This is a genomic window from Methylobacterium dankookense, from assembly GCF_902141855.1.
GTDB classification, from domain to species: domain Bacteria; phylum Pseudomonadota; class Alphaproteobacteria; order Rhizobiales; family Beijerinckiaceae; genus Methylobacterium; species Methylobacterium dankookense.
The window spans coordinates 1-41,877 of the sequence record NZ_CABFVH010000047.1 but is presented as its reverse complement, the minus strand read 5'-3'; the positions used below and the strand labels follow the sequence as shown (position 1 = coordinate 41,877).

Sequence of the window (41,877 nt, the reverse complement as noted above, 5' to 3'; positions counted from 1 at the left end):
GCGCCACCACGCGCAGGCTGCCTAACCTCTCAACCAAGGTGGACCAGAGCCTCCGTTCCTGAGCACCGCAAACCGTCTCAAATCATCTGACGACGGACACTTGTCGATCGCCGTCCGGCGGGCGGCCACCGTGCCGACCGGCAGGGCGCTTCCCGGCTCGGTCTGCGCATCCGCGCCGGCCGGCAGGGCGCTCGCGAGAAGCAGGCCGAGAAGCAGCAGTCCAGGGGCGCGGATCATGATCGTCTCCGCCCATCCGACGGGACAGGATGATGTCCCATCCTTGCAGGTCACGCTTTGACGGCTTGATCGAAGGGGACATCCCACAGCTGCGCAGGGGCCGGCCCAGCGCCGCGCGAGGATCGCCCGGCGGCCGGCCTCAGCGGCGCTCCGCGCCGGGCTCGGACGGCGGCGACGGCTCGGACAGGATCAGCGCCCGCAGCCGCTCGCGGCCGAGCACGCGGCCGAGCTCCCGGAAGGTGAAGTACGGGACCATGGCGACCGCCATGATCAGGCTGATCGCGAGATAGCCACGAACGCCGCCGCCGCCGACCGTCGGCAGGCTGTCGGCGAGGGAGTGTCCCCTGACGAGCCCGATCACCGTTTCCTCGAGCGCGTAGGCCGAGACGAGGATCAGCGCGAGACCGACGGAGCGTGTGACGATCCGATAGATCGGCGGTCGGCCGACCCAGCGCGGCAGCACGTCGAAATGCTCCGTGACGAGCACGACCTTCGCCAGGATCCACGAATTCACGAATGCGAGGCCGTAGAACCGGTAATCGATCCCGTGACGGGACAGCACGATCCACTCGTGCAGGACGAGGATGCCGAAGACCGTCCAGAGATAGGCGAAGATCGCCGCCATCCGCTTGAGTTCGGCGAGCAGGCGCCCTCCGAGGCGCGAGGCCCCGGGGCGGTTCACGCGCGCGGATGCCGCCGGGTCCATGGCATGCCTCCCCGATGAGGCCTATCGCCGGCCGCGGAAGCCGCCGCGATAGCCGCCATAGGCGCGCCCGACGCGGACCCGGCCGCCCGCGACGCGCCCGCCATAGGCGCGTACGCCATAAGCGCGTCCACCATAGACGCGGCCGCCATAGACCCGCCGGCCATAGGCACCGCGATAGGCGTAGCCGCCGCTATAGCCGTAGGCGCCGTAGGGCCGGTAATAGCCCGGCGCCGCGTAGGCATTCGGCCGGCAGTACCCGTAGACGTTGCGGTGGAAGCCGGGGCCGCAGCCCTGTGCGGCCAGCGCCGTCGCTGAGCCGATCTCCCCTCTCTCGATCGGCCCGAGGCCCAGGACGGCACCCAGGATGATGCCCGCCATCACGATCGGTCTGAAGCGCGTCATGGTCTGCCAATCCTCGTATTGCCTGCCCCCTGGACCCCCCGTTCGGGGGACGATCTTGCCCCCGGGTCGAAGGCGCGCCCGCCGCATCCCGGCGGATGCGTGATGCGAATCTCCGCCCTCAGAAGATCCACCGGAAAGCGCGGCGGATCTGCCCGCGGCCCAGGCGCTTGCCCCGCAGGTGGCGGTGCAGCACCCGGTCCATCGTATCCGCGGCCTGGGCGTATTCCGCGGCGCACTCGACCGCGCGCTCGCTCGGCAGGCTGGCGCGGTCCACGAGATAGGCGAAGGCGCGGCGGTCGGAGCCGTAGGCGAGGCACAGGAGGTTGTAGAGGCGCTGGGCGAACAGCCCGTGGGAATCGGCCAGGACGGCCTCCTCCACCGTCTCCAAGGCCGCGAAGCTCCTGAACAGATGCGCGCCCCCGTCGATCACGCGGCGCGCCTCGGCCGGCGGAAGGCGGAGGACGACCAGGGCCGCGAACTGGTCGGCCGCATCCTCCTCGCGGCCGAGCACCGGGATGTCGAGGAGGTCGAACAGCGCGTGGCCGACCTCGTGAAGGAAGACCTGTGCCAACCCGCCGAAAATGACGGCCTGGCGGGTCACGCCGTCGGCCGTGACGGTGGAGGGCGCCCGCTCGCGGAGGTCCCGGATGTAATCGTAGCAGACGGTCACCGTCCGATCGCGCGGCGCGTACCAGGCATTGGGCTCCCCGCCGCACTCGGCCATCCGCAGCGTCAGCGTCTGGGACAGGCGGAGATCCGAGATGAGGTTTCGAAGCCCTTCGAGCACCCGGCGCTCCCTCACGTCGCGGTAGATCTCCGCGGCCTCTCCCCGGGCCGGATTCTGGTAGACGATCCGAACCTTCGGCGTCGCTCCCGCCTCCGCCCGGACTTGCAACACGCAGACGACCCAGATGAGAAGCAACGTGGGACCGACATGGCGGCGCCTCGGCATCGTCCGGCCCTCGAACATGGCCAAGCCGAAGCCGTGACAGCTACATCAGCCGCGGGCGCACGCTTGTTCTGATGGGACGGTGCTGGCCTTGCACCCGGAGCGAGGCGGGCGACGCCGATTCTCTGCCCGCGCGTCGTCCGGATGAATTGAATACCCGATCCAGATCAATTCGAATGCGTTGATCCAGGTCTTACCCCGGTGGCGAACGAGATGATGCAGCTCACCGGATCCGGTGCGGCGCGCGCGCAATCATCGGCCGGGATGTCGACCATTGCAGCACGGTTCCGTGCAGTCCTGTGTCGAAGAGCATAAAGCCCGCTGCCAGGCAGCTCGCATGGTCTGGCCGGACCCCGGATGGCTTTCGATCTGGGTCTGCCATTTTCGCGGACCTGTACGACCTGTGACGATCAGCCAGGACGCGCCTTCGCAGCCGACCTTCGACACCCGTTCGAGGTTCGGAGTCCGCCGCAGCGATCAGCGCTCGTACGCCCTTGCGTGGGCTGAACCGGCCTTTCAGGCCATCAAGGGGCAATTTGAATCGTTTTTGGTCTCTGATGTGAGTTTCATGCAGTGCGCATTGAATGCTGAAATTCATGATTCGACTTGCTGGTTCTCAGTCGCTCTCGGCGCGCACCTTTCTATCAAAGCGCTTGGAGCTTTGTGTGACGGCAAGGCCGAGTTCGAGGAACAGCCCGCTCCATTCCCTGCTTGCAAGGCCGTTCCATTCAAGGTTTTTCAGCTGAATCTGTCTGGATATGGCGTGACGATCTTCATATGTGCCGTTGCCATTGATGATGAGCATTCGCCAATCTGCTTTGTTGAACAATTTATCGATAGCGCCAAGCAGATCGATTGCACCATCGGCATCGCCGGGCATTTCGCAAGTGCGAACAAAGAGGATGTTGTTCCCGGCAACATTAAGAGACAAAAATCGAGACATCAGTGACAGATGCCTGATCTTCACATTCTCGATCCCATCGCGCCAATCCTGCCTTACGGGATGATTGGGAAGCTCCCAATGTCTCCCGAATTCGTGATGAAATCTAAAATCGTAGAGCTTGCTTGCGATTTGTGAAATTTCATTGTTCTGGATGAGTTCCAGATTGCCTTCGGCGTAAAGTCCCTCAGGGTCGAGATTTTCCAGATAGCAAGCCAGCGATTTTGCCTTGCATATCCACCAGTCAAATGGATACGCTTGGCCAAAATCGAAATATGCACGTGCCTCATAGGCGACCTTGCATGAGCCGCCCAACGAGACAATATTGTCGAAATGCAACACTGAATTCATATCTGATTTCTTGACTCTTGTGCTAAATAGCAAGAAACATAAGTTCAATATTTTTGGTTAGACATCTATAGCGCTGCGGAGGCCAGCCCGTCTACAGTTCCGGCCCGCATAGCACGCAGTGTTGATGCGACGTGGTCTGTCGTGTCCCGCTACGCGATCACCAGCGTGAGGCCGCGTGGGGCGGGGCCGAGTTCCACCCGCCTGCCATAGCCGAAGGGCAGGAAGTCCTGCTCGATGCCGTCCGCGAACACCACGCCACCCTCGTTCATCCGGGAGGTGACCGTGAGCGAGGCGTCCGTGAGCTTGCCGGCGCAGATCTGCGTCCCCGTGGTCGTGCTGGGGAAGGGTTCGCGCACCCAGTAGCCCACAGCCGGCTCCTCCGGTCCGATCGGCAGGGTCAGGCGCGTCGCCTCGCTGATCGAGCGCGCCCAGCCGGTCGCCCCGGTCCCCGACGCCACGATCAGCCCGCTCGAGGACTGGTCCTCGGCGGTGTGCCCCGTCTCGATCCGGTAGCGCGCCGATTGGTGGCTGCGATGGCCGACGAAGATCTCGTTGAGCGCCAGCAGCCGCTCGCCGCCGTCGAGCACCGCCTGCACCATGGTGCGCCGCTCGATGCGGGCCGCGCCCGCCACGCTCGCCGGCAGCAGCGCCCCCAGCCGATCGACGGCGATCCGCGCCAGCACGCCGTCGTAGAGGTCGGGGGCCGGGTTGACGCCGATCACCGGCTGCGCCGCGAGATATTTCGCGACGTTGGCCACCAAGCCGTCTTGCCCCACGGTGACGACGACGTCCTCGGGGGCGAACAGGAAGCGGTCGAGGTCGGCGCGGTGGGTCAGGGCCTGGCGCCAGTCCGCCGGCACAGCCGCGCGCGCCTGCGCCAGCACCGCCTGGAAGCGCCGGTGGCGCGCCTCGACCTCCGCGAGACTCTGCCCGCGGCTCTCCAGGAAGAAGCGGGCCTGGCCGCTTGTCGCGTGCCGGGCGATCAGCAGCTCGAAATCCGTCTCCCGGACCACGAACACCGCGCGGGGCGTGACGGCCGCCATGGCGGGGCTCAGCGCATCGCGGGCGGGATCGCGGCGCCCGCCCGGCGGAACTCGCCCAACGCGGCCGCCAGCAGGTCCGGCGTCACGGTGACGTGCTCGATCGTCTCCAGCTTGCCCGCGAGCTCCCGCGCGGCGAGCCCGAGCAGGACGGCCGGCGGCAGGTCGCGGTAGACGGCGACGCGCCGCTGCTCCGCCTCGGCCTGCGCGCCCTCGACGAGGCGGATGCGCTCGGCCTCCGCCGCCGCCTCCAGGCCCCGCGCCTCCGCCAGGCCGGCCGCGCGGTCGCGGGCATTCTCGGCCTCCTGGGCGATCAGCAGGGTCTCGCGCCGCGCCAGCTCCGTCCGCGTCGCGAGCTCGTTCTCGGCGATGGCGCGCTCCTTCTCGACCGCCAGGGCGCGGCGGGTGAAGGTGGCTTCGTCGGCCTTCTGCTGAAGCGCCTCGAAGGTCGGCGTCTGCAGCGCACGTTCCAGCTCGCTCGACGGGGCGAGGTTCGTAAGGCGCACCGAGACCGCCGCGACGCCGATCTCGGCGAGCGCCGGGGCGGAGGCGAGGACGGCCTCGAGCCCGACGCGCAGCGGCTCCGGCCCGGCATCCAGCAGGGCGCCGACCGGGCTCGCGCCGAGATGCTGCAGGACCGCCTGGGCCGCGATGCCGCCGAGGCGCGCCTCGATCCGCTCGATCGGCTCGCCCTGCGGCTTGCCGGTGCGCAGGCCGATCGAGAAGTCGACCCGGCTCGCCAGCAATTCCGGATCGACCACGCGCCAGCCGATCGTCCCCTGCACCGCCACGCTCTGGAAGTCCCGGCTGCGCCCGCGCACGAACAGCGTCATCTCGCGGTCGTCCATGGGCACCTCGCTGATGCTCGCGGTCTCCGGGCGGAACCAGAAGACGAGGCCCCGCCCGCTCTGCCGGACATGGCCGTCGCGGTAGCGGATGACGTGGCTGCTCGCCTCGCTCCTCAGCTGGGCGAGCGGACCGATGCTGCGGATCGTGGCCATGGCATCCTCCTCGGGATCAACGCGGTCTCAGGAAACGGTAGAGCTCGGCCGGGCGGAACGACGAGCCGGCCTCGCGGGCGCCGGTCGGTTCGAGCCAGCCGCGGTCGAGCATCCGGCGGCGGAAGGCGGGCTTGTTGAGTGGCAGGCCCAGGATCGCCTCGTGCACGTCCTGAAGCTGGCGCAGGGTGAACAGCTCCGGCAGCAGCGCGAAGCCGACATCGGAATAGTCGAGCTTGCCCCGCAGCCGCAGGATCGCGAGGGCGAGGATGTCGGCGTGGTCGAAGGCGAGGCTCAGGGGCTCGCTCCGTGCGCTGCCCTGGAGCGGGAAGGCCGCGACCGGGCCGCCCGCCTCGCCGCGCCAGGGCACGTCGAGGCGGGCCGGCATCAGCTCGGGCATGCCCTCCGACGCCGCGGCAAAGGCCCGGTCCGGCAGGAGCGCGAGATAGGCGACGGAGACGATGCGCATGCGCGGATCGCGGCCGAGGGTGCCGAAGGTGTAGAGCTGTTCCAGATGGGGGGCGGCGATGCCCGCCTTCTCGCGCAGGACCCGTTCGGCCGCCGCGTCGAGGGTCTCGCCGATGCCGACGAAGCCCCCGGGGAGGGCCCAGAACCCGGCGAAGGGATGCTGCGCCCGCCGGAGCAGGAGGGCGGCGGGGCGGCCCTCGCGCAGGCCCAGCAGGACCACGTCGACGGCGAGCGCCGGCCGCTCGTAGGCGGCGGGATCGTAGGCGGCTAGAAACGCGTCCTCGCTCACGGCAGCACCATATATGCGATCTGCATCTAACTAAGACGCAGATCGCATATATGTCAATCCGGTCGGGCCGCATCGCGTCTGGATCCTGCGCCGGGCCCGACGACGGGTGCGGCGAATTCGGGTCTATACCATTGCTTTGAAATGATTTTTCTGGGCAGCACGGCCCCTGCTCCGGCGGAGGGCCACCCGGATCTGCCGCCGCGCGGCGGCGCACCGGCAAGGGTTGCCCCCGCCTTTCCCGGGCGGCTAGACATTGCCGGGCGGCCGGCGCCCGTGATTCACGGGCCGGGCCGGCGACCGTTCATCCTGCGAGGAGCCACGATGCCCAGGCCCGCCGATCGCAGCGACGCCCGCCCCGGCGGAGGAGCCGGCGGAGGATCCACGCGATCCGCCCGCCTGCCCGCCTCCGGGACGCGTGCATGAAGGTCGTCCGCTCGGCGCGCCTCCACCTGCGGGAGGGATCCTCCGACAAGGTCTACGAGGTCGATCTCGTCGAGAACGACGCCGTCGCCGCGTCCGAGCGCTTCCTCGTCAACGTGCGCTACGGGCGGCGCGGCGCGGCCCTGCGCGAGGGATCGAAGACGCCCCGGCCCGTCGCGGGCGACGCGGCCACGAAGGTCTTCGACAGCGTCGTGGTGTCCAAGCTCAACGGCGGCTACCGGCATGCCGACCGGCCGGAGCCCGGCGGCGCGGCGCGCGCGGCAGAGGGCTTGGCAGAGGGCTTGGCAGGCCCCGAGGGCCGCGAGGCCGTGCTGCTCGCCCGGCTCGCGGAGTGCCGCCGCGGGCGCTGGCCGGATCGGGAGCGCGAGCGCCTGCTCTGGCGCATCGGGCAGCTGCGGCTCGCCTCCGCCGCGCCGGATCTCCTTGCCCTGGCGCAGGCGATCGGCCCGGCGGAGGCGAGCTACGCCCTGGTCTGGGCGCTCGCCCGCGCCGCGGGGGCCGAGGCGGCGGCGGCCCTCGAGGCCGTGGCGGCCGCCACCCGCAGCACCGTGATCCGCGACCTCGCCCGCTTCGCCCTGGTCTCGCCGCTGATGGGCGCGCATCGCCATGTCGCGGTCGAGGAGCCGGACCTGCCCGGCATGGTCGACCGCCCGGCCCGGGCCGGGGATCCCGATGGCCTCGTCGGCGCGCTGACGGCGCTCGCCGAGCACGATCCGGGCCGCCTCGGGCCGGCGCTGGTGGCGCTCGGCCGGCGCGCCCAGGCGGAGGCCGGGCTGCACGCGGCCCTCTGCGCCGCGCTGCCGCGTCTGCCGGCCCGGCCGCCCTACCTGATCGGCCTGCGCCGCCTGTTCAAGCAGGCCGAGATGGCCGACGATGCCGGCCTCTTCGGCGCGACCGCCCGCCGGATCGAGACCGCGACGGCGATGTACCGGGCGGGCCGGAGCCACGCCTACCTGCCGGAGCTCGGGCACTCCGTCGCGCTGCGCGGGGAGCGCGGTCGTCCGGATGCCCGGATCGGGCTGTCCACGGCCACCCTGCGCTATCTGAAGCGCCGGATCTGGCGGGCCCTGCGCAAGCGCGGCGAGGCCGGCGACCCGGCCTTCGCCGAGATGGCGGCCGGCTTCCTGCTCGGCCTGCACCCCAAGGACCTGACGCAGCGCGTCGCCTGGACCGTGTGGGCGCGCCGGCCGGACGGGAGCTGGGGGCCCCAGCCCCGGGCGCGGGGGCCGCTCGCGGCCAATTGGACCGCGAGCCAGCTCCTCTACCGGAACGCCGCACAGGCCCGGCCGCGCCCGGGATCGCTGACCTTCCTTGAAGAGGCCGAGATCGATCCGGAGAGCCGAGGCGAGGCCTTCCCGGAGCTGTGGCGCGCGCGCCCGGATCTCGCGCTCCGGCTGGCGGCGGAGGGGCGGATCGAGCCCGTGGCGATGCTGGGCCTGCGGCTCCTGCGCGCCGACCCGGCCGCCCGCGACGCCCTCACGCCGGCCGGGCTGGAACGCCTGCTCGCCGCCGCCTTCCCCGCCGTGCAGGGCCTCGCCCTGGAGATCGCGCGCGAGCGGCTGGCCCGGGGTGAGGCCGGGCCGGAGCTTCTGGCCGCCCTGGTCGGCGCCCCCCTGCCGGAGGCGCGGGCGCTCGCCCTGCGGCGGATCGAGGCCGAGGCCGCCCTGCCCTGGTCGAGCCCGCCGCTCGCCTTCGCGCTGCTGACGAGCCCCGCGCCGGAGGTCGGCGAGGCGCTCGTGCGGCTCGCCGGCGCGCGCGCCCTCCCGCCTGAGGCCGCGGCGGCGCTCGCCGGGCGGCTGGTGGATTGGCTGCGGGCGATGCCGCCCGTGCTCGACGAGACGGCCCGGGCGCGGATCCGGGCGATGCGCGCCGGCCTCCCCCTGCTCTGGCCGGCGCACGGCCTGCCGGTGGCCGGCGCGGACGTCGCCGCCCTGATGGCGCATGCCGCGGCCGAGGTCGCCGCCGCCGGAATCGCCCTGCTGGCACGATCCGATCTCGATGCCGAGGGCCTGCCCGCGGAGCGCTGGGAGGCGCTGACCGGCTCGGACTCCGAGGAGGTCCGCGAGGCCGCGCTCGGCCTGCTGGCGCGGCTCGGCGATGCGCGGCTCAAGCTCCATGCCGACCGCATCCTCGCCTTCGCGAGCGGCCCGTCGAGCCCCCTGCGGCGGGCGGCGCGGCCCCTGGTCCGGCGCCTCGCGGAGGCGGATCCGGACCTCGCCCCGCGCCTCGCGCGGGAGCTGATCGGCTCGCTGTTCCACGCCGCCCCCGACGAGGCCTATGCGGCGGACGTCATCGACCTCCTGCGCGAGGCGCTGCCGGGCGAACTCGCCGCCCTCGATGCCGGCACCCTGTGGCGCCTCCTCCAGGCGCGGGCCAAGGGCGCCCAGCGCCTCGGCGCGGCCCTGCTGGACGAGCGCCCGGCCGCGACCTTCAGCGTGCGCCAGATCGCGCGGCTCGGCGACCATCCGCATCTCTCGGTGCGGCGATGGGCGATGGCCGCCTACGCGGCGGAGCCCGCCCGCTTCCAGGCGGAGGCGGCCGATGCCGTCCTCCTCGTCGAGAGCGGCTGGCCGGAAACCCTCGCCTTCGCCCGCAGCCAGTTCGAGGCCTGGCCGGAGGCGGCATGGTCGCCCGCCGTGCTCGCCGTCGTCACCGACAGCGTCAGGCCGGAGGTGCTGGCCTTCGCCCGCCACCTCCTGCGCAGCCGGCTCCGGCCGGGCGACGCGGAGGCGCAGCTCCTGCGCCTGCTCGAACACCCCTCCCCCGCGATGCATCTCCTCGTCACCGAGCTGCTGACCGAGGAGGCGGTCGCGAGCGAGGAGGCCTTCGCCAAGCTGATCCCCCTCGCCCGCATCGTGATGCTGCAGGTGCTCAAGGGCCGGATCGCCAAGGACCGGATGGCCGCCTTCCTGCGGGCGGAGGCCCTGCGCAGCCGCGCGCGGGCCGAGAGCCTGCTGCCCCTCTTCGCCGACCTCTCCTTGAGCGGGACGGCCCGCGACCGCACCGCCGCGATCCTGGCGCTCCGCGACATCGCGGAGGCCCATCCCGGCCTCGGCACGCCCCTCGCCCGGCACCGGCCGGAGGCGCGGCCGGGTGCCGGATCCGTATCGGAAGCCGCCCGATGAACTTCGTCCACCGCTATCTCGGCGCGAGCCGGGCCGTCACCGACGCGGACGCGACCCGGCTCGGCTTCGTGCCCGACACCCTGCGCGAGCCGACCTATTTCGTCGGCAAGGTCGCCCGCCACCTGCCGTTCCGCGAGGCGATCTCGGCGCTGCACCACGTCGTGGTGTCGGATCTGCGCTTCAAGCCGAAGGACCGCACCGCCTATCTCGCCTGGCTGGAGGACAACGAGCAGCAGCTCCTGGCCGAGGCGCTCGCCGCGAAGGACGCGATCCGCGCCGAGATCGAGGCCCTGCGTCGCGAGCTGACGGAGGTCAGCCTCCGCTCGGACGCGGTGATGCGGCCCTTCCACGAGGCGCGGCAGCGCTATTTCAGCCGCCTCTACAAGGAGGACCTCGACGCCTGGATCGTGCTCGACCCGGTGATCACCGTGCATCCGGACGAGGTCTTCTTCGAGTGCTTCAGCCTCGACGAATCGAGCTACGGCCGCCTGTCCTGCGACCACGACGTGTTCGAGCGCCTCGGCGAGATGGCCTGCGGCACCACCAACATCGATTACAGCCACGCCCTCTACGACGAGTTCCAGAAGATCCGCAGCTACCGCGACACCGAGCTGTCGATCGACCCGACCGGATTCACCGTGCAGACGACCGACGAGGCCGCCTATCGCGAGGACAAGATCGAGCTGCCCGATTCCTGGATGCGGGGCTTCCTCCAGGTGTCGAGCGCCATGGCGCAGCCCGCCCATGTGGTGGATCTGCACCCGGTCGACATGCACGCGATCCTGACCCGGCTCGCCGCGCGCAGGGAGCGGCACGGGCCGCGCTCCCTGCGCTTCCTGCTGGAGCCGGACCGGCCGGTCTCGGTGCTGATCGAGCCGTGGAACGAGCGGCTCACCTTCCGGCGCTCGATCTACCGAGGCGCGGAGGGCGCCGAGATCCGCCTGTGGGGACGGCGTCGCCTCGCGATCCTGGCCCGGGCGCTCCCGCTCGCCAGGTCCGTGCGCCTGCACCTCCTCGGCACCGGGCTGCCCTCCTTCGCGGTGGTGGATTTCGGGGGCCTGCGCTTCACGCTCGGCCTGTCCGGCTGGACCGCCAACGACTGGTCGCGCGCCGGGCAGTTCGATCTCCTCGCCCCGCGTCGGGACGTCGAGGCGGGAACCGCGTCCCGCGTTTTCGCGGCGCTCCGGCGCCGGCATCTCGCCAGCGTCGAGGAACTCGCGGCCGAGACCGGCCTCGACCGGGCCACGGTCCAGGCGGCGCTCGGCGGCTACGTGCAGGCGGGCCGCGCCATGTTCGATCTCGACAAGCGGGTCTACCGCCTGCGCGAGCTGACCCGCGAGCCGCTGGATGCGGGCGCCCTCCGCTTCGCCTCCGAGCAGGAGGCCAGGGCCGACCGCTTCCTCGCGGCCGGGCTCGCGAGCCTCGGCCCCGTCGAGCAGGGCGGGGGACGGCTCCGCCTCGCCGGGACGGTGCTGGACGACGGCCGGACCCTGCGGCCGGCGGTGGAGATCGACGCGGACGAGCGCATGGTCGGCGGGGCCTGCGAATGCGGCTTCTACATCCGCAACCGGCTGGCGCGCGGCCCCTGCGAGCACATGCTCGCCCTGCGCCGCCTGTTCCACGCCGAGGCCAGGCCGACGGGAGGCCGGGCATGAGCGGCCGGAATCGATTGCCGCGGGCGGCCGCATGGCCTAGGCTCGCGCTCACGAGGGGCGCCGGCCGGAGCGGACCTTGCACTCCGGGCGGCGTTTCGCCGTCCCTGCACCCTGCCCGGCAAAGCGTCACTGGCCCGCTCTTCACTGGGCCGGCACTGACCACCCCCGCGCGTTCCCGGTTTGGGTTCCCTGAACCCAAACGCGCGGGGGTGGTCGTGCCGGCTTCGAGTGGACCGGACCAGTCCCGAGACTTGACGAAGGCATTCCGGCCGGCGCCCCTCGCCCCCGCTTCCTTCCTCCCCGGCCGGGCCGTCCGCCCATGACCCTCCGGCCCGGTTCGCTGACCCGTCAGCAGCTCTACGACCGCATCCGCGAGGGCTCGAAGGACGAGGTCGTCCTCGAGGAGATGATCCGGCTCGGCTACTGGCCGGACGGGGCGGAGCAGCCGAACCCGCCCGCGGAGCTGATCCGCCGCCGCGGCGAGATCAGCCGCGCCATCGCCGACCTGCACCGGCGCGAGGCGCTCTGGCGCGATCCGGACGCCGCCCTCAAGGAGATGCACCGCCGCCGCAAGAAGGCGGCGCTGGAGCGGCGGCGCGAGACCAAGCTGCGCGGCGCGCGCGGCCGGCACGAGCGGGCGCTCGCCTGGCACGCCCGCCGGGACGCGGAGATCCTCCATCTCGGCGAGGGCGTCTCGGCCGGCCTCTCGGGGACGGATGCGGATCCGCGCGCGCTCAAGGCCGGCCTGCCGGCGCTGGCGAACCCGAAGGCCGTGGCGGAGGCCATGGGCATCTCGTTGGGCGAGCTGCGCTTCCTCGCCTACGACCGGCCGCTGTCCACGGTGAGCCATTACCGGCGCTTCACCATCCCGAAGAAGACCGGGGGCGAGCGCACCATCTCGGCGCCGATGCCGCGGCTGAAGCGGGCGCAGTACTGGGTGCTCGACGCGCTGCTCGCCCGCGCCCCCCTGCACGAGGCCGCCCACGGCTTCGTCCCCGGCCGCTCCATCGTGACCAACGCCGCCGCCCATGTCGGGCGCGACGTGGTGGTCAATCTCGACCTGAAGGACTTCTTCCCGACGCTCGACTATCGCCGGATCAAGGGCAAGTTCCGCGGCCTCGGCTATGCCGAGCCGGTGGCGACGGTGCTCGCCCTGATCTGCACCGAGCCGGACGTGGACGCGGTCGAGATCGACGGGCAGCGCCTCTACGCGGCGCGCGGGCCGCGCCGCCTGCCGCAGGGGGCGCCGACGAGCCCGGCGCTCACCAACCTCGTCTGCACCCGCCTCGACGCGCGGCTCGCGGGCCTCGCCGCCTCGCTCGGCTTCGCCTACACGCGCTACGCCGACGATCTGACCTTCTCCGCCTCGGGCGAGGCGGCGGGCAAGGTCGGCCCCCTGCTCAAATACGTCCACGCGATCGTGGCGGCCGAAGGCTTCACCGTGCATCCCGACAAGACCCGGGTGATGCGGCGGGGCCGGCATCAGGAGGTCACCGGGCTGACCGTGAACGAGCGGGTCGCCGTGCCGCGCGAGACCCTGCGCCGCTTCCGCGCCCTCCTGCACGGGATCGAGCGGCACGGGCCCGCCGGCCGCCGCTGGGGAAAGGGCGGCGACGGCACGGTGCTCCAGGCGGCGCTCGGCTTCGCCCGCTTCGTCCGGATGGTCACGCCCGAGGCCGGCGCCCCGCTGGTCGCGCAGGTGCGGGCGCTCGCCGAGCGGCACGGCGCGCGGCAGGCGCCGGCCCAGCCGCGGATCGCGACGTTCCGCGCGCGCTCCGCCGACGGCGTGGCGCCGCTCGCGCGCTGGTGGATCCCTGCGGCGCGCCCCCTCCCCGCTCCCGATCCGATCATCGCCGAGGCCGAGGCGGCGGAGGCCGAGGCGCGCCGGAAGCGGCAGGACGGCCCCGGCCGGGTGCCGGGGCGGAGCGGCCTGCCCGCGGTCGGCCTCCGGCCCGCTCCGGCCCCCGAGCCGGCGCGGCAAGCCGATCCGGTGCAGGGTGATCGGGACGGCACCCCGATGAAGCCGTGGATGGCCGTGCTCGGGGTGTTCGTGCTGTTCCAGGCCGCGGCCGTCCTGCATCCAGGCCTTGGGCTGCTCGTCCTCGTCGCGGCTCTGGCGATCGGCCTCCGGCGCTGGCTGCGCCGCCGGCGCGGGCGGTAGGGAATCGACCCTCCGCCCTCGCCTCGGTTGCTCGGCGTTACTTGCCGGACGGCGCCGCGCCGGTGCCCGTGGCCGAGTTGCCGGAGCTGCCGCTGCTGCCGGCCGGGGCGCCGGGGTTGGAATTGTTGTGGGAGTTCGGCGTGGTCTGGGCCTGCGCACTCGCCGCCGCGCCGGCGGCGATGGCCAGCGCGAGGAGCGAGGTCACGAGCGGCTTCTGCTTCAGCATGGTCGGGTCTCCGGTTCGGCGGCCCGCGCGGTGGAATCCGCTCGGGCCAGGGTGTCGGAAACCGGCGGTGGCCGCGCCATGTTCCCCGCCGGCCGCCGATGCGGCGCGTCGGGGTGCTCGGAGGCGTGGATAGGATTTCGTTAACCCTGCTGCCGTAGCCCGGTCCGGAGTGCAGGGACGGTGCAATGGCTGGATTCCGCGACGCCCTCATCGACGGTCTCGCCCTGATGCTGGTCGGCGGTGGCCTGGCGACGGCTGCGGTCAGCTACGTCAGCAGCATCCCCGATCCGGCCGTGCGGGTCGCCCGCGGCCTCGCCGACTGGGAGGATCCGGTCACGACCGGCTCGATCGCGCCGCGGGCGCGGGACGGGGCCGAGGAAGCGGCGCCGGACCTCTGGGTCGACCCGCCGCCCCGCGCATCCGGCCCCGCCGAGCGCGGCCCGTTCTGAGCGCGGCCCCCTGAGCGTGGCTCCGGCGCCACGCCGCAGGCCGACGCTAACCCTTTCGGTGGATCGGCCGGCGATGTGCTTTGCCGGCTGCATCGTGCTGCCTCCGGCCCTGCTAGAGCGCTTCCGCTTCGGGAGCTGCTGCCGTGAACCGCGTGCCGTCCGTTCTGTTGGGATGCCTGCTGACCGTCCTCGCCGTGGCGGGGCTCGCGGTCGTCGCCGACCGCGCGGCCCTGGCCCAGCTCGAGCGCGAGACCCTGGCCGCGCAGGTCTGGACGACCGCCTCGGACCATAGCGGCTGAGCCCGAGATCGCGCTGACGAACAGGGTTCGGTGGCGCCTCCGCCCCCTTCCGGCGCGGCGGAAGCTGAGCCAGTCTCGCCGAGCCGCGATCCGGTGCGGGCCTGAAGCGCCCGGCCGCGGGCCAGAAACTCGGAGGAAGCGATGACGGCATCTCGGCGCGACCTGCTCGCCATGGCGGCGGCGGCCACGGCGGCGGGCGCCGCACCGGCCGCGGCCCAGCCGGGACCGGCCCCGATCTTCTCCCTGCCCGCGACGACGATCCCCATCGCCGGCGAGAGCGGCGTGTTCCCCGTGCGCCGGATCTACTGCATCGGGCGCAACTACGCCGCGCACGCAATCGAGCGCGGCTCCGATCCGACGCGGGAGCCACCCTTCTTCTTCCAGAAGCCGACCGACGCGATCCAGAACGTCGCGGCCGGCGAGACCGCCGACCATCCCTACCCGTCCCTGACGCAGAACTACCACCACGAGGTCGAGCTGGTGGCGGCGCTCAAGTCGGGCGGCGTCGACATCCCGGTCGAGCGCGCCCTCGACCACGTCTACGGCTACGCGCTCGGCCTCGACATGACCCGGCGCGACCTGCAGAACGCCATGTCCGCGCAGAAGAAGCCCTGGGAGATCGGCAAGAGCTTCGACCATGCCGCGGTGATCGGGCCGCTGCATCCGGTCGCGCGCATCGGCCATCCGCGGGCGGGCGCGATCTCCCTCGCCGTCAACGGCACGCTCCGCCAGAACTCCGACCTGTCCAAGATGATCTGGAGCGTCGCCGAGCAGATCGCGAAGCTCTCGGAGGCCTTCGAGCTGAAGGCCGGCGACATCATCTATTCCGGCACGCCGGAGAATGTCGGCCCGGTGGTCCGGGGCGACGTCCTGCTGTGCCGGCTCGACGGCCTGCCGGACCTATCGATCCGCATCGTCTGAGACCGTGTCCGGTCGATCAGACCGGACGCGGTCTCAGCAAGCCCGCGCGGCGCCTGAGCGAAGGCGACATCCGCCATCCCGAAGGGATCACCCGGATGTCGTATGAGTGCCTGTTCGACTGAAATCCGCAGCCTGTCCCGCCCGCGACCTCAGGATGAGGTCGAGAACGGGATCATCGAAGTCCGGTCGATCGAACGGAAACCAGAGCGCTCTCCGCCGAAGTGGGCACCGGTTCGGCGCAAGAGAGCGCGTCACAACGAGAGCTTAGAGCCGTTCCTGATTGCAACGCGATCGGGAACGGACCTAGATCCGGTGGCGGCGCCGCGAGCGCTCCCGCCAGAGGAAGGCGAAGAAGGCTGCGAGGGCGAAGCCGTTGAGGGCGAGGCCCCAGCCGTAATGGGCGATGCCGAACTCGTTGAACCGGCCGAGCGTGAGGTCGAACCGGTCGAGCCCGACATAGACGCCGAAGGCGCCGAGGGCGGCGAACAGAAGCGCGAAGATCAGCATGGGACATCTCCGGATCAGCGGCCTGCCGGCTCCAACGTCGGAGCCGCGCAAGGGATGCGTGCGCGCCCCGAGACACCGATACGCACCCCCCTGAAGCCGCCCCTGTGGGCCTGGTCTCGAAGCGTGGCGGACCACCTCGGGCGCCACCTTGGGCGGAAGTCAGTTCTCGCACGAATCTAAGGCATGTTAATCCGTGCGCACCGGTGCGATCTCTGTTTCGGGCTGCTATTTTACATTGTATGCGATCCGATATATAGCATGCGTCGCCTGGGGAGCGTGTTTGAGTAGGAACACGCTATGACTGACATGACGCCGATCGCGGACGACACCGCGGCAACCCTGACCTTCGGCCTGTTGCGCGATGCCTATCTCGATCTCGCGCAGACGCTTCTGCGGATCGAGGAAGTCTCGGCTCGCGATCTGCTGCAGGCGATCGAGAAGCGCGCGGCGATGCGGCTCTCGGCGCTGGAGGACGAGATCTTCAAGGATCCGCTGGAACAGACCGCCCTCGCCATGGCGGCGTCGCCGGTCCTCGCCGTGCTGCGGGAGGCGCAGGCGGCCTGAGCCGTGTCATACGACATCCGGGTGATCCCTTCGGGATGGCGGATGTCGCCTTCGCTCAAGCGCCGCGCGGGCTTGCTGATACCGCGTCCGGTCCGATCGACCGGACGCGGTATCAGACGGGGCGCTTCCCATCCGTCTCCGGCCGCGGGGGCGGCTCGGGCCGGTCCGCCTCTTCGGGCTCGGGCGGCAGCTTCGGCGGCGGCATCCGGCCGGGACTCGGCGGGGTCGGCAGGCCCTGGTCCTCGGTGGCCGGCGGCACCGGCCCGGGATTCGGATCGGGCATGGTCTCGCTCCTTCGGTCGTGCACCCTGTCAACGTGCAACGGAGGCGGACGGTCACCGATCCGCGCGCCAGGCCGGCTTCACGGCCCGAAGCGCCGCCAGGAACGGCACCGCCGCGGGCCGGTTGTCTCCTCGAATCCATTCGTCGAGGAGATCGAACGATGACGCGTACCCTGTCCATTGCTCTCGCGGCCCTGGCGATCGCGGCCGTGAGCGGGCCGGCGGCCGAGGCGAAGGGCTGCCTCAAGGGCGCGGCGGTCGGCGGCATCGCGGGCCACATGGCCGGACACGGCAAGGCCGGGGCGGCCGCGGGCTGCGCCATCGGGCACCATCAGGCCAACAAGAAGGGCCAGCAGCCGCAGGGCGGGAACGGCCAGCCGCAGGGCCAGTGAGCGCGGAGAGCGCTCTCGGCCGGAGCGGATGCCGCTTCGGCCTAAGAGCCTGTTCGAGCAGATCGAGCGGGTGCTTATCCCGCTGATCCCCCCTCGACCTCATCCTGAGGTGCCGCAGCGAAGCGGAGGCCTCGAAGGAGCTCTCCAGGGATCGCAGTGATGTCCGGAGGCCTCCGAGGCCCGCTCACGCGGGCGCCTCAGGATGAGGTGGTTTGATGGGATGAGCAGACGCTCCGCGTGATGGTCAGTCGATCCAGCTCAAACAGGCCCTAAGGCTCGCGCGCCCGGCGGGCTTCCTGCGCCATGGCGATGAACTGCCGGATCGTCTGGCTCTGGCTAACGCCGAGGCAGGCATCAAGACGAGGCGCCTGGGCCGAGCCGGCCTGCCCAGTCGAGACCGGGAGCGCGGGCCCCAGCGCGGAAGGAAGCGCGTGACTTTTCCAGAGGCGTTGGAACAGAAACGCCGCCACGCTATCCAGCATCGCCGCCCCCGCATCATGTGCGCGAATCGAGTTTACTTGAGTTAGCCTCGCGTAGGCAAGTTTGTATTCAGTGGCGACGAGGGGGCGGCGCCAGCCGGCCGGCCGCTTTGCGTGTTCGCCCCCGCCGCGCGGCGTCATCCACTGCATTCGAGCGGGTCCGGCAAGGATTCGTTAACCCCGCAGGGCCGACCACAAGCGCCTCACCGCAACAGGCGATGAAGGGAGGACGACGGTGCCAGGTTCCGACGCGGAGATGCTCGCCCTCGTCAACGAGATCGTGGATCTGCGCCTGCAGCTCGCGGAAGCCCAGGATCAATGCGTGGAGATGGCCGTCGATGCCGGGCACCTGCTCGCCGAGATCCACGACCTGCGGCGCGAGCTCGCGGCGGCCCGGAGCGGGCCTGCTCGCGAGCGCATCGCGGCGTGACGGAGACGGCGGCGTCGCAAGCGCCGACGATCTCCGGCATCATGGCGCCGCCCGGACGAGGGGGATGATCCATGCCGACGATCTATGAGGCGCACAGCTTCGCGGCGGTCGCCCATGCCGGGCAGCTCGACAAGGGTGGCCAGCCCTATATCCGGCACCTGGAGCGGGTCGCCAACCTGGCGCTCGCCCGGGCCGGGCATGCCCGCCTCGTGGACGGGCTCCCGGTCGATCCGCAGGCGGTGATGATGGTCGCGCTCCTGCACGATGTCCTGGAGGACACGCCGCGGACGCCCGCCGACCTCGCCGCGGCGGGCTTTCCCGAGCCCGTCATCGCGGCGGTGCGGATCCTGACCAAGCCTCCGGCGCGCACCGCCTATTCCGAGCGGATCACCCAGGTGATCGCGGCCGGCGACCTCGCCGCGATCCTGGTCAAGATGTCCGACAACGAGGACAATCTCGGCAAGGAGCGCACCCTGAAGGACGCGGCCTTCCTGCGCGAGCGCTACGCCGCTTCCTTCGCCCGCCTGAAGGAGGCCGCCGCCACCCTCGGCTATACCGGCGCTTGATCCCCTGAGGAGAGCCCCGCGGTGAACCAGCGGGCCGCTCGGCCGTTGCGCCCTGCGACCATCGCTCGGAGCCATCGGATGCGAAAGACCGCCCTCGCCCTCGTCCTGATCCTCGCCACGGCCGGCGCGGCCGCCGCCCAGGTGACCACCGGCGGCGCCGGGAACACGGGCGTGGAGATGCCGGGGGCCGGTGGCGCCCGCACGACCGGGCCGGGGCCCGGCGCGGCCACCGGCAGCACCGCGACGCCGAGCAATTCCTCCGTCCCCGGCACCACGCCCGGCGTGACTATCGGCGGGACGCCGACGAGCGGCCCGCCCGGCACCGGCGGCACGGCCGGCGGCCCCGCCCTCGGCAACCGGTGAACACCTGCCGGCATCCAGTGGCCATGCGGTCGGTCATGTGTGCTGCGGCACCGCGCCCCGGCCTGGCTTGAGCGAGGGTAGCGGTGGCAGGACCCTGTGCGCGGTGGTCGTGTCCGGCACGACCACGCTCAGGAGGCTCGCATGAACGCTGCCCGTCCGTTCCGCTGGCTGCTCGCCCTCGCCGCCCTGTTCGTGCCGACCGCGATGGCCTGCCGCGACGGCGGCCTCACCACCGAGGCCGGAGCCCAGGCCGAGACCCCGGCCGAGGTCGTGTTCCGCCACTACCTGTAGGCTGCGCGCCGCGTCATTTCTCGTACTCGACCATTTTCCATGATCCTTGGATCACGGAAGATGGTCTATCTCATTGATTGAGCCGAATTTTCTTTCGCGGAACCGGCAACCACTTCCGCGGAAAATGCTCTAGAGCCGCGCCCGATCGCGTTGCGACGGGGCACGGCTCTAAGCCCTTGTTTTGACGCGCTCTCTTGCGCCGAACCGGCATCCACTTCGGCGGAGAGCGCTCTAGCGACGGGCGATGACGTAGGCGAGTTCCACGATATCGGCGTCGGACAGGCCCTGCGCCACCTCGTTCATGGCCGGGTCGTAGCCCGCCCGCGCGTTCGACTTGTAGGCGCGCAAGGTGGCGAGCAGGTAATCCTCCCGCTGCGCGCCGATCCGCGGGATCTGCTCCTGACCGGCGAGATCCGCCCCGTGGCAGGAATTGCACTGGTGCTTGCCGACGAGGCCCTGCGCCGCCGCCATGCGGGCGGCGTCCGCCTCGCCCGCGGGCTTCGGCGGCGGCAGCTTGGCCACCGCATCGCCGAGCGCCCGCAGGTCGTCGTCCGAGAGGCCCTCGGCCATCGCGTTCATCGGTTCGGCGACCCGCTGCTTCTCGCGGAACAGGTAGAGCTGCGTCACCACGTAATCCGCCGGCATGCCGCCGAGCGAGGGCACGCCGGCCTGGGCCGAGGTGCCGCCCTCGCCGTGGCAGGCGAGGCAGGCCGGCAGGCGCTCGGCCGCGCCCTCCGCCCCGGCCGGGGCGGCCTGGAGTGCGAGGAGGAGGGCGAGGACGGCTCCGGAGGCGGGGCGCCGCATGGACGGGCTCCTGGCTGGGTTCTGGATGGGCCCACGGAGGGAGGTCCCCTCCGCGGCGCGGGATCAGGGGGCGTAGCTGACGCGGTAGATCGCGCCGTTGTAGTCGTCCGAGACGAGGAGCGCGCCGTCCTGCGCCACCAGCACGTCGACGGGCCGCCCGACATAGCGGTTGTCCTGGAGGAAGCCGGTCAGGAACGGCTCCAGGCTCGTCACCTTGCCGTCGGGGCCGAGCTTGGCCACCACCACGTCGCCACCGACCTTGCGGGTCCGGTTCCACGAGCCGTGGCGGGCGATCAGCACCGCGTTCCTGTAGCCGGCCGGGAACTGGCTGCCCGTGTAGAAGCGCATGCCGAGCGCGGCGGAATGCGGCCCGAGCAGGCCGACCGGCGCGGTGAATTCCGAGCAGGAATGGCCCCAGCCGTATTCGGGATCGGTGAAGTCGCCCTGGTGGCAGAACGGGTAGCCGAAATGCTGCTTGCCGGGCTGCGCGAGCACGTTCAGCTCGTCGTTCGGGATGTCCTCCGACAGCCAGTCGCGGCCGTTATCGGTGAAGGTGAGCTGCTTGGTGTCCGGGTTCCAGTCGAAGCCGACCGTGTTGCGCACGCCGCGGGCCACCACCTCGACGTTCTTGCCGTCGAGGTCCATGCGGCGGATCTGGGCATGGGTCTCGGGCGGCATCAGGATGTTGCCCGGCGCGCCGACCGGCACGTAGAGCTTCTCGTCCGGGCCGACGGCGATGAACTTCCAGCCATGCGCCTCGTCCTTCGGCAGGTCGTCGGTGACGAGGACGGGCTTGGGCGGCGTGTCGAGGTTGTTCTCGATGTCGTCGAAGCGCCAGACCTTGGACAGCTCGGCGACGTAGAGGGCGCCCTTGTGGAAGGCGACGCCGTTCGGGCGGTGCAGCCCTGAGGCGATGACCTTGACCACGGGTTTCCCGTCGACCTGACGGACCGCGTAGACGCGGTCGAGGGAGCGGGTGCCGACGAAGAGCGTGCCCTTCTCGCCCTGCGCCATCGAGCGGGCATTGGCGACGCCGCTCGCGAAGAGCTCGACCTTGAAGCCCTGCGGCACGCTGAGCTTGTCGAGGGGCAGGCGGGCCGCGGCGGTGGGCAGGGGCGGCCCGGCGATGGGCGCGAGCTTGGCCGCGTCCGCCCCCTCCGGCCGCCCGTAGAGGGCCGAGCCGCGATCCTGCGCCGGGGCCGGCGCGGCGGCGGGCTTCGGGGCCGGGGCCTCCGCGCTGCCCGGCGTCGGCGTGCCGCTCGGGGCCTGCTGCGCCCCGGCCTGCCACGGCATCAGAACGCCGATCAGAAGCAGGCCTCTCAGGCACAGATGACGTGCTGGCATGACGACTCCCCGCGATGTCCTGGCGTTCCTCTTAGCGACCCGGTTATGGATCGGCGCATCTGCGCGACAATAGCCTCGCGGTGACCGGCTCCGGCTTTTGTCAGCCTGGGTAATAGTCCGGATTGCTGAGGTGCTAGAGCCGTTCCCGATCGTGTTGCAATCAGGAACAGCTCTAAGCTCTTGTTTTGACGCGCTCTCTCGCGCCGAACCGGTGTCCGCTTCGGCGGAGAGCGCTCTAGCTTCGCGCGTGGCGGCTCAGCAGGATCAGCAGCGCGTTCTGGCCGCCGGTCCGGGTCTTGGCGAAGATCGCGCGCATCTGCGAGCGCACCGTATGCGCGGAGGTGCCGCTGGTCTCGGCGATGGCGTTGAGGCTCGCGCCCTGAAGCAGCGCCTCGCACAAGGCCGCCTCCCGCGGCGTCAGGCCGTAGATCTGCCGCAGGGCCGGCTGGTCGAGCCGGGCGCGCGCGTCGAGGTCGGTGATCGTGAGGATCGCCCGGCAGCCGTCGAAATAGTCGAGGCCGGACTTGCGCAGCGGATGGGCGCGCAGCAGGAGCGGGCGCCGGTCGGGGCGCGCGACGGCGACCGGCCGCAGCGCCGGGTCGTCCGGCCGCACCTCGGACCAGATCGCGGCGGCGATGTGGGCGCGCAGCGCCGCGTTGGCCCGGGCGTCCGCCGGGGCCGCCAGCTCACCGAGCCGCACGGTGAGGTCGGCCCCCATCACCTGCTCGGCATGGCTGTTGACCCGGAGCACGCGCCCGAACCGGTCGAGCAGGAGGCTCGGCGCGCGCACCGTCTCCAGGGTGTCGGCGATGCCGCCGAGGCGCGCCTCGCCCATCTGCGCGGCCAGGGTAGCCGTGCGGTTGAGCGGCGCCAGCAGCCGGCGCAGGGCGGCCTGCTCGTCCGGCGTGAACGGCCCCTGCTCGGGGCTGCGCTGCAGCACCAGGGTCCAGGTGTCACCGCCGACATCCACCAGCAGGCCGGCGGACCACTGGAAGCCGCGCGGCCGGAGGAAGTCGGCGTAGAAGGGCGTGCTCCGCATGAAGTCCGGCGTCGCGAAGTCCTGGTCGACGAAGAGCCCCGTCTGCAGGAGCTTCGGGATGCCCCTGTTGCGCTCGTCGCGGGCCGCCCAGCCCTGGCCGAAATAGACGTCGGCGAGTTCCGCGACGCTCGCGCTCACCGGCACGCCGGGCACGCGTCCCTTCAGCGGCAGGGCCGCGGCGCCGCGGGATCCGGTCGCGTCCACGATCCGCGTCACCGCTTCCGTCCAGCGCTCGGGGCGCATCGCGGTCGCGATCAGATCATCCTCGATGGCGTGCAGGGTCGCGTCGTCGAGCGGCATGGAGCCTCGGGCGGCGTGGAGCCCCCGGCGGAGAGCGCGCCGGGACCCGGGGTCCGCGGGCGGCCGCGCTCACGCGCACCGGACCGGTTTCCGCTCCGCACAGGAGCGCGCCAGGGGCGACAGACAGGCCGGAGCATGGCGGCTCGGCGCCCGGCCGTCCACCGGCCGGGCCCGCCCATGCAACCCTGGATATCGGCTTATCCCCGCGCCACAAGGTCGCCCAGGAGGCTCGCCGCCACCGTGGCCTTCGAGACGGTGAGCCCCGAGGCCGCGATGCCTTGGACGGCGTCCCGGATGCGGGTGAGCGCCGCCCCGCGCGCCTTGGCCCAGGCCTCCACCGCCTCCGGCCCGGCGCCGACATCGTTCACGACCTCGGCCGTGAGCTGGCGATGCGCCCGGGCGATGCCGGCCACCGCCCGCTCCAGGGCGACCCGGTCGAAGGTGTCGGAGACGGGGGCGGTCCGCGCCTGCGCGGCGAGGTCGCCGAGGCGGAAGGCGCGCTCCAGGGCGAAATGCGTCGCGGCGATCTCGACCACCTCGCGCCCGCTGGTCTCGGCCACCCGCACGATGTCGGGGGCGACCGAGAGCGCCCGGAGCGCCGCGAGCCGGCACGCCGCCGCCTCGGGCAGGCCGAGGCCTTCGAGCTCCTGCGTGCGCGCCGCCAGCTCCGCGCGCGCCTCCTCGTCCAGCACCTTCGGCAGGGCGGCGAGCAGCGCGCTCACCCCCTCGCGGTAGCGCGCCACCACCGGGCCGATGCCGCCGGAGAGGTCGATCTCGCGGATGAACCAGGTGATGCGGCCGGTGAGCAGGTCCTGCACCTCGCCGTAGAGGTCGAGCTGGGCCTGGCCGCCGATGCGCCCGGCGAGCCCGTCGATGGCGAGGTTCAGCTCCATCAGGCCGAAGGCGTCGCGGGTCACCGCATAGGCCTTGGCGATGGAGGCGGCGTCCGCCCCCGTCTCGTCGGTGAGCCGCGTGACGAGGGAGGGGCCGCCGCGATTGACGATGATGTTCGAGAGGGCGGTCGCGATGATCTCCCGGCGCAGGCGGTGCCCCTTCACCGCGTCCGGGAACCGTTCGCGGAGCGCGGCCGGGAAGTAGCGCTGCAATTCCCGCTCGAAATAGGGATCGTTCGGCACCGGGCTCGCGAGCAGCGCGTCGTAGAGCGAGAGCTTGGCGTAGGCGAGGACCACCGCGTATTCCGGCCGGGTCAGGCCCTCGCCGCGGCGCGTCCGCTCGGCGAGGGTGGCGTCGTCGGGCAGGAACTCCACCGTCCGGTCGAGGCGCCCTTCCGCCTCCAGCGCCTGCATGGTGCGGGCGGCGAAGGCGGTCTCGCCGGGGCCGCGCTTCAGGGCCAGCGACAGGGCGAGCGTCTGCAACTCGTTGTTGCGCAGCACGAGCTTGCCGACCTCGTCGGTCATGGCGGCGAGGAGCTGGTTGCGCGCCTCCTCGGTGAGGCGGCCATCGCGCTCGGGCGTCATCAGGGCGATCTTGATGTTCACCTCGACGTCCGAGGTGTTCACGCCCGCCGAGTTGTCGATGGCGTCGGTGTTGAGGCGGACGCCGGCGCGCGCCGCCTCGATGCGCCCGCGCTGGGTCAGGCCGAGATTGGCGCCTTCCCCGACCACCTTGGCGCGCAGGTCCGCGCCGGTGATGCGGACCGCGTCGTTGGCCCGGTCGCCGGCATCGGCGTCGGTCTCCGAGGCGGCGCGGATATAGGTGCCGATGCCGCCGAACCAGAGCAGGTCGACGGGCGCCTTCAGGATCGCCTGCATCACCTCGGCCGGCGAGGCCTCGGCCCGGTCGAAGCCGAGCGCCGCACGGATCTCGGGCGAGAGCGGGATCGATTTGAGGCTGCGCGGGAAGACGCCGCCGCCCTTCGAGATCAGCGCCTTGTCGTAGTCGGCCCAGGAGGAGCGGCCGAGGCGGAACAGGCGCTCGCGCTCGGCGAAGCTCGTCGCGGGGTCGGGAACGGGGTCGAGGAAGATGTCGCGGTGGTCGAAGGCGGCCACCAGCTTCAGGCTGCGCGAGAGCAGCATGCCGTTGCCGAACACGTCGCCCGACATGTCGCCGACGCCGGCCACCGTCACCGGATCGGACTGGACGTCGACATCCATCTCCTGGAAGTGGCGCTTGACCGCCTCCCAGGCGCCGCGGGCGGTGATGCCCATGCCCTTGTGGTCGTAGCCCTGGCTGCCGCCGGAGGCGAAGGCGTCGCCGAGCCAGTGGCCCTTCTCGATGGAGAGGGCGTTGGCGATGTCGGAGAAGGTGGCCGTGCCCTTGTCGGCGGCGACGACGAGATAGGCGTCGTCGGGGTCGTGGCGCACGGTGTTCTCCGGCGGCACCACGTGGCCGTCGACGATGTTGTCGGTGAGGTCGAGGAGCGACCGGATGAAGACGCGGTAGCTCTCCGTGCCCTCGGCGAGCCAGGCCTGCCGGTCGGAGGCCGGGGGCAGGCGCTTCGGGAAGAAGCCGCCCTTGGCCCCGACGGGCACGATGACGGCGTTCTTGACCTGCTGCGCCTTCACGAGGCCGAGGATCTCGGTGCGGAAATCCTCCGGCCGGTCGGACCAGCGCAGGCCGCCGCGGGCGACGTAGCCGTAGCGCAGGTGCACGCCCTCGACGCGGGGCGAATAGACGAAGATCTCGAAGAAGGGCCGCGGCAGCGGCATGTTCGCCACCTCGGCACAGGCGAACTTGAAGCTGATCGTCTCGCGCGGGCCCCCGCCCGGCGCGGTCTGGTAGACGTTGGTGCGGATCGCCGCCTCGACGAGGTTGACGAAGCGGCGCAGGATCCGGTCCTCGTCGAGGCTCGTCACGTCGGCGAGCCGCGCCTCCAGTTCCTCGCGCAGGGCCTTCTGCGCCTCGGCGCGGTCGCCCTCCAGGCCCGGGTCGAAGCGGGCCTGGAACAGGGCGACGATGCCGCGGGCGATCTCGGGATGGCGGCTCAGCGTCGCCGCGAGGTAGTCCTGGCCGTAGCGCACGCGGAGCTGGCGCAGGTAGCGGCCGAAGGCCCGGAGCAGGGCCGCCTCGCGCCAAGCCAGGCCCGCCTCCAGCACCAGGCGGTTGTAGCCGTCGGATTCGGCCGCGCCGGTGCCGAGCGCCAGCAGCGCGTCCTCCAGCGGGCGCTCCAGGCTGCGCAGGTCGATGCCTGCGCCGGTGGCGCGCTCGAGCAGCATGTCGTGGAGCCAGACCCGCTCGCCGTCCACGCCCGTCACCCGGTAGGTCCGCTCGTTGATGACGCGGAAGCCCATGTTCTCCAGGGCCGGGACCCTGTCTGAGAGGGGGAGCCCGGCGCCGCGGGAGAACACCTTGAGGCGCACCTGCGAGTCGGGGTCGCCCTCGCGGCGGACGAGGTCGGCGGCGCGGGGATTCTGCGCGCCGAGCCGCTCCAGGGTGGCGATGTCGGCGAGCGCGACCTCGGGCGAGAAGTTCTCGCGATAGGCGGCCCCGAAGGCCTCGGCATAGGCGGCGTAGAGGCGGCGCGCCTCCGGTCCCGGCAGGGCGTCGGCGAGCGCCGCGCGCAGGGAATCGCCCCAGGTCCGCACCAGGGCGCCGATCCCCGCCTCCAGGGCCTTCGGGTCGCGCTCGGGCGCGTCCGCCTCGCTGAAGCCGATGATCACGTGGAGCCGGGCGAGCGGGCCCTCCGGCATGTCGGTGTAGGTCGCCGAGAGCCGGCCGCCATATTCCGCGGCGAGGTAGGCGCCGATCCGCGCCCGCACGGCGGAATCGTAGCGGTCCTTCGGCACGTAGACGAGGAGCGAGACGAAGCGGCCGAAGCGGTCGACCCGCGAGAGCACGCGCACCCGCGGCCGGTCGGCGAGGTCGGCGATGGCGAGCGCGAAGCGGGTGAGCCGCTCCACGTCGATCTGGAAGAGGTCGTCGCGGGGATAGGTCTCGAGCACGGCCAGCAGCGCACGGCCGGCATGGCTCGTCGGGTCGAGGCCGGCGCGGGCCGCCACCGCCGCCACCTTGCGGCGCAGCACCGGCACCTCGCGGGCGAGCGCGGTATAGGCCGAGGCCGTGAACAGGCCGACGACGCGCACCTCGCCGGCGAGCTTGCCGTCGGCCGAGAACAGCTTGATGCCGACATAGTCGAGATGGGCGGAGCGGCGGACGCGCGCCTTCACGCTCGCCTTGGTGATGATGAGCGCCTGCGGCTCCTCCAGGAAGGCGCGGATCTCGGGGCTCGTATCGACGCTGGTGTCCACGGGCGAGCGCCCGCGCCGCAGCACCGCGAGGGCCGGATCGCGCAGCACGCCGAGGCTCCGGGCCTCCTCGCCGGACAGGCTCTGCTCGCGCAGGCCGAGCACGGTGAAGTGGCCGTCGAGGAGCCACCACAGGAAGGCGCGGGCCTCCTCGATCTCCTCCTCCGGCAGCGGCGTCGGGCCCTCGCCGTAGGCCGAGGCGAGGGTGGAGAGCCGGTCGAGCATCGCGGCGCTGTCCGCGTCGACCACCGTCACGTCCCGGAACGCGGCGTCGAGCCCCGCGGCGAGGCGCTCGCAGGCCGCCGCGTCGTCGATCCGGTCGAGATGGATGTGGATCAGGCTCTCGCGGGCGAGGTCGCCATGGGCCTCCGCCGTGGTCTCGCCGACGACGCGCCCGAGGCGGCCATCCGCGCCGCGCTCGACCCCGAGGATCGGGTGGGCGACGAGGAGCGGCACCTGCCCCTGCGCCGCGAGCTCGGCGAGGCAGGAATCGAGCAGGAAGGGCCGGTTGTCGTTGACGACCTCGACCACGCTGAGGTCCCGCGGCCGGCCCTCGCGGGTGACGGTGACGGCGCGGATGCGCACGTTCGCCGGGTCGCCCGGCCGGCGCGGCTCGGCGAGATGGGCGCGGGCGTCGAGGGCGAGGCCCGCCAGCGCGTCGGCCGGATAGGGCGCGAGATCCTCGGGCGGCACGCGGCCGAACAGGTCGCGCACGAAGCCGCCCGGTCCGCCGTCCCCCGCCGCCCGTTCCGCCGCCGCCTCGATCAGGTCGGTGCGGGCGGTCTTGGCCTCGGCGCTCGCAAGCGCCGTCGCGGTTTCCAGAGCCATCGTGTCTCTCCCGAATCGGGACGGTAACCGTAGGGTTGGATAGGGCAGGGTCGGATTCGAGTCGATGTTACGAGGATGACGGTCCTGACGCTTTGAACGCGCTGACACCGGGTGGACGGGTGGATCGGGGCCGGATCGGGGGCGGAACGTCCCGGGCGGCGCGCGGTTGGCCATCGGCCGGCCGCGCCGGCCGAGCGCCTTCCCGTGCGCCTTCCGGAGCCCCCATGCAGCCCGTCCGCTACAGCCCCGACCTCGAGCGCCCCGCCCCCGAGGAGGCGCAGGTGCAGGCCGGGATGATCGCGCAGTTCGCCAGGATCCAGGGCACCACGCTGAAGGATTACGGCCACGCCGTGCGCGGCGTCCACGCCAAGAGCCACGGGCTCCTCACCGGCCGGCTCACGGTGCTCGACGGGCTGCCCCCCGCCCTCGCGCAGGGGCTGTTCGCCACGCCCGGCGATCACGATGCGGTGCTGCGCCTCTCCACCAATCCGGGCGACATCCTCGACGACAGCGTCTCCACCCCGCGCGGCCTCGCGCTCAAGGTGCTCGGGGTGGCGGGCGAGCGGCTGCCGGGCTCGGAGGGGGACGCGACGCAGGATTTCGTGCTCGCCAACGCCCCTGCCTTCGTCGCGCCGGACGCGACCGCCTTCCTGAAGAGCCTGAAGCTCTTGGCCGCCACCACGGACACGCCGCAGGTGTTCAAGAAGGCGTTCTCGGCCCTGATGCGCGGGGTCGAGGCGGCGCTCGAAGCGGTCGGCACCAAGAGCCCGACGGTGATCGCGCTCGGCGGCCATCCCGAGACGCATATCCTCGGCGAGACCTTCTACAGCCAGGCGCCCCTGCGCTGGGGCGACCACGTCGCCAAGGTCGCGGTCGCCCCGGTCTCGCCGGAGCTGACCGCGCTGACGGGGGCCGCCCTCAACGTCAACGGCAAGCCGAACGGCCTGCGCGAGGCGGTCTCCGCCTTCTTCGCCGGGCAGGGCGGCACCTGGGAGCTCCGGGCCCAGCTCCTCACCAATCCCGAGACCATGCCGGTGGAGGATGCCTCGGTGCCCTGGCCCGAGACGGAGAGCCCCTATGTCGCGGTCGCCCGCATCACGGTGCCGCCGCAGGCGAGCTGGAGCGACGACAAGGTCCGGCGCCTTGATGACGGGCTCGCCTTCAGCCCCTGGCACGGGCTCGCCGCGCACCGGCCGCTCGGCTCGATCATGCGGGCGCGCCGCGCCGTCTATCCGGAATCGGCCGGATTCCGGGCCACCCATAACGGCTGCCCGATCCGAGAGCCGCGCAGCGTGGAATGAGCCGCGCAGTTTGAGCTGAGCGGCGCGGCCTGGGACGAGGCTCCTCGCCGAGCCGTCAGTGGCTGCTGGCGCCGTCGCTGCTGCGCTGCGTGCAGCGCCAGCCGGCGAAGCAGTTCGCCTCGTCGGCGGAGGGCACGTAGGCCGGGGAGCCGCTGTCGCCGTTCTGGCAGCCGCCGCCATCGGCCAGCACGGTCTCGTAGGCGGTCTCGCTGGAGGCGAGCACGACCTCGCCGTCGCGGACGACGAGCGCCTTGATCGCGGAGCAGGTGAGGCCGCGGGTGCTCTGCCGTTCCGCCGCGGCCGCGGGGCCGGCGAGGAAGGCGGCGAGGCAGAGGGCGGTCGTGACTGTGCGCATGTCCGGGGCTCCGGGACGGGACGATCGGTCTCGCTAGGCCGCCTCCGTATCCGAATTGTGTCCGATGGGCCGCGCCGTGCGACGGGCCCGGCGGGCGTGGCCGCGCCGCCACGCCGGGAGCCGTGGCGGTCCCTGGAGCCCGGGATCCTGTGATCCGGGGATCTGCGTCCTATCCGCGCCGCCGTCCCGCGCTATCTGGAGGCCCGGGCGCCCTGCCCCGCCGGCGGCCGGCGCGGGCGCCGCATCGACGGCGTGCCGCCCCGGAAACCCCGCGTGACCTATCCGACGACGACCGCCTTCTTCGCCGGCCTGTTCGCCCTCCTCTATGTCGGCCTCGCCGGCTGGGTGGTCGGTGGCCGCCTCTCGGGCCGGACCCTGTTCGGCAACGGCGACGAGGCGCTGACCCGGCGCGTGCGCTCGCACGCCAATTTCGGCGAGTACATCCCCTTCGCGCTGCTGCTGATCGCGCTGCTCGAGGCGGGCGGCTCCGCGCACGGGCTCGTCACCGGCCTCCTCGTGGTGCTCCTCGTCGCGCGCCTGCTGCACCCGGTCGGGATGCTCGCGCCGAAGAACTCGGCCCAGCAATTCGCCTGCCGCGGCGGCGGCATCATCGCCACCTTCGGCGTGCTGATCGTGGCCGCGATCGCGCTGCTGCTGCGGGCCTGAGCGAGCCAACGGGAGCGTCAGGCCACCACCACCTCGGTGCGGACCGAGTTCGCGATGAAGCATTCCTCGTGGGCGGCGTGGTGCAGGCCGGCGAGCGCCTCCGGATCGGGCGCCGCCCCGGTCCAGGCGATCTCCGGATGCAGGGTCACCCGCGTGACCGCCTGCCGGCCGGGGGCGATCTCCGCCATCACGCCCTCGGCCCGGTCGCGATAGGCCGCGACCGTGAACCCGGCGAGCCGGGCGCGATGCAGGAAGGTCAGCATGTGGCAGGCCGAGAGGGCGGCGACCAGCATCTCCTCCGGGTCGACCGCCTCGGCCACGGCCCATTTGCCGACCACGTGCGGCGAGGCCGAGCCGGGGACCGTCACGCCGCCGTCGAAGGCGATGCTGTGGCCGCGGCCGTAGCGGCCCTTCGCGAAATCCTCGCCCGGCTTCAGCGCCCAGGCGATCTCGGCGGTGTAGGTCGACATCGCTTCCCTCACGCTCCGTGCCTCACGCCCCGTGCGCCGCCCGGCTGTCCTCCGGCGCCTGCGCCCGCTCGGTCATCCCGTAGTCGCGCACCACGCTCGCGATGCGCAGGCGGTAGTCCTGGAACACCCCGCCGCGCCCGGCGGCCTGGGTCGACCGGTGGTGCGGGCGCTCGCGCCAGGCCTTCACCGCGGCCTCGTCGCGGAAGAAGGACAGGGACAGGATCTTGTCCGGATCGACCAGGCTGCGGAAGCGCTCCACCGAGATGAAGCCGTCGATCTCGGAGAGCTCGTCCCGGATCGCGGCGGCGAGCTCCAGGTAGCGGCCCTCGCAGCCGGGCGCCGGCCAGACCTCGAAGATCACCGCGATCATGGCGCGGCCCCGTGGCGGGTTCGCAGGGTCTCGGTCCTCATCACGCCTCCTTGCGGTCGCGGCCGCGATCCCTGTAGCCCAGGGCGCGCCCGCGATGCTTCGGCCTTCACCGAACCGTCGCGCCCGATTGCGAGGAGACAAGCCATGAAGGTCGTCGCGGATCTGTGCATCGTGCCGATGGGAGTCGGCCCCTCGGTCTCTCCTTATGTGCGGGAGATCAAGGCCATCATCGACGCGAGCCCGCTGAACGCCGAGATGCACGCCAACGGCACCAATATCGAGGGCGAGCTCTCCGATGTCTGCCGTCTCATCGAGCAATGCGAGGCCCGGCTCGCCGAACTCGGCGTCGCCCGGGTGTTCTACACGATGGCCTTCTCCTCGCGCCGCGACAAGGAGCAGACCATGGCCGACAAGCTGAAGGCGGTGTCCTGAGCGGTCCAACTACGCACGGAGGGCCGCGCGGATCGCGTCGAGCCCGTCGGTGAGGGCGGCCGGCCCCGGCTGCAGGATCAGCGCCGACTTGATCTCGGCGATGCGCCCGGCGCGCACCGCGTCCCAGCCCGGCCGGGCGGCGATCCGGGCCGACACCACCTTCTTGCCGCACCACGAGGCGAGGATCACCTCGGGCGCGGCGGCGACCACCGCCTCGGGCGCCACGATCCTGTCCCTGGCGGCCGCCTGCCCGGCGAGGTCCGGAAACACGTCGCGCCCGCCCGCGATCGCGACGAGTTCCGAGACCCAGCCGATCCCGGAGATCAGCGGCGCGTCCCATTCCTCGAAGAACACCCGCGGGTGCGGGCCCGTCGCGGCCTCCGCCGCGATGCGGGCGAGCCGGTCCTCGTAGGCGCCCGCCAGGGCGTCGGCCCGCTCCGCCGCGCCGACCAGGGCGCCGAGCATCCGGATCATCGCCAGGATGCCGGCGACGTCGCGCTGATTGAACAGGTGCACGGCGATGCCCGCGCGCGCGAGATCGGCCGCGATGCCGGCCTGCAGGTCCGAGAAGGCGAGGACGAGGTCGGGCTCCAGGCCCAGGATCTTCGGCAGGTCGGCGCTGGTGAAGGCCGAGACCCGGGGCTTCTCGCGGCGCACCCGGGCCGGGCGCACGGCATAGCCCGAGACGCCGACGATCCGGCGCTCCTCGCCCAGCAGGTAGAGGGTCTCGACCGTCTCCTCGGTCAGGCAGACGATGCACTCCGGTGGGAAGCGGCGCACGGGCGACCTCCGGCAAAGGGCGCGGAACGCACCGGCGCGGATCCCGGGGATCCGCGCCGGTTCGGGCTTCATGGCTCAGCTGAAAACGTTACCATGCAGCCCGCACATACCCGCTCCCCTAAAAGGGTTATGGTGCGGTGCAGCGCGTTCTGGCAGAAGGATTGGGCACGGCGGCGATGGCGTCGCGGTCGTGCAGCCCTTTCTTGGGCGTTTCCTCCCTAGACTTCGGGCCGCTCCTTCGGGAGTGGCCTTTTTTCTTTCGGCGAAGCCGGGGAGGGATTTAACCTCTCGGCGGCTCCCGCTCAAGCACAATGATGCGTCACCGTCGGGCGTGTGGTGATTTCCTGCGCAGTCGCTCGCCCTCCTCGCCCGCCGGGCGTATCCTGCCGGATTGTCCTGCGCCGTTCCCGGCCAATATCCGTGTCATGACGCTGCCGAACCGCGATACCCCCTCCTCCTCCCCGGATACCGGCGCGCCCAAGCTCGACGCCCTGGTCCGCGAACGGCTCGGCCGCCACCTGCAGGCCCTCTACGAGCCGGTCCTCGACGAGAGCCTCGACCCGCGCCTCGCGGAGTTGCTGCGCCAGCTCGACCGCGACCGCCAGGGCGGCCCCGAAGAGTGACGGGCGGCGTGCCTGCGCGCGCGACGCGCCCACGATCAGTGATGCTGTCGTCGAATGGATCCGCCAAGCGACCGCTGCGCGCCGAGCACCTGCTCGAAGGGCAGGATGACGACGGGACATCGTGAAGGGCTTGGTCTGGACGATCCTCGGTACCATTCACCAGGTTCTGAGGGACCTGGTGGAGCTGAGGGGAAGCTCCATAAGGGGTATCCTAACCCTCTGATGCAAAAGAAAATGTAGACCTTCCAGAGGGTTCGCAGTACGCATGTGGGGTACTTTTTGCGGTACGCAGAGCCCAATTGATGCCCCGCCCCTCCTCCTCCGATACCCGGTATCTCGAACAGAACCACGGCAAGTGGAGGGTGACGGTTGCGGTTCCTCGCGACCTACAGAAGAAGCTCGGCACTCGCCTCAAGCGGCAGCTTCAAACGGACAGTCTGGCCATCGCGAACCAGCTCAAGTGGCAGGTGGTCAGCGAGTTGAAGGCCGAGATTGAACACGCTCGCCGTGGCCCGGATGGGGCCTCGATCCGCAGTGAAAGCCTGACTCGTGAGGCGTTGGCAATGGCAGCCCAGCGGGCGCGGGCTCAGACCTTTGAGGAGGTCGACAATTTGGACTTCGCAGTGCGTGAGCGGGGCGAGGACATTCGTGGCAGGCCAGTCGCGGTGGAGCAGCTTCCCGGTCACGATGCAGAACCGATCTATGACGCTGAACGGGTTGCGGCTGCTGCTCAGTTCGAGGCGCTAGCGAAGGGTGAAGCCACTCCCGTTACCCTGCATCATCGCCAATTCATCGAGCAGGCCGGCAACAAGAGTCGCACGCAGGGGGATGATGAGCGGGCCATTCGCTTTCTGACGGCATGGTGCGAGGCCAACCGGGTCAGCCCAACGCTGGAGGCTATCAGCCGCCGCGAAGCAGTGCGGTTCATGGACGATCTGCCGACTCTTACGCAGGCGCCCCTCAGCCCTGTCACCCTCAAGAAATACCTGAACCGCCTCTCTCGCTACTGGCAGTGGCTGGAGCTTCGTGGGCTCGTTCCCGTGGACGTGTGGGCTCGCCTGCAACTTCCGAAGCCGAAGGCTAAGCCCCAAGAGGAGCGGTCATTCACTGATGAGGAGGTGGGCAAGCTTCTAAGCGGTGATGCACCTCAGCGGATGCACGACCTTATGCGGATCGGCGCACTCACGGGGGCCCGCCTGGATGCTATCGTTGACCTGAAGGTGAAGGACTGCGCGGCTGGCCTGTTCACGTTCAAGCCTCAGAAGAAGGAGTCGAAGGAGCGCGCCGTACCGATCCACCCTGCCCTATCGGAGATCGTTGCTCGTCGTATCAAGGGGAAGGCCCTGGAAGATGACGTTTTTCCTGAGTGGCCCGCTCCGAAGAAGGCGGGGTCTCAGCGAGAGCGTTCCTTCAAGGCATCGAACCAGTTCACGGACTACCGCCGCTCAGTAGGCGTCGATCACGTCGTCCCAGGACAGCGCCGCTCCCTGGTCAACTTCCACAGCTTTCGTCGCTGGTTCATCACCAAGGCCGAACAGGCGGACCAGCCCGAGAGCATCATCGCCGCCGTGGTTGGCCATAAGCGCAAGGGGATGACTCTCGGCCGGTACTCAGCCGGCCCACTCGTGGCCCAGGCGAGGCGTTGCGTCGAGGCTGTAAGATTACCTGAGGCCGGACCAAGCTATTCAGGCGAAATTTCGGCTTGACCGGTGAGATGATTTCCAGGGGTGAGAAGGTTCTCAGGGGTGAGAAGATTTATTTCTAGCAAGTTAGGATGATTGCACGTTATAGAACCAGCTACAACCCTACACGCATTGCTTTTTCTTGCGTATTGCACCTGCGTACCTACCTGTCTCAGGTCGCGTGAATGTAAAAACACCTCAGCCGCCCACCACACAGAGGCGGTAGGGGACTGACGATGAACCTCGTTCTGCATTTCAGCGGCGGCTTTGAGATCAACGGCCGCAACAGTTATGTGCGGCTGCATCGTGGGGACTGTGAGGTCTGCCTCAGAGGATGGACCGCTACCGCGCTGTGGGGGCCTCACCACTTGTTGCGTGGCTTCTTCCTCGAAGGCCACGGCACGGACCGTGATTGGCTCTGGAGTGAGGTGCGAGACGCCCTCGTGAAGCGGATGGCTTTCTGGCGCCGTTCGAGGCCCGCCAACGACTGACAGCCGCCAAAGCTGACGTTCTGCATCAGTTTTTTACTGTAAGTTGCTGAGCGAAATAGCATTTCTATTTTTCGGACCACTAGCGGAGCCAGGGCCGTCTGGAACGATGACGCCTGCGACACCTCTACCGCTCCATCACCTCCTAAATGGGAAAACTGAAATGACTGTTGATCCGGAATTCCACGTCGTAAATCTACAAATGAAGCTGATGTCCCCTTATGCTCCTACAACAGACGGAGAGTATGAGAGTGTGAAGGCTTGGGAGGGTTGGTTCTTGGGTCTGAGAGCGCACCTTCACGATATTGCGCACGAAGATATGACCTTGAAAGGAGTTGGGCCGATTGATGAATTTCTCGATATATATGGCTTAGCAATTGAGGTAGATGCTGGCAGAGACTGTTTGATCGAGTTTTTGAAACGCGAACCTCCCCGCCCCGCTCGCGAGTTCCAGAATTTCCCCATTCAGAAACTAGGTGCCATCGTAGATTATGCGGCGGTGGCACCCAAACCAGTTCCCTATGGGGATGAGAAAATGAAGGAAGCAGCAATAGCCCTGCGCGCCAGGGCTGCCGACTACCTAGCTCTTGCTGAACGCATTGAAGATGGGGTCTTCAGATTTCCGAGCTGGGAGGATGGTCCGGAACTGGAGGACGAAAGTGACGAGTGAGTTGACCCGTCACTCCCACGCAAGTTTGTTCTGACTTCTTTTGACCCGCGCAAAGTTATGAGGCGAAAATGTGTAGGTAAGCCCATCGCGGGGCTCAGAATCTCAGAGGCAAAAATGTGAGCTGGCATCGACAGGTAATCGAGCCCAGGTTTCCCCCTGGCCCCCTCGGTTCGCCTGTGGTGCTGCGCTCGGTATCCCGCTCGGTATCGCGCCCAGGCGCACGAGAGAAGCACGCGCGGGCGGCTCGTCAGGCTGCCCGCTGACTGCTGTGCAGGGCTATTAATCCACTACGCACGGCCCTGGCTCTTGGCGAAGCCAGCCTTGCCCAGAGTCCTGCGTCGAGCTAGCTTGGCCATCTTCACCTCGATGGTCTCTTGGTCCATCGCCTCGGGATCGAACGACCCACCGCACCACCTCAGCACGCTCTTGTGCTCCGGGTGGCGAGGCTTGGAGAGGATGGTCAGGAACTCATCGAAGCCGAACGTGCCGCCAACGTCCTCGGGCGGGGCTCGGCGCTCCCCTTCGAGGAACCTCGGGTACTCGGCGAGCGGGTCAGCCTCAAAGACCGCCTCGACCGTGATGGTGTGCTGCCAGTTGTCGCCGAAGTCGTAGGTGTAGGCGAACTGCGTGATGCCACCCTTCAGCACGTCCCCGAGTTTCAACGGCTTGGTGCGGCGGGTCTTCGGGTCGGGGTAATCGGGATCGGGCATAGCGTAGCGGATCTCACCCACCCGAAAATCGTAGAGGTGATAATCCTCGAACGGCATTGCGGCCTGGATGACCTCATGCAGTGCGTGCAGGCTCATCGTGAGAGGCACCTCGACGGTGCGCCAGACGACCGGCTTGGTGTCGTCTAGCTCGATGCGCAGCCGGGCAATGCGGTCCACGTAGCTCATGGAGTTAGGTTAGCCGACCTGATGGTGGCGCCTAGAGGATTCGGTGAGCGAGCCGCTGTCACTTCCAGGGTCCTGGTGCGTTGCGCCCTGAGAGGCTCCCACCACGCACCATGAGGCCAGCATGAAGAACCCTGCCTTGAGCCTATGGCTCTCCGCTGCCAATCGTGCGGCTGGCTGGTGGATGGGCACGGCCACGTCGATAGCGCGGCGGCAGCAACAGTTGGCCCTAGCCGAGATGCGCAAAGCGACAGTCGGGAAAAGACCAGCCCGGAAGCGCAGGTCCAAGCCGAAGCGCCGGACGGCGATCTGAGCCCCAACAGGAACCCGCCCATTCGCCGGGCCGTTCGACCGTCAGGGCGCGGCATCCCGCGTTGAGAAACCCGAGGAGGGCGTAATGGCAGTCGATAAGGACCGTGTGGAAGGCGCTGCGACGAACCTGGGCGGCAAAGTCAAAGAGGGTGTCGGCAAACTCACGGGCGATGAGAAGCTCAAGAGCGAGGGCGTTGCCGACCAAGTGAAGGGCAAGGCTCAGAACGCTGTGGGCGGCGCGAAGGACGCCCTCAAGGGCAAGTGACCTCCCCTCTCGAAAACCTCCCATGCTTTCTGACTTTGGGAGCATGGGAGGCGTTCTGTGGTCCTGAAGGTCCGCTCCCGTTCAGGCTAGCGGCAGGCAGGCGGGTGCGAGGCTGCCGAGCCCAGGGGTGACCGCAAGCCGTTACTTGCTGCCCGAGCTTCCCTTCGCGCCCGGTGCGGAGCCCGCACCTGCATCGTTGGCGCCCATGCTGTTCATCGTGCCGGAGCGGCTGGTGCTGCCCGTTGTCGGACCGCTGCCAGCCGCACCTGGGGATGAGCCGGAGCCTGCATCGTTCGCCCCGGTGCTGTTCATGGTGCCGGAGCGGGTCTCCCCGGAGCCCTTCGCGGGGCTGCCCTCGGCGGCATAGGCCGCTATTACTTAGGCGATTATGCACTTGGGAAACTCGCGGTATGGTGCTCGCGGAGGTTACGAGTAATGCCCAGCCGCGAGATGGAAGAGCGCCACCTGCTCAGAGCCAACATCCTTCTGATCGAGGCCGAGCTTCGGTTCTCCGAGCAGTTTCTTCGGGTTGAACACCTGAAGGCCAATGGGCGCCGGACTGAGGATGCAGAGACGCTCTTACAGATCATAGAAGAGACGTTGCAGGCGTACCGGGATCACCGCGAACTGATCTTGGACGCTCTCAGCCGCGCAGATTAGTGCCCGGCGTCAGCGGGAGGCGGTGTCTCAGATCGCAGGTCGATCTAGGGCCTCCCGGGCTCCACGTTCCAATAGGGCAAGCTCTAGCGGAACGTTCCAGGGGACGTGCGGAGCGGTTCCACGAAAGTCCTCTTGCGTTTTGGAACGGGACATGGCCTCATGTCTGAGAACCTAGTGGAACGATTGGACCCGGAACGCTCCGTCATGCTCATCGGCTACGCCCGTACCTCGACACTAGAACAGGATGCAGGCCTGGAGGCCCAGGTTCGAGACCTGACGGCCCTCGGATGCGAGAAGCTGTTCCGGGAGCAGGTCTCCTCCCTGGCCCCTCGCAAGCAGCTTGAGTCGGCCCTGGAGTTCGCCCGTCAGGGTGACACGCTGGTGGTCACCAAGCTCGACCGGCTGGCCCGCAGCGTCACGCATCTGGGCAAGATCATCGAGGCGCTGGAGGCCAAGGGCGTGGCGCTCCGCATCGTGAACCTGGGCGTGGACACCGCGACGCCCACCGGACGGCTGATGCTGAACGTCCTCGGCGGTGTGGCGCAGTTCGAGCGGGAGATGATGCTGGAGCGGCAGCGAGAGGGCATCGCCAAGGCCAAGGCGGAGGGCGCCTACAAGGGCAGGAAGCCGACTGCACGGGCCAAGGCGGAGGAGATCAAGGCGCTAGCGGCGGAGGGTCTGAGCATGGGCGCCATCGCCACCAAGCTCGGCATCGGCAAGGGGTCCGTCCACAGGGCGTTGAGCCCGGCGAAGGTCCCAGCCGCGTAGAGCTACCACTCAGGGGACCCGTAAGCCGAGCTTCAGGCGAGACCAACAAGGGTTGTTGCGCCGGCACCCTGTGACGGGCTCACAGACGGAACCCCGGGCGTCGTCCCGCGCAGTCACATCTGCGAACGCATCATGATCCACGCCCCAAGATCATATCCCGCAGACGAGCCCATGGCCCGAGCCTGTAGGGACCGGCTCCGCTACAGCGCGGTCTCCCGGCAAATCACGGCGCATTGCATCGAGGCATCGCGCATCGCACTGGCGAACAGCCAAGGGATTTTGAGAGAGCCGTATTTCGACCTTCTGCGGGGATGGATCAGGCCATCGTCCGTCGTCCCTTGAAGACGGCGAGACCAATCCCCTTGAGCTTCCACTTATGGGACCCGTAAGCCGAGCTTCACCCGAGCCGAGATAGGTCGTGGGCTGAAGCTAGTTCGCGGCGTTGTTCAGCCTCAGGCCGGCGAACGTCAGCGTGGCCGTGTAAATGACGCCGCCAGCTTCATCCCGGATCAGCACGGTGAACGCCTGCTTGTCGCCGTCGCATGGGATTGCCCAGCGTGAAATCTCGGGCAGGGTTATCATCGCCTCTCGTCGCGCTGCATCGAAGTCCGCACACACCGTCCCTTCCTCGTCGCGCTGGAATCGACCATCGTGAATGTCGAAGAAGTAGCGTGGCACGGGAGCGTTCCAAACGGGAAGGACCCTAGGGCAACCCGGCTTCAGGCCATGAGTTTCTGTTCGGTTTTGCGCCAACCTTTGCGCCGCCATTTCGGATGGAGCGCCTAGAGCAGCGTGAGCACGTCATCGATAGGGTGATTGGCGTTGTGCATCCAGACGACCCGTCCAGTCTCGCTATCCAACAACGAGGCCGTCACCAAAAACAGGTTCGGGTGAGCATTCCCAAAATCCCGGGCCGCGTCGATGGCCTCACGGTCACTATCTGCCAGAATGCTGTCTGTGCCGCTTGCTATACCAGCGGATGAGTCCGGATGGCCGTAAGTGCAGAAGACTCTGTAGGTAGCCATCCCCGCCCCGACGCATTGATGTGATCTGAGCATCTACCGTGTGCCGGCCGCTGGTGGCGGACCCCCACTTTGGTTTGACGTTGCGCCACTCTTCACGAACGCGAACATGATACCCACTGCGGCAACGATAAGTACGGCACCGATAATGCCGAAAGCCCAACGCGGCATTACCTCGTCACGCCTTCTTCATCTGAAAGACTCTGGTAGACCGCGGGGGCTTGCGGGGATCGGGCTGCGGTGCTGCCGCCTTGTCGGCCAGAAGGCGCTTGACGCGCTCGTTGAAATCCTCGGGAGATACGGACGAAGCCCGGCCGGTATTCGGAATGCGAGCCATAATTGGCCTCCGCGACGTTGCCCAAGGCACGAGATTGCGCGGAGGGAAAATTATTATGGGCTCAACCCGCTCACATTACTAGGCGCGAGTGGGATAAAACCACGGCCGCTGCGTTGAGGACGAAGAATAATCAACCTCAGCGGCTAAATTACCAAGGCAGGTAGCGGTCTGCGGCAGGCAGAGCGGCGATGGAAAGGGTTGCAGTGCCGAGCAGAGCCAAGAGCATAACCACGAATTCGACCGCCATCGCCTGCTCCCTCGGAGTGGCGCTGGTCTGCCCTCAAGCTCCTTGTGCGTGCAGCCGAGCACAGCAGCAAGGCGCCTCAAGGACGCAGGGAGAGGGCTCAAAGGCTGCTGAGAACGTGAAGCCGCAGCTCACTGTAGCGACAGGCTTCACAGGGCAGCGGCACGCATCCGCCGAGCGCCTCATTGAGGCTAGGCTACGCTGTCGCTGTCAGGCTTGATTTACTCTGGGCCCACTTCAGGCTTGGCTCTGAGCGCGGCTTGCTGGTCGCTGTCAGCACCGCGCGACCGCTTTCATCGCGGACGGATACGACAGAGGCACCAATCATGGCCGAGTCGCGCTCGGGAAGTTCAGCCAGCAGCTTGAGTGCATGGCGCAGAAGCTCGGCAGCGCCTTCACACTCCAAGCCTTCGTCGTCCCAGCTCGACAAGCTGTCACTATGCACATCGAAAAAGAAGCGCATCACAGGCCGTGTCATCGCGTGAAGTGGCGCTTGAATCGTCGGCAGGGCTTGTGAGGCTCTCTGCCGACGCCAGTAGAGAGCAAAGAACCACGGTGCGATGAATGTTCCGTGGCAAATTAATTATAGCCTGATACTGGAAGGGCGTCGAAGTGCTCTATGAAGCGCAGGCCATCCCACACCTCGACAGCGTGCCCGTTCGCCATGGGTTCGGCGAGTGCGAGAGCCGCATCATCGGTCTCAGCCGCGAGATACTCGGTACGGACCACGTTGCCGTCCGCGTCGAGAAGGAAGGCGCGGTAGCGGCTCTGATCGTGAAGGTGCGGGGGCTTTGGAGGATGCACGTCCATTACAACCTCCCATCGCCGTGCGAGGTGCAGGAGACATATCCGGCGCTTCGCCAAAGTACGCCATTTGTTCGCAGGCGAGTAGGAGACGTGGACCCTGAACCGCTGCTGAATTGTCGCGATTGGTTAGCCCGCGGCAGCCACGACTGGCTCCGTCCGACACAGGGCAGTCTCAGCAGCAGAGAGATGGGTTCAAACGGCCTCGTAGAGCCACGACATTGCCCGCTGAAGGCCACGTCCACCAAGCGTGACAATTCCTCTCCGCACAGCCTCGACGGCCTCCCAGGGGCCTCTAGATGCATCGAGTCACGGCCACGCTTTCTGGGGCGTGATGTACCTTTCCGAGGGTCCCATGCACGGCCGGTCGCTGCCTCCCATAGCCATCTCTGAGTTTGCCGCGGAGGTGCTGGAGGAGGCGATTGAGTTCCAGATGGGCCGACTCAAGAGGTCCATGAACGAGGAACGCGACAAGGCGGACCGGCAGGCTTGGGCGCTTGCCGCATGCCGGCGCAACGCCCTCCGTTCGATCTGGTCCGCACTGCGACTCCAGCGTGACCTGTTAGGCTCCATGCTACCGGACGATTGTCCGTCGTCAGATGATTTGAGACGGTTTGCGGTGCTCAGGAACGGAGGCTCTGGTCCACCTTGGTTGAGAGGTTAGGCAGCCTGCGCGTGGTGGCGC

General features: G+C 69.7%; 46 protein-coding genes. 23 read left to right on the top strand and 23 right to left on the bottom strand.

Going from position 1 to position 41,877, the window contains the following annotated elements:
• Positions 1-376: 376 nt before the first annotated feature.
• The 7 genes from MTDSW087_RS24430 to MTDSW087_RS24400 all read right to left on the bottom strand — a co-directional run bounded on the left by MTDSW087_RS24430 (position 377) and on the right by MTDSW087_RS24400 (position 6,380).
• Entirely contained in the window at positions 377-943 is a 567-nt protein-coding gene (locus tag MTDSW087_RS24430; RefSeq protein WP_144767506.1) for a hypothetical protein, read from the bottom strand.
• A 21-nt stretch (positions 944-964) separates the two neighbouring features.
• Entirely contained in the window at positions 965-1,345 is a 381-nt protein-coding gene (locus MTDSW087_RS24425) for a GCG_CRPN prefix-to-repeats domain-containing protein (RefSeq protein WP_144767502.1), read from the bottom strand.
• Between the two features lie 118 nt (positions 1,346-1,463).
• Positions 1,464-2,297: a DUF4344 domain-containing metallopeptidase gene (locus MTDSW087_RS24420; RefSeq protein WP_144767500.1), complete on the bottom strand. Its 834-nt coding sequence runs from the start codon at positions 2,295-2,297 to the stop codon at positions 1,464-1,466.
• Between the two features lie 613 nt (positions 2,298-2,910).
• Positions 2,911-3,585, bottom strand: coding sequence for a DUF1796 family putative cysteine peptidase (locus MTDSW087_RS24415; RefSeq protein WP_144767498.1), 675 nt, complete (start codon positions 3,583-3,585; stop codon positions 2,911-2,913).
• A 149-nt stretch (positions 3,586-3,734) separates the two neighbouring features.
• Positions 3,735-4,628, bottom strand: coding sequence for an NAD(+)/NADH kinase (locus tag MTDSW087_RS24410; protein ID WP_144767497.1), 894 nt, complete (start codon positions 4,626-4,628; stop codon positions 3,735-3,737).
• Between the two features lie 8 nt (positions 4,629-4,636).
• Positions 4,637-5,626 (bottom strand): SPFH domain-containing protein, encoded by a 990-nt coding sequence (locus MTDSW087_RS24405; RefSeq protein WP_144767495.1) that lies wholly within the window; start codon positions 5,624-5,626, stop codon positions 4,637-4,639.
• 16 nt (positions 5,627-5,642) lie between these two features.
• Positions 5,643-6,380 (bottom strand): NUDIX hydrolase, encoded by a 738-nt coding sequence (locus tag MTDSW087_RS24400; RefSeq protein WP_144767493.1) that lies wholly within the window; start codon positions 6,378-6,380, stop codon positions 5,643-5,645.
• Between the two features lie 419 nt (positions 6,381-6,799).
• Between MTDSW087_RS24400 and MTDSW087_RS24395 the strand changes: the two genes are divergently transcribed.
• From MTDSW087_RS24395 to MTDSW087_RS24385, 3 genes are all read left to right on the top strand, one after another.
• On the top strand, positions 6,800-9,946 hold the full coding sequence (locus tag MTDSW087_RS24395; protein ID WP_144767491.1) for a hypothetical protein: 3,147 nt from the start codon (positions 6,800-6,802) through the stop codon (positions 9,944-9,946).
• A complete protein-coding gene (locus MTDSW087_RS24390) occupies positions 9,943-11,601 on the top strand; it encodes an SWIM zinc finger family protein (protein ID WP_144767489.1) in 1,659 nt (552 codons plus the stop codon). The genes MTDSW087_RS24395 and MTDSW087_RS24390 overlap by 4 nt, the downstream gene beginning before the upstream one ends.
• Positions 11,602-11,920: 319 nt before the next feature.
• Entirely contained in the window at positions 11,921-13,762 is a 1,842-nt protein-coding gene (locus tag MTDSW087_RS24385; RefSeq protein ID WP_144767487.1) for a reverse transcriptase family protein, read from the top strand.
• A 37-nt stretch (positions 13,763-13,799) separates the two neighbouring features.
• On the opposite strand, the gene MTDSW087_RS24380 is transcribed toward MTDSW087_RS24385, so the two are convergent.
• Positions 13,800-13,988, bottom strand: coding sequence for a hypothetical protein (locus tag MTDSW087_RS24380; RefSeq protein WP_238179798.1), 189 nt, complete (start codon positions 13,986-13,988; stop codon positions 13,800-13,802).
• 185 nt (positions 13,989-14,173) lie between these two features.
• Between MTDSW087_RS24380 and MTDSW087_RS24375 the strand changes: the two genes are divergently transcribed.
• The 3 genes from MTDSW087_RS24375 (at position 14,174) to MTDSW087_RS24370 (ending at position 15,657) form a co-directional block, all read left to right on the top strand.
• Positions 14,174-14,437, top strand: coding sequence for a hypothetical protein (locus MTDSW087_RS24375; RefSeq protein ID WP_144767485.1), 264 nt, complete (start codon positions 14,174-14,176; stop codon positions 14,435-14,437).
• Between the two features lie 143 nt (positions 14,438-14,580).
• Complete coding sequence (locus MTDSW087_RS30425; protein WP_186383986.1) at positions 14,581-14,736, top strand: hypothetical protein; 156 nt, start codon at positions 14,581-14,583, stop codon at positions 14,734-14,736.
• A 141-nt stretch (positions 14,737-14,877) separates the two neighbouring features.
• A complete protein-coding gene (locus MTDSW087_RS24370) occupies positions 14,878-15,657 on the top strand; it encodes a fumarylacetoacetate hydrolase family protein (RefSeq protein ID WP_144767483.1) in 780 nt (259 codons plus the stop codon).
• A 303-nt stretch (positions 15,658-15,960) separates the two neighbouring features.
• Here MTDSW087_RS24370 and MTDSW087_RS24365 read toward each other — a convergent pair whose 3' ends face one another.
• Positions 15,961-16,164 carry a hypothetical protein gene (locus tag MTDSW087_RS24365; protein WP_144767481.1) on the bottom strand — a complete coding sequence of 68 codons (204 nt, stop codon included), beginning with the start codon at positions 16,162-16,164 and terminating at the stop codon, positions 15,961-15,963.
• Positions 16,165-16,461: 297 nt separating this feature from the next.
• Here MTDSW087_RS24365 and MTDSW087_RS24360 point away from each other — a divergent pair, with 297 nt between their 5' ends.
• On the top strand, positions 16,462-16,728 hold the full coding sequence (locus tag MTDSW087_RS24360; protein WP_144767479.1) for a hypothetical protein: 267 nt from the start codon (positions 16,462-16,464) through the stop codon (positions 16,726-16,728).
• Between the two features lie 112 nt (positions 16,729-16,840).
• Here the strand turns inward: MTDSW087_RS24360 and MTDSW087_RS30420 are convergent, their stop codons facing one another.
• Positions 16,841-17,011, bottom strand: a complete 171-nt coding sequence (locus tag MTDSW087_RS30420) for a hypothetical protein (RefSeq protein WP_186383985.1) — start codon at positions 17,009-17,011, stop codon at positions 16,841-16,843.
• Between the two features lie 159 nt (positions 17,012-17,170).
• Here MTDSW087_RS30420 and MTDSW087_RS24355 point away from each other — a divergent pair, with 159 nt between their 5' ends.
• From MTDSW087_RS24355 to MTDSW087_RS30415, 5 genes are all read left to right on the top strand, one after another.
• Positions 17,171-17,401: a hypothetical protein gene (locus tag MTDSW087_RS24355; protein ID WP_144767477.1), complete on the top strand. Its 231-nt coding sequence runs from the start codon at positions 17,171-17,173 to the stop codon at positions 17,399-17,401.
• Between the two features lie 714 nt (positions 17,402-18,115).
• Positions 18,116-18,310 carry a hypothetical protein gene (locus MTDSW087_RS24350; RefSeq protein WP_144767475.1) on the top strand — a complete coding sequence of 65 codons (195 nt, stop codon included), beginning with the start codon at positions 18,116-18,118 and terminating at the stop codon, positions 18,308-18,310.
• A 71-nt stretch (positions 18,311-18,381) separates the two neighbouring features.
• The gene (locus tag MTDSW087_RS24345) at positions 18,382-18,876 is read left to right on the top strand and encodes an HD domain-containing protein (RefSeq protein ID WP_144767473.1); all 495 of its coding nucleotides are present in this window, start codon (positions 18,382-18,384) and stop codon (positions 18,874-18,876) included.
• Between the two features lie 78 nt (positions 18,877-18,954).
• Entirely contained in the window at positions 18,955-19,239 is a 285-nt protein-coding gene (locus MTDSW087_RS24340) for a hypothetical protein (RefSeq protein ID WP_144767471.1), read from the top strand.
• Between the two features lie 141 nt (positions 19,240-19,380).
• Entirely contained in the window at positions 19,381-19,530 is a 150-nt protein-coding gene (locus tag MTDSW087_RS30415) for a hypothetical protein (protein ID WP_186383984.1), read from the top strand.
• Positions 19,531-19,761: 231 nt separating this feature from the next.
• Here the strand turns inward: MTDSW087_RS30415 and MTDSW087_RS24335 are convergent, their stop codons facing one another.
• The 4 genes from MTDSW087_RS24335 to MTDSW087_RS24320 all read right to left on the bottom strand — a co-directional run bounded on the left by MTDSW087_RS24335 (position 19,762) and on the right by MTDSW087_RS24320 (position 28,050).
• Entirely contained in the window at positions 19,762-20,334 is a 573-nt protein-coding gene (locus MTDSW087_RS24335; protein ID WP_144767469.1) for a c-type cytochrome, read from the bottom strand.
• 63 nt (positions 20,335-20,397) lie between these two features.
• A complete protein-coding gene (locus MTDSW087_RS24330) occupies positions 20,398-21,678 on the bottom strand; it encodes a PQQ-dependent sugar dehydrogenase (RefSeq protein ID WP_238179752.1) in 1,281 nt (426 codons plus the stop codon).
• A gap of 235 nt (positions 21,679-21,913) precedes the next feature.
• Positions 21,914-23,017 carry a helix-turn-helix transcriptional regulator gene (locus tag MTDSW087_RS24325; protein WP_144767468.1) on the bottom strand — a complete coding sequence of 368 codons (1,104 nt, stop codon included), beginning with the start codon at positions 23,015-23,017 and terminating at the stop codon, positions 21,914-21,916.
• Between the two features lie 197 nt (positions 23,018-23,214).
• Complete coding sequence (locus tag MTDSW087_RS24320; protein WP_144767466.1) at positions 23,215-28,050, bottom strand: NAD-glutamate dehydrogenase; 4,836 nt, start codon at positions 28,048-28,050, stop codon at positions 23,215-23,217.
• Positions 28,051-28,274: 224 nt separating this feature from the next.
• On the opposite strand from MTDSW087_RS24320, the gene MTDSW087_RS24315 reads away from it, so the two are divergent.
• The gene (locus MTDSW087_RS24315) at positions 28,275-29,351 is read left to right on the top strand and encodes a catalase family protein (protein ID WP_144767464.1); all 1,077 of its coding nucleotides are present in this window, start codon (positions 28,275-28,277) and stop codon (positions 29,349-29,351) included.
• A 55-nt stretch (positions 29,352-29,406) separates the two neighbouring features.
• Here MTDSW087_RS24315 and MTDSW087_RS24310 read toward each other — a convergent pair whose 3' ends face one another.
• Positions 29,407-29,706 (bottom strand): hypothetical protein, encoded by a 300-nt coding sequence (locus MTDSW087_RS24310; protein ID WP_144767462.1) that lies wholly within the window; start codon positions 29,704-29,706, stop codon positions 29,407-29,409.
• A 273-nt stretch (positions 29,707-29,979) separates the two neighbouring features.
• Between MTDSW087_RS24310 and MTDSW087_RS24305 the strand changes: the two genes are divergently transcribed.
• Positions 29,980-30,372 (top strand): MAPEG family protein, encoded by a 393-nt coding sequence (locus tag MTDSW087_RS24305; RefSeq protein WP_144767460.1) that lies wholly within the window; start codon positions 29,980-29,982, stop codon positions 30,370-30,372.
• Between the two features lie 17 nt (positions 30,373-30,389).
• Here the strand turns inward: MTDSW087_RS24305 and MTDSW087_RS24300 are convergent, their stop codons facing one another.
• Positions 30,390-30,842: an OsmC family protein gene (locus MTDSW087_RS24300; protein WP_144767458.1), complete on the bottom strand. Its 453-nt coding sequence runs from the start codon at positions 30,840-30,842 to the stop codon at positions 30,390-30,392.
• Between the two features lie 22 nt (positions 30,843-30,864).
• Positions 30,865-31,212, bottom strand: a complete 348-nt coding sequence (locus MTDSW087_RS24295; RefSeq protein ID WP_144767456.1) for an antibiotic biosynthesis monooxygenase family protein — start codon at positions 31,210-31,212, stop codon at positions 30,865-30,867.
• A 144-nt stretch (positions 31,213-31,356) separates the two neighbouring features.
• Between MTDSW087_RS24295 and MTDSW087_RS24290 the strand changes: the two genes are divergently transcribed.
• Positions 31,357-31,644 carry an MTH1187 family thiamine-binding protein gene (locus MTDSW087_RS24290; RefSeq protein WP_144767454.1) on the top strand — a complete coding sequence of 96 codons (288 nt, stop codon included), beginning with the start codon at positions 31,357-31,359 and terminating at the stop codon, positions 31,642-31,644.
• Positions 31,645-31,653: 9 nt separating this feature from the next.
• Here the strand turns inward: MTDSW087_RS24290 and MTDSW087_RS24285 are convergent, their stop codons facing one another.
• On the bottom strand, positions 31,654-32,424 hold the full coding sequence (locus MTDSW087_RS24285; protein ID WP_144767453.1) for an ABC transporter substrate-binding protein: 771 nt from the start codon (positions 32,422-32,424) through the stop codon (positions 31,654-31,656).
• Positions 32,425-32,849: 425 nt separating this feature from the next.
• On the opposite strand from MTDSW087_RS24285, the gene MTDSW087_RS24280 reads away from it, so the two are divergent.
• From MTDSW087_RS24280 to MTDSW087_RS24265, 4 genes are all read left to right on the top strand, one after another.
• Positions 32,850-33,047 (top strand): hypothetical protein, encoded by a 198-nt coding sequence (locus MTDSW087_RS24280; RefSeq protein WP_144767450.1) that lies wholly within the window; start codon positions 32,850-32,852, stop codon positions 33,045-33,047.
• A gap of 302 nt (positions 33,048-33,349) precedes the next feature.
• Positions 33,350-34,753 (top strand): tyrosine-type recombinase/integrase, encoded by a 1,404-nt coding sequence (locus tag MTDSW087_RS24275; RefSeq protein ID WP_144767448.1) that lies wholly within the window; start codon positions 33,350-33,352, stop codon positions 34,751-34,753.
• Between the two features lie 212 nt (positions 34,754-34,965).
• Positions 34,966-35,220: a hypothetical protein gene (locus MTDSW087_RS24270; protein ID WP_144767446.1), complete on the top strand. Its 255-nt coding sequence runs from the start codon at positions 34,966-34,968 to the stop codon at positions 35,218-35,220.
• A 160-nt stretch (positions 35,221-35,380) separates the two neighbouring features.
• Positions 35,381-35,887 carry a hypothetical protein gene (locus MTDSW087_RS24265; protein ID WP_144767443.1) on the top strand — a complete coding sequence of 169 codons (507 nt, stop codon included), beginning with the start codon at positions 35,381-35,383 and terminating at the stop codon, positions 35,885-35,887.
• Positions 35,888-36,174: 287 nt separating this feature from the next.
• Here MTDSW087_RS24265 and MTDSW087_RS24260 read toward each other — a convergent pair whose 3' ends face one another.
• Positions 36,175-36,783, bottom strand: a complete 609-nt coding sequence (locus tag MTDSW087_RS24260) for a plasmid pRiA4b ORF-3 family protein (protein WP_144767441.1) — start codon at positions 36,781-36,783, stop codon at positions 36,175-36,177.
• A gap of 394 nt (positions 36,784-37,177) precedes the next feature.
• Here MTDSW087_RS24260 and MTDSW087_RS24255 point away from each other — a divergent pair, with 394 nt between their 5' ends.
• The 4 genes from MTDSW087_RS24255 (at position 37,178) to MTDSW087_RS24240 (ending at position 38,785) form a co-directional block, all read left to right on the top strand.
• The gene (locus MTDSW087_RS24255) at positions 37,178-37,357 is read left to right on the top strand and encodes a CsbD family protein (RefSeq protein ID WP_144767439.1); all 180 of its coding nucleotides are present in this window, start codon (positions 37,178-37,180) and stop codon (positions 37,355-37,357) included.
• 205 nt (positions 37,358-37,562) lie between these two features.
• Positions 37,563-37,724 carry a hypothetical protein gene (locus MTDSW087_RS31485; RefSeq protein WP_186383983.1) on the top strand — a complete coding sequence of 54 codons (162 nt, stop codon included), beginning with the start codon at positions 37,563-37,565 and terminating at the stop codon, positions 37,722-37,724.
• 68 nt (positions 37,725-37,792) lie between these two features.
• Positions 37,793-38,017, top strand: coding sequence for a hypothetical protein (locus MTDSW087_RS24245; RefSeq protein WP_144767437.1), 225 nt, complete (start codon positions 37,793-37,795; stop codon positions 38,015-38,017).
• A gap of 204 nt (positions 38,018-38,221) precedes the next feature.
• Positions 38,222-38,785, top strand: a complete 564-nt coding sequence (locus tag MTDSW087_RS24240; RefSeq protein WP_144767435.1) for a recombinase family protein — start codon at positions 38,222-38,224, stop codon at positions 38,783-38,785.
• A gap of 429 nt (positions 38,786-39,214) precedes the next feature.
• On the opposite strand, the gene MTDSW087_RS24235 is transcribed toward MTDSW087_RS24240, so the two are convergent.
• The 4 genes from MTDSW087_RS24235 to MTDSW087_RS24220 all read right to left on the bottom strand — a co-directional run bounded on the left by MTDSW087_RS24235 (position 39,215) and on the right by MTDSW087_RS24220 (position 41,198).
• Complete coding sequence (locus MTDSW087_RS24235) at positions 39,215-39,463, bottom strand: DUF6894 family protein (protein WP_144767433.1); 249 nt, start codon at positions 39,461-39,463, stop codon at positions 39,215-39,217.
• A gap of 104 nt (positions 39,464-39,567) precedes the next feature.
• On the bottom strand, positions 39,568-39,810 hold the full coding sequence (locus MTDSW087_RS24230; RefSeq protein ID WP_144767432.1) for a hypothetical protein: 243 nt from the start codon (positions 39,808-39,810) through the stop codon (positions 39,568-39,570).
• Between the two features lie 774 nt (positions 39,811-40,584).
• On the bottom strand, positions 40,585-40,851 hold the full coding sequence (locus MTDSW087_RS24225) for a DUF6894 family protein (RefSeq protein WP_144767431.1): 267 nt from the start codon (positions 40,849-40,851) through the stop codon (positions 40,585-40,587).
• Between the two features lie 116 nt (positions 40,852-40,967).
• Positions 40,968-41,198 (bottom strand): hypothetical protein, encoded by a 231-nt coding sequence (locus MTDSW087_RS24220; RefSeq protein ID WP_144767430.1) that lies wholly within the window; start codon positions 41,196-41,198, stop codon positions 40,968-40,970.
• Positions 41,199-41,877: the final 679 nt, after the last annotated feature.

Coding starts and splice junctions, on each gene's coding strand:
- MTDSW087_RS24430 (WP_144767506.1), bottom strand. CDS start 943: ATGGACCCGGCGGCATCCGCGCGCGTGAACCGCCCCGGGGCCTCGCGC.
- MTDSW087_RS24425 (WP_144767502.1), bottom strand. CDS start 1,345: ATGACGCGCTTCAGACCGATCGTGATGGCGGGCATCATCCTGGGTGCC.
- MTDSW087_RS24420 (WP_144767500.1), bottom strand. CDS start 2,297: ATGCCGAGGCGCCGCCATGTCGGTCCCACGTTGCTTCTCATCTGGGTC.
- MTDSW087_RS24415 (WP_144767498.1), bottom strand. CDS start 3,585: ATGAATTCAGTGTTGCATTTCGACAATATTGTCTCGTTGGGCGGCTCA.
- MTDSW087_RS24410 (WP_144767497.1), bottom strand. CDS start 4,628: ATGGCGGCCGTCACGCCCCGCGCGGTGTTCGTGGTCCGGGAGACGGAT.
- MTDSW087_RS24405 (WP_144767495.1), bottom strand. CDS start 5,626: ATGGCCACGATCCGCAGCATCGGTCCGCTCGCCCAGCTGAGGAGCGAG.
- MTDSW087_RS24395 (WP_144767491.1), top strand. CDS start 6,800: ATGAAGGTCGTCCGCTCGGCGCGCCTCCACCTGCGGGAGGGATCCTCC.
- MTDSW087_RS24390 (WP_144767489.1), top strand. CDS start 9,943: ATGAACTTCGTCCACCGCTATCTCGGCGCGAGCCGGGCCGTCACCGAC.
- MTDSW087_RS24385 (WP_144767487.1), top strand. CDS start 11,921: ATGACCCTCCGGCCCGGTTCGCTGACCCGTCAGCAGCTCTACGACCGC.
- MTDSW087_RS24380 (WP_238179798.1), bottom strand. CDS start 13,988: ATGCTGAAGCAGAAGCCGCTCGTGACCTCGCTCCTCGCGCTGGCCATC.
- MTDSW087_RS24375 (WP_144767485.1), top strand. CDS start 14,174: ATGGCTGGATTCCGCGACGCCCTCATCGACGGTCTCGCCCTGATGCTG.
- MTDSW087_RS24370 (WP_144767483.1), top strand. CDS start 14,878: ATGACGGCATCTCGGCGCGACCTGCTCGCCATGGCGGCGGCGGCCACG.
- MTDSW087_RS24365 (WP_144767481.1), bottom strand. CDS start 16,164: ATGCTGATCTTCGCGCTTCTGTTCGCCGCCCTCGGCGCCTTCGGCGTC.
- MTDSW087_RS24360 (WP_144767479.1), top strand. CDS start 16,462: ATGACTGACATGACGCCGATCGCGGACGACACCGCGGCAACCCTGACC.
- MTDSW087_RS30420 (WP_186383985.1), bottom strand. CDS start 17,011: ATGCCCGATCCGAATCCCGGGCCGGTGCCGCCGGCCACCGAGGACCAG.
- MTDSW087_RS24355 (WP_144767477.1), top strand. CDS start 17,171: ATGACGCGTACCCTGTCCATTGCTCTCGCGGCCCTGGCGATCGCGGCC.
- MTDSW087_RS24345 (WP_144767473.1), top strand. CDS start 18,382: ATGCCGACGATCTATGAGGCGCACAGCTTCGCGGCGGTCGCCCATGCC.
- MTDSW087_RS24340 (WP_144767471.1), top strand. CDS start 18,955: ATGCGAAAGACCGCCCTCGCCCTCGTCCTGATCCTCGCCACGGCCGGC.
- MTDSW087_RS30415 (WP_186383984.1), top strand. CDS start 19,381: ATGAACGCTGCCCGTCCGTTCCGCTGGCTGCTCGCCCTCGCCGCCCTG.
- MTDSW087_RS24335 (WP_144767469.1), bottom strand. CDS start 20,334: ATGCGGCGCCCCGCCTCCGGAGCCGTCCTCGCCCTCCTCCTCGCACTC.
- MTDSW087_RS24330 (WP_238179752.1), bottom strand. CDS start 21,678: ATGCCAGCACGTCATCTGTGCCTGAGAGGCCTGCTTCTGATCGGCGTT.
- MTDSW087_RS24325 (WP_144767468.1), bottom strand. CDS start 23,017: ATGCCGCTCGACGACGCGACCCTGCACGCCATCGAGGATGATCTGATC.
- MTDSW087_RS24320 (WP_144767466.1), bottom strand. CDS start 28,050: ATGGCTCTGGAAACCGCGACGGCGCTTGCGAGCGCCGAGGCCAAGACC.
- MTDSW087_RS24315 (WP_144767464.1), top strand. CDS start 28,275: ATGCAGCCCGTCCGCTACAGCCCCGACCTCGAGCGCCCCGCCCCCGAG.
- MTDSW087_RS24310 (WP_144767462.1), bottom strand. CDS start 29,706: ATGCGCACAGTCACGACCGCCCTCTGCCTCGCCGCCTTCCTCGCCGGC.
- MTDSW087_RS24300 (WP_144767458.1), bottom strand. CDS start 30,842: ATGTCGACCTACACCGCCGAGATCGCCTGGGCGCTGAAGCCGGGCGAG.
- MTDSW087_RS24295 (WP_144767456.1), bottom strand. CDS start 31,212: ATGATCGCGGTGATCTTCGAGGTCTGGCCGGCGCCCGGCTGCGAGGGC.
- MTDSW087_RS24290 (WP_144767454.1), top strand. CDS start 31,357: ATGAAGGTCGTCGCGGATCTGTGCATCGTGCCGATGGGAGTCGGCCCC.
- MTDSW087_RS24280 (WP_144767450.1), top strand. CDS start 32,850: ATGACGCTGCCGAACCGCGATACCCCCTCCTCCTCCCCGGATACCGGC.
- MTDSW087_RS24275 (WP_144767448.1), top strand. CDS start 33,350: ATGCCCCGCCCCTCCTCCTCCGATACCCGGTATCTCGAACAGAACCAC.
- MTDSW087_RS24270 (WP_144767446.1), top strand. CDS start 34,966: ATGAACCTCGTTCTGCATTTCAGCGGCGGCTTTGAGATCAACGGCCGC.
- MTDSW087_RS24265 (WP_144767443.1), top strand. CDS start 35,381: ATGACTGTTGATCCGGAATTCCACGTCGTAAATCTACAAATGAAGCTG.
- MTDSW087_RS24260 (WP_144767441.1), bottom strand. CDS start 36,783: ATGAGCTACGTGGACCGCATTGCCCGGCTGCGCATCGAGCTAGACGAC.
- MTDSW087_RS24255 (WP_144767439.1), top strand. CDS start 37,178: ATGGCAGTCGATAAGGACCGTGTGGAAGGCGCTGCGACGAACCTGGGC.
- MTDSW087_RS31485 (WP_186383983.1), top strand. CDS start 37,563: ATGCTGTTCATCGTGCCGGAGCGGCTGGTGCTGCCCGTTGTCGGACCG.
- MTDSW087_RS24245 (WP_144767437.1), top strand. CDS start 37,793: ATGCCCAGCCGCGAGATGGAAGAGCGCCACCTGCTCAGAGCCAACATC.
- MTDSW087_RS24240 (WP_144767435.1), top strand. CDS start 38,222: ATGCTCATCGGCTACGCCCGTACCTCGACACTAGAACAGGATGCAGGC.
- MTDSW087_RS24230 (WP_144767432.1), bottom strand. CDS start 39,810: ATGGCTACCTACAGAGTCTTCTGCACTTACGGCCATCCGGACTCATCC.
- MTDSW087_RS24225 (WP_144767431.1), bottom strand. CDS start 40,851: ATGCGCTTCTTTTTCGATGTGCATAGTGACAGCTTGTCGAGCTGGGAC.
- MTDSW087_RS24220 (WP_144767430.1), bottom strand. CDS start 41,198: ATGGACGTGCATCCTCCAAAGCCCCCGCACCTTCACGATCAGAGCCGC.